General features: G+C 44.6%; 42 protein-coding genes (3 of these 42 only partly in view). 21 read left to right on the top strand and 21 right to left on the bottom strand.

What is annotated here, in order from left to right; all coding sequences use genetic code 11:
* The 3 genes from MSG36_RS07705 to MSG36_RS07695 form a co-directional block, all read left to right on the top strand.
* Nucleotides 1-491, top strand: partial view of a methyltransferase gene (locus tag MSG36_RS07705; RefSeq protein ID WP_050643982.1) — the 3' portion only. The gene continues 109 nt to the left of window position 1, outside the view; only the last 491 of its 600 coding nucleotides appear in the window; its start codon lies beyond the left edge, outside the window; it ends in the stop codon at nt 489-491.
* A 312-nt stretch (nt 492-803) separates the two neighbouring features.
* On the top strand, nt 804-2369 hold the full coding sequence (locus MSG36_RS07700; RefSeq protein ID WP_248367093.1) for a YjjI family glycine radical enzyme: 1566 nt from the start codon (nt 804-806) through the stop codon (nt 2367-2369).
* Nucleotides 2370-2412: 43 nt separating this feature from the next.
* The gene (locus MSG36_RS07695) at nt 2413-3327 is read left to right on the top strand and encodes a YjjW family glycine radical enzyme activase (RefSeq protein WP_050643980.1); all 915 of its coding nucleotides are present in this window, start codon (nt 2413-2415) and stop codon (nt 3325-3327) included.
* Between the two features lie 75 nt (nt 3328-3402).
* On the opposite strand, the gene MSG36_RS07690 is transcribed toward MSG36_RS07695, so the two are convergent.
* The 5 genes from MSG36_RS07690 to yccS all read right to left on the bottom strand — a co-directional run bounded on the left by MSG36_RS07690 (nt 3403) and on the right by yccS (nt 8957).
* A complete protein-coding gene (locus MSG36_RS07690; protein WP_136982149.1) occupies nt 3403-4314 on the bottom strand; it encodes a LysR family transcriptional regulator in 912 nt (303 codons plus the stop codon).
* Nucleotides 4315-4389: 75 nt separating this feature from the next.
* The gene (locus MSG36_RS07685; protein WP_248367090.1) at nt 4390-5652 is read right to left on the bottom strand and encodes a hydroxymethylglutaryl-CoA reductase; all 1263 of its coding nucleotides are present in this window, start codon (nt 5650-5652) and stop codon (nt 4390-4392) included.
* A 161-nt stretch (nt 5653-5813) separates the two neighbouring features.
* Nucleotides 5814-6134: a hypothetical protein gene (locus MSG36_RS07680; RefSeq protein WP_048612972.1), complete on the bottom strand. Its 321-nt coding sequence runs from the start codon at nt 6132-6134 to the stop codon at nt 5814-5816.
* A gap of 121 nt (nt 6135-6255) precedes the next feature.
* Complete coding sequence (locus MSG36_RS07675; protein ID WP_248367087.1) at nt 6256-6441, bottom strand: hypothetical protein; 186 nt, start codon at nt 6439-6441, stop codon at nt 6256-6258.
* 332 nt (nt 6442-6773) lie between these two features.
* Nucleotides 6774-8957, bottom strand: a complete 2184-nt coding sequence (gene yccS / locus MSG36_RS07670) for a YccS family putative transporter (RefSeq protein ID WP_050621661.1) — start codon at nt 8955-8957, stop codon at nt 6774-6776.
* A gap of 177 nt (nt 8958-9134) precedes the next feature.
* On the opposite strand from yccS, the gene helD reads away from it, so the two are divergent.
* On the top strand, nt 9135-11210 hold the full coding sequence (helD, locus tag MSG36_RS07665) for a DNA helicase IV (RefSeq protein ID WP_248367084.1): 2076 nt from the start codon (nt 9135-9137) through the stop codon (nt 11208-11210).
* Nucleotides 11211-11297: 87 nt separating this feature from the next.
* Nucleotides 11298-11648: a VOC family protein gene (locus MSG36_RS07660; RefSeq protein WP_054542824.1), complete on the top strand. Its 351-nt coding sequence runs from the start codon at nt 11298-11300 to the stop codon at nt 11646-11648.
* 119 nt (nt 11649-11767) lie between these two features.
* Here the strand turns inward: MSG36_RS07660 and MSG36_RS07655 are convergent, their stop codons facing one another.
* Nucleotides 11768-12223, bottom strand: coding sequence for a methylglyoxal synthase (locus tag MSG36_RS07655; RefSeq protein ID WP_017064778.1), 456 nt, complete (start codon nt 12221-12223; stop codon nt 11768-11770).
* Between the two features lie 60 nt (nt 12224-12283).
* Nucleotides 12284-13312: a TMAO reductase system periplasmic protein TorT gene (gene torT, locus MSG36_RS07650; RefSeq protein WP_050649320.1), complete on the bottom strand. Its 1029-nt coding sequence runs from the start codon at nt 13310-13312 to the stop codon at nt 12284-12286.
* A gap of 92 nt (nt 13313-13404) precedes the next feature.
* Between torT and torS the strand changes: the two genes are divergently transcribed.
* Complete coding sequence (torS, locus tag MSG36_RS07645) at nt 13405-16416, top strand: TMAO reductase system sensor histidine kinase/response regulator TorS (protein ID WP_248367080.1); 3012 nt, start codon at nt 13405-13407, stop codon at nt 16414-16416.
* 150 nt (nt 16417-16566) lie between these two features.
* Here the strand turns inward: torS and MSG36_RS07640 are convergent, their stop codons facing one another.
* Genes MSG36_RS07640 through MSG36_RS07630 form a run of 3 tightly spaced genes read right to left on the bottom strand, consistent with a single transcriptional unit; the run spans nt 16567 to nt 20607 of the window.
* On the bottom strand, nt 16567-18147 hold the full coding sequence (locus MSG36_RS07640; RefSeq protein WP_248367077.1) for a hydantoinase/oxoprolinase family protein: 1581 nt from the start codon (nt 18145-18147) through the stop codon (nt 16567-16569).
* 4 nt (nt 18148-18151) lie between these two features.
* On the bottom strand, nt 18152-19276 hold the full coding sequence (locus MSG36_RS07635; RefSeq protein WP_248367075.1) for a DUF917 domain-containing protein: 1125 nt from the start codon (nt 19274-19276) through the stop codon (nt 18152-18154).
* Nucleotides 19277-19278: 2 nt separating this feature from the next.
* Complete coding sequence (locus tag MSG36_RS07630) at nt 19279-20607, bottom strand: cytosine permease (protein WP_248367072.1); 1329 nt, start codon at nt 20605-20607, stop codon at nt 19279-19281.
* A 93-nt stretch (nt 20608-20700) separates the two neighbouring features.
* On the opposite strand from MSG36_RS07630, the gene MSG36_RS07625 reads away from it, so the two are divergent.
* Nucleotides 20701-21639, top strand: coding sequence for a LysR family transcriptional regulator (locus tag MSG36_RS07625; RefSeq protein WP_248367069.1), 939 nt, complete (start codon nt 20701-20703; stop codon nt 21637-21639).
* A 123-nt stretch (nt 21640-21762) separates the two neighbouring features.
* On the opposite strand, the gene MSG36_RS07620 is transcribed toward MSG36_RS07625, so the two are convergent.
* The 3 genes from MSG36_RS07620 to MSG36_RS07610 all read right to left on the bottom strand — a co-directional run bounded on the left by MSG36_RS07620 (nt 21763) and on the right by MSG36_RS07610 (nt 27293).
* Nucleotides 21763-24117 carry a fatty acid cis/trans isomerase gene (locus tag MSG36_RS07620; RefSeq protein ID WP_248367066.1) on the bottom strand — a complete coding sequence of 785 codons (2355 nt, stop codon included), beginning with the start codon at nt 24115-24117 and terminating at the stop codon, nt 21763-21765.
* A 215-nt stretch (nt 24118-24332) separates the two neighbouring features.
* Nucleotides 24333-25997: a VRR-NUC domain-containing protein gene (locus MSG36_RS07615; protein ID WP_248367064.1), complete on the bottom strand. Its 1665-nt coding sequence runs from the start codon at nt 25995-25997 to the stop codon at nt 24333-24335.
* Nucleotides 25998-26054: 57 nt separating this feature from the next.
* Nucleotides 26055-27293 (bottom strand): OFA family MFS transporter, encoded by a 1239-nt coding sequence (locus tag MSG36_RS07610; RefSeq protein ID WP_048608721.1) that lies wholly within the window; start codon nt 27291-27293, stop codon nt 26055-26057.
* 594 nt (nt 27294-27887) lie between these two features.
* Between MSG36_RS07610 and MSG36_RS07605 the strand changes: the two genes are divergently transcribed.
* Entirely contained in the window at nt 27888-28268 is a 381-nt protein-coding gene (locus tag MSG36_RS07605) for a hypothetical protein (RefSeq protein WP_048660371.1), read from the top strand.
* A 166-nt stretch (nt 28269-28434) separates the two neighbouring features.
* Here MSG36_RS07605 and MSG36_RS07600 read toward each other — a convergent pair whose 3' ends face one another.
* On the bottom strand, nt 28435-28779 hold the full coding sequence (locus tag MSG36_RS07600) for a YajD family HNH nuclease (protein ID WP_017060876.1): 345 nt from the start codon (nt 28777-28779) through the stop codon (nt 28435-28437).
* Nucleotides 28780-29063: 284 nt separating this feature from the next.
* On the opposite strand from MSG36_RS07600, the gene yghU reads away from it, so the two are divergent.
* From yghU to MSG36_RS07585, 3 genes are all read left to right on the top strand, one after another.
* Entirely contained in the window at nt 29064-29921 is an 858-nt protein-coding gene (gene yghU / locus MSG36_RS07595) for a glutathione-dependent disulfide-bond oxidoreductase (protein ID WP_050633091.1), read from the top strand.
* Between the two features lie 244 nt (nt 29922-30165).
* Nucleotides 30166-34653, top strand: coding sequence for an SslE/AcfD family lipoprotein zinc metalloprotease (locus tag MSG36_RS07590; RefSeq protein WP_248367062.1), 4488 nt, complete (start codon nt 30166-30168; stop codon nt 34651-34653).
* Nucleotides 34654-34857: 204 nt separating this feature from the next.
* On the top strand, nt 34858-35181 hold the full coding sequence (locus tag MSG36_RS07585; protein ID WP_248367060.1) for a DOPA 4,5-dioxygenase family protein: 324 nt from the start codon (nt 34858-34860) through the stop codon (nt 35179-35181).
* A gap of 165 nt (nt 35182-35346) precedes the next feature.
* Here MSG36_RS07585 and fruA read toward each other — a convergent pair whose 3' ends face one another.
* From fruA to fruB, 3 genes are read right to left on the bottom strand one after another with little or no spacing between them, the layout of a single operon-like run.
* Nucleotides 35347-37089, bottom strand: a complete 1743-nt coding sequence (gene fruA / locus MSG36_RS07580) for a PTS fructose transporter subunit IIBC (RefSeq protein ID WP_248367058.1) — start codon at nt 37087-37089, stop codon at nt 35347-35349.
* A gap of 15 nt (nt 37090-37104) precedes the next feature.
* On the bottom strand, nt 37105-38082 hold the full coding sequence (gene pfkB / locus MSG36_RS07575; RefSeq protein ID WP_248367056.1) for a 1-phosphofructokinase: 978 nt from the start codon (nt 38080-38082) through the stop codon (nt 37105-37107).
* A gap of 9 nt (nt 38083-38091) precedes the next feature.
* Nucleotides 38092-39225: a fused PTS fructose transporter subunit IIA/HPr protein gene (gene fruB, locus MSG36_RS07570; RefSeq protein WP_017094927.1), complete on the bottom strand. Its 1134-nt coding sequence runs from the start codon at nt 39223-39225 to the stop codon at nt 38092-38094.
* A gap of 385 nt (nt 39226-39610) precedes the next feature.
* On the opposite strand from fruB, the gene cra reads away from it, so the two are divergent.
* The gene (cra, locus tag MSG36_RS07565; RefSeq protein ID WP_248367054.1) at nt 39611-40615 is read left to right on the top strand and encodes a catabolite repressor/activator; all 1005 of its coding nucleotides are present in this window, start codon (nt 39611-39613) and stop codon (nt 40613-40615) included.
* Nucleotides 40616-40665: 50 nt separating this feature from the next.
* On the opposite strand, the gene MSG36_RS07560 is transcribed toward cra, so the two are convergent.
* The 4 genes from MSG36_RS07560 to nirB form a co-directional block, all read right to left on the bottom strand.
* The gene (locus MSG36_RS07560; RefSeq protein ID WP_248367051.1) at nt 40666-42456 is read right to left on the bottom strand and encodes a bifunctional protein-serine/threonine kinase/phosphatase; all 1791 of its coding nucleotides are present in this window, start codon (nt 42454-42456) and stop codon (nt 40666-40668) included.
* A 163-nt stretch (nt 42457-42619) separates the two neighbouring features.
* The gene (locus MSG36_RS07555) at nt 42620-44089 is read right to left on the bottom strand and encodes a NarK family nitrate/nitrite MFS transporter (RefSeq protein ID WP_050621641.1); all 1470 of its coding nucleotides are present in this window, start codon (nt 44087-44089) and stop codon (nt 42620-42622) included.
* Nucleotides 44090-44231: 142 nt separating this feature from the next.
* Nucleotides 44232-44576, bottom strand: a complete 345-nt coding sequence (gene nirD, locus MSG36_RS07550) for a nitrite reductase small subunit NirD (RefSeq protein WP_012600889.1) — start codon at nt 44574-44576, stop codon at nt 44232-44234.
* Nucleotides 44577-44634: 58 nt separating this feature from the next.
* Entirely contained in the window at nt 44635-47217 is a 2583-nt protein-coding gene (gene nirB / locus MSG36_RS07545) for a nitrite reductase large subunit NirB (protein WP_248367049.1), read from the bottom strand.
* 472 nt (nt 47218-47689) lie between these two features.
* Between nirB and MSG36_RS07540 the strand changes: the two genes are divergently transcribed.
* The gene (locus MSG36_RS07540; RefSeq protein ID WP_248367047.1) at nt 47690-50272 is read left to right on the top strand and encodes a nitrate reductase; all 2583 of its coding nucleotides are present in this window, start codon (nt 47690-47692) and stop codon (nt 50270-50272) included.
* A gap of 399 nt (nt 50273-50671) precedes the next feature.
* Nucleotides 50672-51286 (top strand): hypothetical protein, encoded by a 615-nt coding sequence (locus MSG36_RS07535; RefSeq protein WP_038964760.1) that lies wholly within the window; start codon nt 50672-50674, stop codon nt 51284-51286.
* A gap of 274 nt (nt 51287-51560) precedes the next feature.
* Nucleotides 51561-52769 carry a site-specific integrase gene (locus MSG36_RS07525; protein ID WP_102257650.1) on the top strand — a complete coding sequence of 403 codons (1209 nt, stop codon included), beginning with the start codon at nt 51561-51563 and terminating at the stop codon, nt 52767-52769.
* Nucleotides 52770-53091: 322 nt separating this feature from the next.
* Entirely contained in the window at nt 53092-53334 is a 243-nt protein-coding gene (locus tag MSG36_RS07520) for a helix-turn-helix domain-containing protein (protein WP_065679455.1), read from the top strand.
* Between the two features lie 240 nt (nt 53335-53574).
* Nucleotides 53575-55119: a replication endonuclease gene (locus MSG36_RS07515; RefSeq protein ID WP_248367044.1), complete on the top strand. Its 1545-nt coding sequence runs from the start codon at nt 53575-53577 to the stop codon at nt 55117-55119.
* 490 nt (nt 55120-55609) lie between these two features.
* Complete coding sequence (locus tag MSG36_RS23840) at nt 55610-55741, top strand: hypothetical protein (RefSeq protein ID WP_276605431.1); 132 nt, start codon at nt 55610-55612, stop codon at nt 55739-55741.
* 106 nt (nt 55742-55847) lie between these two features.
* Nucleotides 55848-56702, top strand: a complete 855-nt coding sequence (locus MSG36_RS07510) for a hypothetical protein (protein ID WP_248367042.1) — start codon at nt 55848-55850, stop codon at nt 56700-56702.
* On the top strand, nt 56692-57671 hold the 5' portion of the coding sequence (locus tag MSG36_RS07505; protein ID WP_248367040.1) for a hypothetical protein. The gene runs 10 nt beyond the window's last position; only the first 980 of its 990 coding nucleotides appear in the window; the start codon lies at nt 56692-56694; the stop codon falls past the right edge of the window. Before MSG36_RS07510 ends, MSG36_RS07505 begins: the two co-directional genes overlap by 11 nt.
* Nucleotides 57668-57671: the 5' portion of an MFS transporter gene (locus MSG36_RS07500; RefSeq protein ID WP_248367038.1), read on the top strand. The gene runs 1187 nt beyond the window's last position; 4 of the gene's 1191 nt are visible here — the first part of the coding sequence; the start codon lies at nt 57668-57670; its stop codon lies off the right edge, out of view. The genes MSG36_RS07505 and MSG36_RS07500 overlap by 14 nt, the downstream gene beginning before the upstream one ends.

The raw sequence follows: 57671 nt of genomic DNA, 5'->3' as shown, positions 1-57671 counted from the left end.
GAACCCGTGTCCTTGATTTTGGTTGTGGTACAGGACTACTCAGCCAGAAAATATCTCCTTTAGCAAAAGAGATCATCGCACTTGATATCTCTGAAGGGATGATTGAAGAGCTAGATAAGAAAGAGTTACCTAACGTTGAACCGGTAGTTGATATTTTATCGCGCGGACTTGCAGCGCAGCATCCAGCATTCAGAAACCAGTTTGACCTAGTGGTAGCCTCTTCGGTGTGTGGTTTTATCCCGAACCTACAAGACACAGTCAGTCTGATTTACACGCTGCTTGAAAACGACGGCACGTTTGTACACTGGGATTGGTACTTGGAAGGCGACAGTGAAGACTACGGTGTAAGCCAACAACGCTCAGAAAATGTATTGAGTGCAGCGGGCTTTGCAGTCGTTGAAGTCTCCACACCGTTCTCGATTGACACTCCACAAGGAGAGTTAAAGGTATTAATGGGTGTTGGACGTAAACAAGCGCTTCCAGATCTGTAATCGTGTGTATGCCTTGAGCTAGCATTCAGAATGCTCATTTAAACTACTAAACCCACATTAACGACTTTAAGTCAGTTATGTGGGTTTTCTCTTTTTGGCGTTATCGTTTTAAACAGAAAGACTTAGCGCTTTCTCATTTCTTCACATTAACTCTGGTTTCTCTATTTCCCATCTCGCTCATAGAAAACTCAACACCCCTAATTTACAAATTACTCATTTCCATTTTGGAAATATAGTCTTGCATACATTTCATTAGTGGAAATATAACGGTGAGATATAAAATAAGCCCATAATAATACTAAGGGTTTAATCATGAGCCACCAATCTGCGTCATCTACTTCTTCACCACTTTCAGAGCAACAACAACGTTTTAGCAATATCATTTCAGATGCCAACCTGTCACCAAAACAGAAGTCGAGCTATCTTGCCTTAGAAGCTGAAGCCAGCCTGCCGTATATGCCGGTAAGCAAAGAAGTAGAGCGAGCCTTACAACAAGGTGTGCTGTGTGACATGTTTGAAGGGCACGCCCCATTTAAGCCGCGCTATGTACTTCCAGATTATTCTAAATACTTACATCAAGGCTCAGAGTATTTAGAGCTTAGCGCGGCAACCAACTTCGATGAAGCACTGAACATGCTTACCATCCTTTACCACCATGTTCCTTCTGTCACTTCAATTCCGGTTTACCTAGGTCAGTTGGATGATGTGTTGATGCCTTTCGTGGGTGACTTAACACAAGAGCAGGTATACCAAAAGATTAAGCTGTTCTGGATCATGTTGGATCGCACACTGCCAGACGCATTTATGCATGTGAATATCGGCCCGACAGACAACATTATCTGCCGTACGATTTTACGTGTAGACGCTGAATTGAAGCAGATCGCGCCAAACTTAACCTTTATGTACGACCCAGCTGTGACACCTGATGATCTACTTTGTCACGCGGCGAGCAACATCTGCGAATGCAGTAAACCACATATTGCGAACTATCCCGCGCATGCCGAGGCTTACGGCGATAAGCGTTTTGGTATTGTGAGTTGCTACAACTCTCTGCCGCTAGCGGGCGGTTCAAACACCTTGGTGCGTATGAACCTAAAACAAGTGGCGTTGAAGTCTGAGGACAATGCTGATTTCTTACAACAAGTATTGCCAAAATACAGTGGCATCATGATTGAGTTGATGAACGCTCGAAGCCGATTCTTGCATGAAGAGTCTAACTTCTTCGAAGGCTTCTTAACCAAAGAAGGTTTGATCGAAGAGGATCGCTTTGCGCCAATGTTCGGTATTTATGGCATGGCGGAAGCAGTCAACATCTTGATGGAGAAAGAGGGGCAAGCGGGGCGTTATGGTCACGATGAACAGGCTAATCAGCTTGGCCATCGTATCTCTGAAAAACTGGCTGAGATCGTTGAACGCTCTGAATTGAAGTATGGGTTAGAAGGTAAAGCTCTGCTGCATGCTCAAGGCGGTATTAGCTTAGATGAAGATGTGACGCCGGGCGTTCGTATTCCTTATGGTACCGAACCTGATCCAGTCTCTTACGTTCGTGCAACTGCGGGTCACCATAAGTTCTACACCTCGGGCATCAGTGACATTCTGACCATCGACGAAACAGTGAAATCTAACCCTGAAGCGATGTTCAACTTGTGTAAAGGTGCGATTCAAGCGGGTTACCGTGAGTTTACGGCTAATGTGGCATCAAACGATTTGGTTCGTGTAACGGGTTATATGATCAAGCTGTCTGACATTGCCAAGTATGACGAGCAAGGCTCACGTACTAATACCACCTTCTTAGGTGCTGAAGCTGCGAAGAATACGGGCATATTAGAGCGTAAACCGCGCGTGGCGAGCTTAGAGATGTCACCGACATACGAATAGCTTTAACGTGTGTTATGCGTTTCGAATACGAACAATGTGAATTATGAAAATTTCTGATCTAACAACTCAAATGGCTAGGGTTAAAAATAATAAGACAGAAAAACAAGCGAAGGTCAGCCGTGTGCTGACCTTTTCTTGTGTTGACGGCCCGGGAAATCGTTTGGTGCTATTTCTTCAGGGCTGCAACTTTGACTGTATTACTTGCCACAACCCACACACAATTAATCACTGTAACCATTGTGGTGACTGCGTTAGCGGCTGTCCAAGCCGTGCTTTAAGCATGGTTGATGGCAAAGTGAAGTGGGACCCAGCAGCCTGCACTAATTGCGATCAGTGCATTGATATCTGCGATCATAAGTCGAGCCCGAAAATTACCACAATGACGGTCTCAGAGGTGCTTGAACTCGTCAGGCATAATCAGTTTTTCTTGAGTGGTATTACCGTTTCTGGCGGTGAAGCGACCATGCAGTTGCCGTTTATCATCGAACTGTTTCAAGCGATTAAAAGTGATCCACAGTTAGCGCATCTCACGTGCTTTATTGATAGTAATGGTTCGCTGTCATTGCAAGGGTGGGACAAGGTGTTGCCTTATCTTGATGGCGCGATGATTGACCTAAAATCATGGCAATCGGAAACACATCAATGGCTGGTGGGTAGAGGCAATCATAGGGTGTTTGAAACCATTAACTACTTAGCAGATAAAGGAAAACTGCACGAAGTTAGGTTGCTGCATATCCCAAATAAAAGCGATCTTGAAGACGAAATTGAACAGGTAGGGCGTTACTTGAAGACTCTACCAAGTGATGTTCGAATTCGACTGAATGCGTTTCAACATCATGGTGTCATTGGCGAAGCGTTAGATTGGCCGAAATGTACCGAACAACAGATGCAGAGCTTTCACGATAAGCTCTACACCATAGTCCAAAGACCGATGCAAACTCCTGAAGTTTATACTTAGTCTTTAGGTTTCTCAGGCGGTCAATCAGGCTTCTAAGAACGTTAAGTTTCTAAAGATATTAAGTCTCTAAAAATATTAAGCATCTAAAAACAGGTCACACAACCATTTGATCGCTTGATCATTCATGTTGGGTTTGTTCCACACCAAGCTATACGCCACCTTACCGTAATCAAAAGGCAAGGGCTTGCTCACTAAGCCCTGAGCTTGTTTAGCATGTTCAGCCCACTGTTTAGAGCAAGTGAAAAGGAAAGGGGTGTGATGACACAACACAGCCGCAGCACCGAAGTCCGCGACCGATATTGCCATCTCTCTTGGTTGGTGGCATTGAACCAAGTTTTGTTCAAAGTAGGGCTGAGACAGTTCGTTATCTAAAATCCCAATATGCTTATAATCTAAGTAGCCTTCCACCGTTAGTTCTTGCTGAGCAAGAGGGTGGTGTGCGCCCATTAAACAAACCATCTCGTCAGGAAGAATTGTTTCCCAAACCAGCTCTTTGTTATCGGTCGGCGGCTGAGATATATCATGGGGCAGTAAGATCAAGTTGACCTTGCCACTGAGTAAAGCATCGAAGCCGAGCTGTTGTTTCGAATAGATGTTGAGCTTCGCGTTTGGCGCGAGTTCAGTGGTGATTTTACTTATCTTAGAGGCAAATACTTCGAAGGTACTTTCACGCATCGAAAGTGAAAAACTGCCTTGGTATTCCTGAGGGGTAAAACTCTTCTGATGAAGCAGTCCGTTCATGCTTGAAAGAATTGCGTGAACAGTGGGCGCTATCTTCAGAGCAAAGGGCGTTGGGATAAGCTTGGTACCATCCCGATAGAAAAGCTCATCATTCAGGATGTCACGCAGCTGAGATAAGGTTTTGCTTACACTCGAAGGGCTGACGCAAAGTTGCTCTGAGGTCTGAGTAACGCTGTGGGTGTTCAGCATAATATGCAGCGCAGTGAGATGCTTAAGGCTCACTCTAGATAAGTGTAAGTAATCCATTTATGACTCACGCATTCAGATTGGCTTGTGATTTTGCATGAATGACAAAACCGAACAAGCCAAATTGGATAAAGGTTATTTACGAGCTAGCTTATGGTGCGCTCGTGAAAAATGGCCTGCACAAAATGCGCCCACAATCGATAGCTCACCCGCTAAACAAAGCGCAGCACAAACTTCAGCGAGGGCTTGTGATTTACCGTTGCCATGCAGCCCAAGTAAATCTAAACAAGCTTTTTGACTTGGCAAGCCGGTGCCACCGCCGACAGTCCCCAGCATTAGGTTAGGCAGTGTCACGCTAGCGTATAAACCGCCTTCTTTGTTGAGTTCCATACGCGTCATACCAATCGCTGACTCCGCGACACAGGCCGCGTCTTGGCCACAAGCGATATAAAGTGCCGCCAGTGCATTCGCATAATGGGCATTAATACCGATAGTACCGCTCAAAGCGCCACCGACTGTGGTCATTTGACCAAACTGGACCATCTTCTCAGGCGTCGTGTGTAGGTACTTCGCGACAAGCTCAGCAGGGATATTAACCTCAGCAGTTACCTTTTTGCCACGAACGCTGCGCAAGGTTTGGGTATTGGCTTTTTTATCACCTGATAGGTTGCCATCAAGGAAAGCATGGTCAGGCTTAACTGGCGTATTTTCAATAATGTACTCAAACACGGCGTTGGTTGCGATGGTCACCATATTCTGACCAGAAGCGTCTCCGGTTAGAAATTCAAACACCAAATAAACATGGTTACCCTCGATGTTGATATTGATGTCGGTCAGCTTGCCGTGTGATGTTGTTGATTCTGCCAAGATCTTGAACTGGTCATATTGAGTTACAGCCCAAGCCACAAACTGTCCGGCTTCAACTAATCCTTGGAATGCAAAGCCAGGAGTACGTGTTACGCCTTCATTGAGCAACATAGCACTGGCACCACCACAAGCCGTAATCAGCTTAGAACCACGATTGTAAGACGCGACAAGCGCAGCTTCTGTGGTCGCGAGTGGTACTAAGTAATCGCCCGTAGCAAATAGGCCATTAACTCTTAGTGGGCCTGAGACACCGACAGGGACTTTAACTGTACCAATAAAGTGCTCAATGTTTTTCTCATAAGCTTGGATCTGGCTTTGTGTATGAGGGTCGAGCAGTTCTTGCTGTGAATCTGCATTATCGAGCGCTGTCCAGCGACGAGTGAGATTCTTTTCTGTCAGGTAGGGGCTAGGTGTCAGCTTATTTACTGGCTTTTCAAAATGAGGCTGAAGCTTTTTTTCTAATTCGTCTGCGGAGATGTCGCCTCCTAAAATAGAAACATAGTCACGGCGATGCAGATTTAGTTTTGGCATAAATAGTATGAAGTAAAGTTTGTGCAGCAAATTGGTTTGCGCTGATTCTACCGAGTAATAAACCAGAAACAAGCGCCTGATATAATGAGTTACAGTTTGTGTGGTTGTTGAAGCAAAAAGCAGCGAAGTTTCGCGAAATATAGGCTGTATTTGAGCGAAATTTAGATATGAATGTCGAGAAGGCTACCGATGGCTTCGTTTTGACGATCAACCACACTCGCACCAACGCGGTTATAACTTGCGCTTTGTGTCAGTTTAATCAAGGAATCGGTTGAAGATGAAGCAGGTTCAGGTTCTTTGTCTTTAAAGGAAATGGATTGTTCAGGCTCTATTTGATTAAAGCTGAGATCGCTAGCTTGGAAAGTGTCGTCGGATTCTAGAGCGTGTTTGGAGGCTTGGTTGAGCTCGATTGCGGCTTCTTCAGCCATGTTGGTGGATTGCTGAATAATGGCGTAACCAGATTGAATACCAGATATCGACATATCAGAACCTTTTATTGACGTATGGAATGAGTCTAGGCGGACGATATTTTGAGCGCAATGGTGAACAGATGAAATTTACGGTGAAAATGTGAACTTAAGCTAAAATAGTGATGTCTGTCTATTAACTGAACAGGTCATTTAGCGCGTTTAACTCTTCATCAGTAAGCAAAGAAGGCTTATCTGTTTCAAGGGTGCCGTCGATCTCACCTTGAAGTGCTTTTAATTGTTGTGGGCTAAGAAGCTGTATTTGCTGCTTAAATGCTTCAAATTGCTGTGTATTCATAGTGTGACCTTTGTTCAAATCCATATGCTCTTTAGAGCATAGCCTACTGATTCAGGAAATCAAACAAGATTAAGTGAATATTAAATGATGTTTGAAGTTTCTTGAAACTAAGACAACTATAAATTCCTGTGGTCATTTTTTGTCCGAGGAATGTTAGGTAAAGTTAAGGCTTGGTCAATCAAAGTCAGAAAATTCCTACAATGTAAAAACGCCTGAAGCCCTTGTGGCACAAGGGTAGGTAAGTAATTGCTCTACCCAATTAGGGGTATAGGTAAAGCAATGTATAAATATTTGTGGCGATCAAAAGATAAGCAATTGGCGTTATCTTTTTGTTTTTACGGTATTTTGTTTGTTGCTCAAGAAGCTTCCGTTTCAAACGGCTTGTCGATCTTAACCTTAACGGCAAACTTGGTTGCTAAGGTATGCAGTTCTGGAAGCATTCGATAGATCAAATGGAGCTGTTGTAGAACCATTTTGACAGAATTCTCATCTTCTTCTCGCCATTCACTCAAACGTTTATCCAACTCAGGGTCATAAGCGTTTTTCACTTCACAATGCTCTTTATGAGAATAGAGTTGATCATTTAGAGCGTCGAGATGCTCGTGGATTACTCTGTGCGCATCTAACACCAGTTTGTGTGTCGCTTCATCATCAATACGCGTTCTGTGAGCACCCAGAGCCGAGATGTAGCTAAGTAGAGCATGATTGAGTGTTAGGAATCGGAAGCTTTCATCTTCAGAGGTACGGTACTTACCCGGTTCAACCAACATGCTACTGATCGCGGCAGTCAGGTTTGCATCATTATTATGCGCACTACGTCGAGCGATACGATAGTTAAGGCTATCTTTCTTACCAACACGGTATTGGCCGATGATCTGAGCGAGATAGTTCTTATTGGAATCGAGCGCATCCGCCATCACTTTGTGCAGACGCTTCGATTGCCAATCAGGCAACACATAAATGACAGCAAGCACGGCGAGGGCACAACCAATAAAGGTATCCGCTAACCTTGGCAATACTACCGCGTAACCTTCACCTAATTGGTTAAAGCAGAAGAGCACAAGCAGTGTGATAAAGCCGGTCGCAAACCCGTAGTTATTGATTCGAAACGCAAAGAACATCACGCCACTGATCACAATGAACACCAATTGGCTCTCTTGCGACGGGAAGAAAGTCAGTAACGGTACTCCGATCAATAAGCCTGCGACCGTGCCAATGACACGCGCCGTCAGTTTTTGACGGGTTGCACTGTAGTTTGGCTGACACACAAACAGTGTCGTCAGTAGAATCCAATAACCTCGCTCGATATCAAAACCCTGGATAATCCCGTAGCCCAGCGTCAGAGTGATCGCCATACGAATCGCGTGGCGGAATAGCATAGAATCGGTGTGCAAGTTGGCTTTGATCTTGTGCCACATTGCCGTCAAAGTATGAGGATTGGTATCGTCCAATACACCTTCTTCAATCTTCTCTGCATCTGGGTTGCTGATATTCGAGAGCTGTTTTTCAACGGTTGCTAGGTTATTGAATAAGTAATCCAACTGGTTCAGCAGTGATTTCCATTCAGGATTATTCTGTTGGTGTAGATGATTAAGCGAAGACATCAGCTCATCAAGTGCTAGTACAGACTTGTCACCATGCTGGTATTCAGCGCCAACTTTCAATGAGCTCGCCACTTCTTTACAAGCTGTTGCCTGCGCTTCCAGTAGATACTTAAATCGAAACAACACGTCAGAGCGTTCAAAGTGTTTTGCTAGCTCTTGATAACGATAGTGGCTAGAGCTTACGCGTTCATGAATATCTTGTGCGATGAAGTAGGTGTTGAGAAATCGGTCACTAGGGCCGTCAATGTGTCCGCGCTTAGAGCGATTAAGCAGCGTCGCTTTACACATGTTAAGTGCATTAACGGTACTCGCATTGAGCTTGGCTTCAATGATTCGGTGTGGCTGGGGAATCAAGTCTGAAACGGGGTAGAACAGTTCCGCTTTTGAATCGATGTAATTACCGATTTGATCGAATACTGTTGCTAGGTTTTGCTGCACAGGTTGCATTGGCCATACTATCTGCCAAATCATCGACATGAAGTAGTACCAAGCTGCGCCAGTTAACAGTAGAAGCGGTTGAAACCAAAGGTTGGTACTCTCGTGTGCACCAAGCATGGTATAGATGGCAACTAAGAGAGAGCCAAACGCGATACTCGCGTATTTAGGGCCAATTGCCCCGAGAATGATAAAAGAGAAGGTTGAAACAAAAAGCCCTATCGCGAACAGCCAAGGCGTATCGAAGAGAAGCTCAATAGAGAAAGCCGCAACCGCGAAACAGATAAAGGTCAGCGTGAGTGCTTTCAAGCGCCCAGTAAAGCTGTCATCACTTTCCGCAAGAGCCGCAGCAATAACGCCTAAGATCAAAGGCGTGATCAGTGTGTTTTGTCCATAATACCAAGCAGGCACCACCACGCCGAGCAGAGTGATGAGAATTAATATGCTGTAATTTATGGTTTTATTCGCCCAATAGAGGCGTAATTTGGCTGAGAAGTCCACAGTCGCTCACTTGACACACTAAAAACCATAATCCTAACAGAAATCAAGCACAAGAATTTGATACTTATCCATAATTGGCCGTAGGTGGTCATGAAAGCGTCGATAAGATATGAGATATTATTAATTCTCATTGCATCATGATATAAATTCAATATTCCCAATTAAGAGCACACTCCAATGCAGCTAAGCGCTAACAAGACTGCACAGTTTTTTATTCAAAATGAATATCATCAGGTTGAACTTGATGGTCCACGCTTGCTGTTATCTTCAGTAGGCAGTGAAGAGCGTATCCCATTTACTATTTGGAGTGGCAAGATCGCGATAAAGCGCGGATTGTTTTGGGGATCGCTACAATTTTTTGCTAATCAACAAGATGGAACACAGCGCAGTTGGTTAGTACAAGGCCTACCTTGGGATCAATGCCGTCAATTTGCACGCGCCTCAGTTACCGCTTATCAGAAGTGGCACGACACTCAATGTGAACAATTGGCTGAACACGTACCGCAGTGGGAAGCTGAATTAACACGTCTTGAGCAACTCCCTGCTTTCCTACCGCATTCTAAGGTCAACACTTGGGTTGATATGGTCAACGCAGGTCTAGAGAGTATGACGATGACGCTAGAAGAGGCCGCGCAGCGCATGCCAAATCGCATCGCAAGAATGCAGCCATGGTTATCTGAAACGGAGATCAAGCAAGCTGAAAGAAACCAGCAATGGCTAGAGACCGAGCGAAAAAACTGGGAAGTGTTGTTTGCGCAATGTGAGTCGTCACCACTGAACTTATCGCAGCAATATGCGGTGTTGATGAATGATGATCACAACCTTATTTTAGCGGGTGCAGGCTCGGGTAAAACCAGTGTTCTAACGGCTCGCGTCGCGTATTTACTGCAAAGCCATCAAGCTCAAGCTGAAGAGTTGTTATTGCTCGCCTTTGGTCGAGAAGCGGCAGAAGAGATGAAACAGCGACTCGACAGCAAAATTGGCTTATCAGCCGAGAATGTACAAGTCAGCACTTTCCACCAGTTGGGTTTAAAGATACTGAATCAAGTTGAACCCGAACGTGTGGTTATTTCTCCTTTAGCGCTCGATGATAATCAACGCCAAGCATGGTGCATTGATTGGTTGAAGAAGCACTGGATGACGCCGACCAACTTCAAACGTTGGCAAAAGCACTTGTCTAAATGGCCAATCGCTTATTTAACCGGAGATGATGAGCTTGGTAGCCATGTTTCAAACCTCAAATTGATCGGTTGGCTCGAAAAGCAGCTTGAACAGTTGAATGCGTCGGGTTTAACGAAAAAAGAAGTACAGCAACAGCTAATTGATCATCGAGACTATACGCGCCTCAACAGCGAGCTTTCACTGTGTTGGCCATGTGTAACCGCGTGGCAAAAGGAACTGAAAGAACAAAATCATATCGACTTCTCAATCATGATCAGTCGAGCGACCCAGTATGTCGAGAAGGGCAAGTTTATCTCGCCTTGGAAGTTCATCATGATCGATGAGTATCAAGACATCTCGCCAGATCGTCTTGCTTTGGTTGAAGCACTTTGTAATCAGTCTAAAGCCGAGCATCAAGCCTCTATTTTTGCAGTAGGCGATGACTGGCAGTCGATTTACCAGTTTGCGGGTGCAGATGTGGATTTGACCACGGGCTTTAAGGATCGTTTTGAGAGCTCGACCATTCATCACCTAGATACGACTTACCGTTTTAACAATCAGTTAGGTGCGGTGGCTAATCGCTTTGTACAAGAAAACCCAATTCAGATTCCGAAAGAACTGAACAGCTTCAAACAACAGAAGCAGAAGGCGGTGTATAGTGCGCCAAGCAAAGAAGTTGAGAAGATTCTTGATCAACTGAACCGCCAATCTAAAGGTAAAACCAATAAATCGGTGCTGCTACTTGGACGTAATCATTACCACAAGCCAGAGTTGTTGGAAGATTGGAAGAAGATCTTCACCTCCATTGATATCAAGTTCATGACTTGCCACGGCAGTAAAGGTAAAGAGGCGGACTTTGTCATTATTCTTTGTGTCGACGAAGGACAGTTCCCGACCAAGAAAAAACAGCTGCATATTGATGGCGCATTGACTGAATCATCATACGCTTTCCCTTATGCAGAAGAGCGTCGTCTATTCTATGTAGCAATGACGCGGGCAAAAGAGAAAGTATGGATTACGCACAGCGGTGACGGTTCTGGCTTTGTGCAAGAGCTGCATGGTTCTGATTACCCCGTCGTTCGTAAAAAGTGATGTTACTTGACTTGATTATCTAAGATTAGATCTTCAATCCCTGCCTTAACATCACAAGGCAGACGCATAAAGCATAAGGAATTTGCTATGGAACACGGCTCTATTAACTACATTGAATTTGCTGCGAAAGACATCGCCGCAACTAAGGCGTTTTTCAGCCAAGTGTTTGGCTGGAGCTTTGAAGACTATGGCCCTGAGTATTCTGCTTTTGAAGGCAAAGGTTTAATGGGCGGCTTCTATTTGGCGGATCTGGCGTCGAATACGGATAATGGCGCGGCGCTGATGGTTTTTTATAGCCAAGATCTTGAGCAAACCGAGCGCGATGTAATTGATGCTGGTGGTCAGATAAACCGTGAGATCTTTAGCTTTCCCGGCGGCAGACGTTTCCATTTTAAAGAGCCAAGTGGCAACGAGATGGCAGTGTGGAGTGATAAATAGAGACTCACTGCACTGTTTTAGGATTGAACTGTTTAACGCCTGAAAACGAGACATAAAAAAGCCTGCGATAAAATGCAGGCTTTTTAGTCTGTTCAGTAGAGAGCACATTTAACGTGCGATTACGTGCGCTCAGCTAGATACGCTTCGTAGTCTGGGATCTCGATGATTACTTCTTCTTCAAGCAGTGAAGAGTTAAACAGGAAGTTAGCGGTAGCTCGGTTAGTTGCCACAGGAATGTTCCAAACACTTGCGATACGAAGCAGGGCTTTTACGTCTGGGTCGTGTGGTACAGCATTAAGTGGATCCCAGAAGAAAATCAGCATATCGATTTTGCCTTCAGAGATAAGCGCGCCAAGTTGTTGGTCACCGCCCATAGGGCCGCTGATCATGCTCTTGATTGCTAGGCCTGTCTCTTTACTGAGTAGAGAACCTGTTGTGCCCGTTGCGTAAAGGAAGTGCTTCTGTAGTTTTTCTTTGTTCTCTTTGACCCATCTTAGTAGCTCAGGTTTGAAGTGGTCATGAGCGACCAAAGCGATATGCTTGTGTGTTGGCATAGTGCGCGTCGTTTTTTGCATGAATGTTCCCTAAATTGTTGTTTCGTTTTTATTGTTTTGAGTTCTTCAGCCAATATAGCACTAAGGATTCACACTGAATACCGGACGAAACTCAGAAGGTGACAATGAGTCGGCGATAATTTGATCTTTGAGTGTTGCTGGTGTCAGCGCCTCGATAATCGGTGCGCTGTGTTGCTCGTAAGGTTGACCGCGTAAGTAACTCGTGGCTTGTTTTACCGACAAGCGACCTTGCTCAACCATTTTATCGGTTGGCGCAAAAAGTACCTTGTTACGAAGTAAACCACGGTAGGTTCCGTGACTTAGGTAACTTGAAATTAACCCAATCTCTTCGGTTTTATCGGCTGCTCGTAGCTCACTGATCGCTGCTTCAATCGCGACGGCACTTCCGACTATATATTGGATATCAGGTTCTTCTATCACCTGTTGTACTAGATTTCTTTGAAGTTCTTTATCGTTATCTGCCCAATAGCTGATCGCAATTTTGATATCACTCGACTTGATCGCATCATAAAACCCCAGTGCTACAGGCTTAGTGCCGCCACTCGCTTGCGGGCCAAGTAATAGGGCGATAGGTGTTTCGCCTGATCCTTTCGGGTGTCGTTTCGACAAAAACTCTCCGACTTGGTAGCCCATTTGATACCAGTCGACACCGACTGTGCCTTTCAGTACCTTCTGTTGTTCTTCATTGACGGTTAACTCATTCACCGTAGCAAACACAGGTGTCGAGCCAACCCAATCGCTGAGATTGTCATGATACGCATCGGGTGAAACCGTACCTAAAATAATGGCATCGGCTCCCCATTGCGTGCAAAGCACCAGTTGCGAGGCTTGTTTGGCAACGTTGGGGTAACCGCCAGCTTCCAATACTCTTAGCTCAACTTGCTGCTTTTCTGCTTCAGAGACCATTCCGTAGTTCACAGACAACCAGTATGAGTCTTTTAGGTGCGGATAAATGGCACAGATTTTCTCTTTTTTCGATGTGGCATCGGCGGGTTTTATTGGGCTCAAAGGCTCGCTAGCACCTGCGACAGTGGTCACTGAGGCCAGTAGTGAGAGAAGAATTATTGAAGCGAAAGGTCTAGATAGCATGAATTGCCGTTTTATTGGTTTTAGATAAGAAACACTGCAAAATATAGCGTATTCTGCATGGGTAAAGAAGAACGTTTTAAGGTTTAGAGTTTATGTTGTTAGCTTCAGCGAGTATTGGACGCAAGCTGCTGGCCTCATTCTTAGTGATGGCACTGTTGGTTCTATTGTCTGCATTGATTGGTGTTTCTGGTTTTAGCTTTGTAGCAAAAACGGAAAGAAACGTCGTTGATTCGGCGCTTCCTGCCATGATCGAAGCTCGTCAGGTTTCTGAGTTGAGTAACCGTATTATTTCGTCAGTACAAACACTTTCTAATGCGAGAAACGAGGCCGAACGAAAAGAGGCTGGCACTGTACTGTTTGACCAACTTGAGTCGCTTCTTCAACATATCAAAGATCTTGGCGTCGACAGTTTCGATTCTCAGCTCCTCAATAAACTCGAAAACAATGTTCAAAGCGTTATTAACACACTGGCTGAGCTGGGTGTGTCGGTTGAGCGTAAGCTTTGGTTAAGCAAAGAGTTGTCGTCTCGTGTCGAAGAAATGCGCCTATTGGCCGAAGAGCTAGAACAGCTGACGCGAACCCAAGTTTTGAACACGGCTACCATTGCGGTTGCTAACGTCACGCATATCTATGACCTGCTAGAAACCAAAGAAACGGATAAAGCCTACCAAGCCCTAGATGCGCTTGTTGAGGTTGACCTTGATTTGTCTGAGCGCCTTCACGAATTACATTTGCTGGCGTTCAAGATGCTTAACCAAATTGAAGAAACGCAAACCGTTACCAACGTAGAACGTATTCATCAAATCCAATCTGAATTTGAATCCAACCTAAGAATCATGGCGCGCCGCGTTAAAGCGGTCGAAGATCCTACTCGTTCAGCGCAGATGTCTCAGCTTCTAGAAGAGCTCAGAAAACGCCAAGTCGTGTTCGATATTTCATTAGAACAATATGAGAACACCAAAAAGTCAGAGTTTCTGATGCAAAATACGCTGGAGTTGTTCTCTCAGTTGAATACAACGGTTAACCAACTGGTTGATGATTCAAACCGAAGCACTAAAAAAGCGGTTGATGAGCTGACCAGCACGTTGAATTTGGCTCAATGGTCACTGTCTGTGATTTCGGTTATTGGTTTGGTTATCGTCGCATTTATCGTGTGGCGAGTGGTGTATATCTCGGTTGTTAAACGTCTTACTGAATACTCATCGGCCTTGATGTCTATTGCACAAGGTCGCCTGAATATTGATATATCGGTAAAGGGTAATGATGAGCTGGCTCATATGGGCGAGGCGATCATTACCGCCAGGAACACCGCGCAGGCGCTACAAGTGGTCGCGGTGGGTGAAGCAAAGGCAAAACGTGAGCTCGAAGAGCACAAAGAACACTTAGAAGAGTTGGTCACAGACCGAACCTATCAACTACAGAAGACCAATGAGAAGCTGAATATCGAGGTGGGGAACCACGCTAAGGCTCGCAACGCCGCAGAACAAGCAAGCCGAGCAAAATCTGCTTTCCTTGCGACAATGAGTCATGAAATACGAACGCCAATGAACGGTGTGTTAGGTACCGCCAGATTGCTCAAAGATACTGGGTTAGACCCGCTGCAATCCGGCTATGCAGACATCATTAACCGCAGTGGTAAGAATCTACTCGCGATTTTGAATGACGTGTTGGATTATTCAAAGATTGAAGCGGGGCATTTAGAAATCCGCACGGCGTCGTTTGACCTTCATCAGATGGTTCAAGACACCTATCAATTGATGGAAGGGCGCGCCGCTGAGAAGAAGCTGAATTTTGATTTCCATATTGAAAGTGACGTGCAACGCTATTGGCGTGGTGACGTAACTCGAATCAGCCAAATCTTGAATAACTTGGTCGGCAACGCGATTAAGTTTACGGAAAGTGGCTCGGTCGATATCTTTATCAGCTTAGATATCGAAGATGAAAATAGAGTGATGTTTGAAGTGTCAGATACAGGTGTCGGTATTGATGCTAGCGAACAAGCTTGTCTGTTTGATGCCTTTACTCAAACCGACAGCGGTCGCAACAAAACCGGTGGCACAGGGCTTGGATTAGCGATCAGTAAAAGCATCATGTTGGCAATGAACGGGGATATTGGCGTTCATTCTGAAGAAGGCGAGGGTAGCCAGTTCTGGTTCTCACTGCCACTTGAAGCCGGTGAGAAGATAGAAACGAAAGTACCAGTCATTGAAGCGTGTATTCGAGCGAAGGTACTTCTGATTGAAGACAACCCCGTAAACTGCATCGTTGCTGAAGGCTTTTTGCATAATCTAGGCCACGAGGTTGTGATTGCGACAACCGGACAAGAAGCGAGAGCCATATTCAGTGAGCAAGAGTTCGACATTGCGCTGGTGGACATTAACTTACCGGACTGCGATGGCGTCGAGTTAATTCAACAACTCAAAGACGATGCGCTTCAACATGAAAATGAAGAAGACGTAATTCGAAAAGTACCTCCAATGATCGCAGTATCGGCTCACGTGTTTAACGAAGAAGTGGAAAGCTATTTGTCGTCTGGCTTTGATGGCTTCTTGCCTAAGCCGTTAGAGAAAGAGGCACTTGCTCAACTCATTGTGACACAGCTTGATGGCAAGACTTTGCTACTGCCACAACCTGATCCTAACGATTCTATATGCAGTCAAAACAGCAATCCTCAACGTAATAAAGGCAACGAGTTGTACTCATCTCAGATGGCGAGCGTCGTCTCTGATCTAGCCATCAAGGCTTCGCAAACTAAAGACGAAGGAGAGACTCCTGTGAAATTGATTGATTCCAATGTCATCAAAGGTGACTTGTCCATTCTTGGCTTAGAAAAGATGAAGCAGATTGTGGGACTATTTGAAGAGAGTAGCCGCGTCACTTTAAGTGAAATGGTCGAAGCGAGTGATTCGAACAATGGACGTGAGGTAAAATCTCTCGCTCATAAACTGAAAGGTTCCGCGGGCAGTTTAGGCTTGTTGCAACTTTTCAATGCTTGCCAAGTGATAGAGGCGAGCAGCGATCCATTAGGTGAATACCGAGGCATAGATAGCGAGTTGTCGAAGTTGGTTCAAGAGTCACTTGAGGCGTTGCAAGAGCAGTTATAAAAACAAACCTTAGGTTGCGACAGAAACGTATCGTGAGCTAGAAACCAAAAGTAACAACATAAAAAGCAGCCAATTTCTTCATTTTGTATGAAAGAATTGGCTGCTTTTTAGTTATAGGACTTGGTTAAATACAATTTTCGTTGATTCACTTTAAATCATCTTGATATGCCCAGCAGCTTTGATCTTAACGTGAACCATATTGCCTTGTAGGTAGCTTAGTGGAATCTCGCTGCGTTCAATGATCGCGACATTTTCGCTACATGCGCCAGCTTCAATCGCCAGTTGCTTTGATTGCGCTTCCAAGCCCTTCAAGATCTCTTCACGTGATGCTGGGTCAATCGGTACGATCTTATCGAACTGGCCTGATATTTCACCCAGCGCAACACCAATGGCATTCGCTACTTCAAAGTGCTCAGGGCGAACCACTTGGCTCACACCTTCAAAATGATCTGGGAATAGGGCACTGCCGCCACCAACCATGATTACGGGTACGCTCGCAGCTGACGTCTTCATTTTATCGATGCCTTCTTCAACATCCGTGACCATTTGTTGATAAACCTTGCTTGCTTGTTCAGCTGAAATACCAATCTCATCACTCAGTTGATGTTCTGCTTGCCACTGCATTTGACCAGTTTTGAGTGCAATATCGGTGAGCGTAAGTTCATCACCGCCAAAGCTACGTGCCGTTTGCGTTAAGGCATGACCAACACTTTCTGGGCCTAGCTCTATACGCTGTTGTTCAAAGCGAACTTTGGTACCACCACCAATGGCTAACGCCAAAATATCAGGCATACGGAAGTTGGTTCTTACTTCGCCGATTTCTACGGCGAGGCTCGATTCTCTCGGATAACCGTGGGTCAGCACGCCAATATCAGACGTAGTGCCGCCCACATCGACCACAATCGCGTCTTTTAACTTAGTTAAGTGACTCGCTCCACGAATCGAGTTTGTTGGTCCACAAGCAACGGTGAGAATCGGGTACATCAATGCGAATTGCTGCGACATCAGTGTTCCGTCGTTCTGACCGAAATAAGGCGTCGTGTGGATTTCATGATTGATGAGTGCATTACAAAAGCCGTCTACGAATCGTTTTGCTGTACCTTGCAGAGCCGCATTGAGGATAGTGGCGTTCTCGCGTTCTAAAAGCCCTAAGCTGCCCACTTTATGGGATAACGATAGGTTCACGCCTGGAAGTTCTTGCTGAATCCACTTTGCTGCTTGAAGCTCTTGGTCGCCGTTGACGGGAGAGAACACACCGCAAATAGCAATGGAATCCACTTGGCCTTTCATTTTCTGGCAAAGCTCGCGGATCTCAGACTCTTGAATGTCGGCGATCAACTGGCCGTCGTATTCATAGCCGCCGTGCGCTTGGTAGAAGTGTTCACCAAGCAAGTTTTGCCACGCTTTGCTCCAACCACAAAGGGGCGGGACGCTATCACCACTTGGAAGCGCTAAGCGAATCATGCCGACTCTGTCTAAGCCTTTTCGTTCAACAATTGCGTTGGTGCATTGAGTGGTACCAAGCATCGCATGTTTCACCTGTTTGCCATCAATGTTTGCTTGGTTTAATAGCGCAGAAATCGCGTTATCAATGCCGGTTGAAATGTCATGTGTGGTTGCGGTTTTTACTTTGGCAATCACATTCAAGTCTGCGTCGAGCAGTACACCGTCGGTATTGGTGCCACCTACGTCAATGCCAAGGCGGCAGTAATCAAGCGTAATGTTTGTCATGCGACTACCTCTTCAATGCAGACTTTAGTTGTTCAATGGTTTGATACTCGACTGTGTAGCCAAAGTAACCCGGGCCCGCGACTTCGATACCTTTGTCAGTCCGCCATTTAGGGTCGCAGGGGTAGGCAATTAGGTCGATGCGCTGCCCGTAACGAAGTTGTTCGGTTGTGATTGGCTTACCCGTTTCATGATCCAAGATCGAAATAAGATCCGGTGTTGATGCCAGTAGGTTATCTTGGTTCATGTCGGCGCGACTTGTGCCTTTGTGGGCGAGAAGCAATTCGTTTTGGAACTGCACAAACACGTTATCGACGCCGGTATCTTCAAACTGAGCCAGCTTTTCAATTACGACACCACCTGTTGCAAAGCCACCATCGGTTTCACGTTGAATATCAACAATCTTGCCACTGATGATGGTATGGCCGCCGACAATGTCTAACACGGCCTGTGTGCCACTCTGACTGTTGTCGTTCGCCAGTCTAATCGCTTCACCAATCTTCATTGCTTGAGTCAGTGTTGCAGGCAGTGCGCTGCGTTTTAGGTTCTTACCGTTCATTGGGTAATCGCACATCGCTGCAGATCCGCCCATCTGTTCGGTAATTGGTCTCGCAAACTTTTCAGACCAAATACCGTCAATTGGGTAAAGCGTGACGACATTGCCACGTTCATCGGCCAATGTGTTCGGAGCAGAAGGGAGACCATCAAGAAAGAAGGTCACCATCTGAGCTTCTGGAAACGCACGTCCCATCGCATCACAATCGATCACGGGAATGTTCTTTTGCGCTGCAACGAGAATTGGAATCAGCGAATTAAAACCGCCTACTTCGATAGGAAACGTTGCCGCCACTTCAGTGCCGAGCGCTTTTTCCATTGCTTCGAAAGCAATCAACATTTGATCTTTCGAATTGAGTTTCTCTACTGCGACGGTTGGTGCGCCAATCATTGAAGAGGGCACAGTCATCCAATCGTCTTGCACGTCTTCTAGAGGAATCATGCGTACAGGGTGCTTTGCCGTTGCAATGGCTACTTTCGCCATCAAGGCACCGCTGTATGGGTCACCGCCGCCGCCAGTACCTAATACCGTCGCACCAAGTGCGATATCATCAATCATTTGTTCAGTAATAATCACAACTACAATTCCTTATCACTTGAAGGAGAAAGCTTCATTAGGGCGAGGTAAATCACACTAGCAGCAAGAATGCCGTCTAACGCCGAGATACTGGTGAACGAAAATAGGTTGAAAAACTCTGGCGCGGTACAAGCGCTGAAGACAGTACCAAATGCCCAAGAAGCCAAGCCTTTAAACATCCAAGCTGGAACTTGTTGGATGTTCTCAAAGCTCATTTTTGTCGAATCTAAAACATAATATTGAACGATGTAGACGCCGGCAGCAGGTGCAATGGTTACGCTGAGGAGCATTAAGAAATCAGTAAATTTGTTCACCATGCCTAGCTGAGCAATGCCAATACCGACGATGGTCATGATTACAACTAATACAGGACGAGGAATCTTCGGTAGAACCATCGACATGCATAAGCCGCCAGAAGTCAGGTTGCTACTGTTGGTGGTCCACTGTGCGAACACTAGTACGATGATAGCAGCCATACCTAAACCTAAGGTGAAGAAGACCTCAACTAGGTCGTCGGTGCCGGTCATTTTGGTCAGGATCAACGCGATAAGAATGATGGCACTGTTGCCGACGAGGAAACCGATCCCCGCTCCTAAAATCGCATCACGACGTGTTTTGGCGTAGCGAGCAATATCAGGCGCAGCAACCGCAGCAAGAATCCAGATAGACATAACAAAAGAGATGGCTTGGCCTAGTGTCAAAGGGTCTTCAATCGATGGCGCTGCGCCACCTTGATAATCAGCGGCCATAAACAAACCGATGGTAATGAGTGTCACCATCAAAGGCACTGAATAGGTACTGAGTTTGCCTAAAGCCCGAACGCCATAGATAGCCGTCATCATCATTAACACACTGCCGCCAATAAGAGCGGTGAGGTGTGAAATTATGATGTCGTATTTCGCCAGTGCATCGACCATGATGAAAGCGAAGAAATCAGCCTGGAATGCGAACCAGCCAACTAATGAGATGCCGTTGATGAAGCCGAGAATTTTACCGCCGTTACGGCCAAATACTGCGCTGCTCACTAGCGGGGTAGACACGCCAGCTTGAAAGCCAATGTTGGCACACAGCATCGCGATGATCGCCAATAAGCCTGAACCAATAAACGTGGCAAGCAGTGCGTCTTCAAAACCAATACCGCTGCTTAGAATCGAGCCGAGAAACAATCCCGAAATATCGATGCCGATAGCTAACCAAATAAGGCTGATAACCCACCAAGATCGTTTGGCCTTTTCGGGAACGGGTTCCAATTCGAAGTCATCTATCTTTTTGTGGCTGTGTGTTGCTTCGGGTTTATTCACGTAAGCTTCTGCCGCCATAGTGCCATCCATGCATTGTTATTCCATAAGTGTGAATAAAGCATACTGATGTATTTATTGTTAATAAATGAATATAATCAGATGTAAACATAACAAAAAACAAATGTGAATGGCAAAATGAATCCAAACAATAAGTTAGATAAAAGAGACTTGCGAAGATTAGAGCTTTTTTGTGAAATTGTTGAGCAAGGAGGCATCAATCAGGCGGTCGCAAGCACCGGGATAAGCCAGCCTGTGCTCAGTAATCAGCTTATTGCCTTGGAAAAAAGCTTAGAATTAACATTATGCCAACGTGGAAGAAGGGGTTTTAAGCTGACTCATGAAGGTGAGCAAGTGTATAAATATGCGAACCAATTGAAATCGACCTTAACCGACTTCGCTTACAAGTTACGAGGTGTACAGACTGAACTCTCTGGGCACGTGCGAATTGGATGCTTGGATAACACCGTCACTTTGCCCTATAACCCACTTCCTAAAGCGATCGAGACGTTTTACCAACGCAGTAACAGTGTTGAGGTGAGTGTTGATGTCGGCGATTTCACCCAGTTGAATGAGAAGTTAGCAAAGAACCAGATTGATATGATGATAGTGGTTCTAGGGTCACATCAAAAATCAGCGTTTCAACATAAATACCCACTGTTTGAAGAGCACAGTTATCTGTATGCGCGTAAGGATCTGGCTGAGAAGATCATGGACAAAGATTTCTCCTTGGATGGTTGTCGTATCAACATGGGCGGCTATGCCAAAGACGAAATGTTCCGATTACTGAATATTGAGCAGTACGATTCCGTAAAGCCTTTTGATGGCTGGCATGTCGAGTCGGGTGTGATTTTAACCTTGGCGGGCACACACCTGAGTTTTTTACCGTCTCACTTAATTGACCGTGGCCATTATGACCAAGCTTTGATTCCGCTCCAGCCCGAGAAGTGGAGCCTTAAGAGTCAGTTTTATGTGGTGTTGAAGCAACCTGTGGATTCCCTTTCTCCTGCCGCGCGTGCGTTTTTTGATGAGCTAAACCAACCGGAAACATCGGATTCAATATAGAGAGCTTTTCGCTTCTCAAGAGCACTTCTCGCTTCTCAATAGCACCTAAGATACTTTTCCCCATATACAAAAAATCCTCTGCCAAGACAGAGGATTTTTGCTTTTATGCTTTATGAGTGAAAACTAACGGTTCTCGAAGCGGTTGTAATCCAATAAGCCAAACTCAATTGGTTGGTCTTGTTGATACCAACGATGAACGCGATCACTGAATGGCCAGAATTCGCTAGAACTGCGTCGTACTGCAAACTTGTCTAGCAGCGCCACGTAGTCCTCTTCTGTGTTTAAGTTTTGCAGCGTTTTCACTAGCGCAGGAATCTCGCTCTCGGTTAATGATAGGTAAGCCGCAGGGTAGCTACCGACAACACCTCTTACGAGGGTTAGGTCATCATTGGCGTAATCACGGTTACCTTCTTCATTAAACAAGCTAGAAATATTGCTGTGCGCGTTATTGTGAATCATGGTGAACAGTTGCTCTTCGCCGTTTTCGCCTTCAATCATGATCATCACTAATTGAGGTACATGACGCAGGCCTTCGCCCTTGATCAAATTCACTTGGTTAAGCAGTGCTTCATTCTTTCTACCAAAACCTGTTTCAACAATCTCAAAGCGATTATCGAGAACAGGTGCGAGCTTATCTTTGATCATATTAAGCAGTTCACGCTTCGGATTGGCCGTTTTGTAAACCACGCTGGTCGGCTGATCAAAAGGTGCTATGTTTCGCTGCAAGTAGTCACTCAGTTGTGCGCTTTGGTTCTGGTACCAGCTAGAGTGTTCAATGTGGCGGACGTCTTTAGGAAGAAGGGTTAAGAAGTTACTCTCACCTTCAAGACGCAAGAAGTCCATGAACATGCGTGTAATCAGCTGGTGGCCAAAGTTACCGTAAACATCGAAGCCTGCAACGAGAAGATAATGAATACGCTCTAGAAGAGCATAATCAAGAATCCACGCAGTCTTAGGTTGAGTGCCAACTAACCCTTGTACAACAGAGGCGCTATCGAAGTGCCTAAAGACGGTGAGAGCAGCATTCGGGTTAATGCCATCTCCATCCCAAATGATGCCAGTGTCTAGGTTTACGCCACTCTCGAACCATTGGTTGGTGAAGTCTGATTTCGCGTTTAGGTATCGCGCTTGTTGCTTCGCGTATCTTACCCAGTTGGTCACAGGTACGGTGTTACTTTTCAGCTCGCTAGGTAGCTTTAAGTTTTTCTTTTGGCTCGCATAGAACGCGTTAATTTCCGGAACATCGGCTTTCTCTGGGTCGATGAAGAAAACCCAAAAACGATCGTTAATTACGTTCAAGGCAAGTTGACCACGACACACAGGTCCTTTGATATAGGCCATGATGGTGTTTTGCGCGTTATCTAACATGAAGTTGAAGCGCGAGTTTACTGGCAGTGCTTCAAACGAAGTCATTGGGTTAGCTGAAACATCGATGTCGTAACTAGGAAGCTGTTTGACTGCGTAATTGACGTCGACAAACCAGGTATTCCACTTTTGTAGACGCTCTTTATTAAGTGCGAAAGGCATGTGCGTTTTGTCGACGATGGTGCCTTGTTCTGGAATCAGACGGTAGTAAACACGGTCTACTTTTGGATCGTCATAAGGGCGACGAGTCGTGATGCGTTGTACCGCCTCACCTGGTGGTGTTGCAGAGCGAACAACAGTAAAGAAACGTGTTGGTTGAGCTAAATCAGAAAAATAGACGTGAGATAAAAACAGGTGCTCGTAGATGTAACGTGCTGAAAGTTGGCTCTTATTGTCGCTCTTGTTTAAAAAGCTTTCGTAGACATTAACGAGCTCTTGCTCTGCATCATTCAGCGGAATATGGTCGTTCATTAACGCGCCATTTTCTAACCAACTCATTAAAGTCGCGTATTCTGTTTTGTCTAAGTTCGGCATCCCATAAGGCATCCCCCAAGTTGGGTAATCTCTCTCGTATTGAGCGTACTCTTCAATCGTTGGGCACTGTTGGTCGCGATCGATTGAAAAGTCGAAACCCTCAAGCTGGGTTTGATCGGGGAGAGGGTGATTCTCTTTCTGGATCAACATGCGAGAAACAAGACCAGCATCGAGGTTGGCCGTTGAGTTCTGCATGCGCTCATTGAGAACAGGATGAAAATCCGCATCGCGCCACTCTTGCGTGGTTAACGCATCTTCAAACAAGCGAGTAGGGGCTGATGCCGTTAAGCGGGTGCCTTGATAAACGAGTGCCTTGCTCGCGCCTCGGTCTATACCTTCCACAGAAGACATTTTGAGTTGGCAAGGGGCATCATAACAAGCGTGACAAACCACACATCGGTTATCAATGATGGGCTTTACTTCGTCAATGAAGTGCTGCGCTTGAGCTGAAAGAATAGGTGCTTGGCGATCGCGTACTTGTTGTTCACCAAACAGTTCGTCGAAGTTTAAACCCGCGTAGACGGCACAACCTGAGAAGACGCTAACAAAAGCTAAAATGAAGAGTTTTTTCAAATTCATACGTATTTAAATATTAGGCATTTTCTATAATTATATCGAAAATGATTGAAAATGCTCATGTTCTAACAATTTAGTAGACAAGATCTTGATGGGACGAGTAACTTGTCGATGCGCGTCACTCGCTTGTGATTAGAAATTGGAGTTTCAAGATAGCTAGATTTAAGCCCTAAGAGTTAAAAGCTAAAAGCTAAAAGCCAACAGTTAAGAGCTAAGACTCACTGATTGACGTAACAAACAGAGAAGGGGACAGACAATCGCTCAAACTCTTTGATCCAGCGCCATTGGTTGTCTTGCAGTTTATCGCCAGGGCCTTTGACTTCAATCCAATGAAATTCATCGCCCTTGAATGCAATCAAATCCGGCATCCCAGTTCTAAATAGCTTTAAATCACTCAATATCACTTTGAAGAGATCGATAACTAAAGCATTTGGAATCGAGGCCAAGCTGTGTTCGATGAGTGCCTTAGGAAAATAATTCCAATGAACAAAGGGGTTCGCGATACCTTGCTTTTCATCGTAAGTATCAAGAAAATGGTTCAGCCCATGTTTGGATATCGTCTGAAACACGGCTTCAACCTGTTCGGCTCGCTTGTCTACGAAATCTGAATGGTACAGATCCAATGGTCGATGTTGGTATCGATTGATAAAGGCGCCTTCAACGTCTGCGAAAATGACATCCCAGAAAGCCAAACCAAACATGCCACACAGAAAACTGTTTTCAGAAAAGTAGACGTCCCAACCTTGGTTCTCAAAATGCTGCTTTACCGCAAGCTCGACTCGCGTTTGGCTGAGGTCTAATTCCAGTTTTATCTCTTTGCAACTCGGTTTTAAGGTTCGTGAAACTTTGTGCCCCTGTTTCCGTAGCAGCCTATCTTCAAGCTTAATCGCGACTTCCAACTCTGACACATCCGATGGAGCAGCTTTCATTTGCGTGACAATGTCACACATTAAGTCTAGCTCACCTTGTTTGTCGTAGATGCGCGCAAGTCGTTCTCTGCTCGGAGGAAGTGTAGATTGCTTGAACCAAAAGATAGCTTGGTCGTTTAGGTTAAGCCTTTCTAGATCGCGAGCAATATCATTGATCAAACGCGATCGTTTTCTGGCAATGCTTCTGTGTTCTGATTCTTCAGGAATCGAGTTTAAAAGCAGTTCCAGAAACTCGTCATCTTTGCGGTCACCTTCTGAATACAAGCGTTGAATATCGCGCATCTGGAGCAATTGATTGAGTTGATCTCTAGAAGTGAAGAAACGGCGTTGTTTGCTTAGTGGGTAGTTCTCAAAGGTGTTGAGCCCAAGGTCGCTTAACACGAACTGGCTTAAGTCTTGATAGGTGTTGGCAAAGAACAGCAACAGTAATACATCAATCACTTGAGATTCGATGACGTAAATACAGTCGAAGGTTAGGCTTTGAAATTGATCAAAAGGTTGTTGTTCAAGCCGTAACAACAGATCATCTTTCTTGGCAGTTCTATGGCTCTTAAGGGCGGGGAATACATTCAACAGCTCTGGTTTGGTGAGTAAGTGCAACCCGAGATCGACCTCATTAATGGCCAGGTCATGCTGTTCTTCGGGGTGACTCAACGCAATGAAGCCTGCGGTGCTTAGCTCTTGTAGTGAGCTATTTAAATCAGGAATCTCAACATAGTTGAGTTTATCGCTGCGAAACCAACGCCCTTTACGAGAAAGCAAACGAACCATTAAGCATTGGCTTGAAACTGAAAGACGTTTGTATGCGGACAACCAACGACATTCATCGTCACTCAGAAGATCGGGGTAGAGCGTTTGAGCGTGTTCAACCAGTCGATTGAAGTTGTCGAGATAATAAGTAGGGGAGAGCTGAAGAGTGGTTTCGGTCGTCAATGGAGAAGTCGCTTGATACAAAAAGAGCCTAACCCTAAGGTTAAGCTCTTCAGTAACAAATTCAATCTTTTCTGTTGATTAAGCTTGTGATGCTTTTAGTTCAGCAACTTTAGCTTCAGAGATTGGCTTAGTGATGATTGCTAGAACAATACACACTGCCATCATAACTGCAGAGATTGTGTAAGCTAGGCCGTAACCTTCGCCGTTTGACATTGAGAAGCCAACAACTGCTGCACCGATAGCGCCGCCGATACCCCATGCCGTGTAAAGTACGCCGTAGTTAGTACCGTAGTTTTTCAGACCGTAGAACTCAGCAGTTAGTGTTGGGAATACTGCTAGAAGCGTACCGTAACCAACAGCTGCGATAGCTGTACCAATGATTAGCGTGAATTCAGAGTTGAACGTAGCGAATAGAGCCATGTTCGCGCCTTGAAGGATGAACGCTAGAAGTAGAGTACGTACGCCACCGATTTTATCTGCAAGCATACCCGCAGCAACACGGCCACCTGAGTTGAATACTGCAAGGATAGACGCTAGGTAAACTGCGTTTGGCAGGTTAGCTTGAACGCTAGCAATCGTAGTGATGTTACCGATGATCATTAGGCCAACAGATGCAGCGAACGCGTACATGATCCATAGAGAGTAGAACTGAGGAGTTTTCAGCATTACTTTCCAAGTTAGGTCTTCAGTCTTCTTAACCGCTTTAGGAGCTTGGCCTGCTTTTACTTTAGGTTCAGCTGGCGTGTAATCCGCTGGTGGGTTGTTGATTGTTGCTGCTAGAGGTACTGCGATTGCAAGTACACCAACACCAAGAATCATAAAGCTAGTTTGGATACCCATGCTGTCGATTAGCGCAGAAGTTACTGGTGCTAGGTAGATAGCTGCAAGACCGAAGCCTGCTGCGATAAGACCGTTAACCATACCTTTCTTAGAAGAATGGAACCATTTCATTGCTGATGGAGAAAGACATGCGTAACCGAAGCCGATACCTGCACCAGTCATAACTCCGAACGTGATGTTCAGCATCATAGGTGTTGTAGCGAAACCAGAAGCAATCATGCCTAGGCCTGTAAGCGCTGTACCTAGGATAAGGATCTTACGTGGACCCATACGGTCTTGTAGGATGCCCGCAACAAGAAGACAAACAGAGAATGTGATAGTTGCAATAGCGTAAGGAGAAGATGCTTCAGCAGCACTCCAACCAGCTTCAGTTACTAGCGCTTTGTTAAATACACTCCAAGCATACAGGATGCCAAGACAAAGGTTGATACAGAAGCCTGCTAGCAGGATACGTGTTGCTTTATCAATCTTGCTCATTTTTATTCTCAGTTTTGTCATCGGTTAGTGGAGAGCCACTTAACTAAAGACGGGTTATTGTGATTGTTTCTTCAAAATTAGTTTGCGTTTATCAACAGATAGCGCAAAAGAGCGCGGATTATAACCAATAAAAATGTGATTGGAATCTCTTTTTCCATTTTTGGTAAATTAAATTCAGTTTGTTAATGGGTTGTTTTTCATTGGTTTTCAAAATGTTTTTAACACCTTTCTATTTTGTTCTTTTTCGCTCTGTCCCCCAATTATTCCTGGGATTTCGAGGTGATAACTTTTTAGTAGACTCGTATTCCGTGCGGATATCACAGAGTTGCAAATAATTTTAATTAATTTCCAAGGTTAAATTTGTGTAACAAAATAAATCGAAGTAGTGCTTTTTTCATATGAGACAAGGAGTAACGGCGTTCTATTAGAAACGGGATGTTAACCAGTTGTTAATGGTGGTTTTTGCGGGTGCTTTTGCTTACATTTTGTTCGATCTGAGGGGTTGTGTTGTTGGGAAAAAGTGGGAAAATAGTACGTAAACTGAGATTCCAAAAATGAAAGGATGCGTTTCTAGTCTATTACGAGGCGAGTATTATGAAACTATTTTTAATTCTATTGATGTCGATTACTGGTGGCGTAGCAGCTGCTGATCATATTCATTCTTTCTTGTTCGGCTTCTACATCGCGGCATTGGCTGTAGGCAGTTGTTACTGGCTTGCATTCCGCAGCACGCGTTTCCCACAGTTGGCATTAGTGCTATTGATGTGTGGCTTCTTTGCGAAGATTGCAGTGACGGTTATCGGTGTTTCTTGGGGTATCTCGAACGATATCATTCAATCGCCGTTCATTTTCTCATTGTCATACCTGTTCTTCTTAGTGGTTGTGTCTTATGTTTGGTTTGCATACCGCGATAAACTGACGATGAAAAAGCGCGCTAAACAGGTAGAAGAGTCTCGCAAACAAGCGGCAGCATAATTCGATTTGATTCTTAAAAAGCCTTCTTCGGAAGGCTTTTTTGATCCAGAGATAGTCTATATGGCTGCAGATAAAAGAAACCCCAGTATGGTGACATACTGGGGTTTCTTGTTATTCATCTATTATCTAGCAGTTACCACCTACCAAAGACAGTTCTGAAGGCGTGTTACTTCTTCATCATCTTAGCGAGATCGGCGAACGGGTTGTGTGTCGCTGACTGATGATCATCTAAACTCGCTTTTGCATCCACACCATAACGCTCATGGTCAGTGTATTTTGAATGCTCATGATCGTGACAGTATAGGCACAGTAGCTCCCAGTTACTGCCATCTTCAGGGTTGTTTGTATGGTCGTGGTCCACGTGGTGAACGGTAAGCTCTCGGAGGTTTGAGTAAACAAATTCACGCGCACATTTACCACAAACCCAAGGGTACAGTTTTAGTGCTTTTTCGCGGTAGCCTTTCTCTTGGCGAGCATACGCTGCACTCGAACCTGTGAAATCAGAAGACATTGCCAAATCCTTATCAATTGTAATATCCCGATTTTATCACAGCTTTCTTGAAGCTGTTGGTATGTCGTTCGTAAAATCATTGCTAAATGATGCGGTGGATTTATCGATATTAGATTGAAGTTTGAATACAGACTTACCTTTTACACACTAACGTTTAAGCGGGTTATGTCTTTCTGGAATAAGCCATGCTTAACAGTTTGAAAATAAATCGTATTCAGGGGTTTTAACCACAGGCATGTGACCTAATATCAGTTTGTGAGACCCTATATTAATAAGGAAATATCATGTCAGAACAATACACTCCGCCAAAAGTTTGGGTTAACGATACTGCTGGTGGTAACAAGTGGGCAAACATCAATAGTCCTGAATCTGGAGCTCGCTTTGATAAAGAGCTTCCTGTTGGTGACCATGCTTTTCAATTGTATTCTCTTGGCACACCTAACGGTCAAAAAGTCACTATCTTGCTGGAAGAGTTGTTAGCGGCGGGTGTTAAAGAAGCTGAATATGATGCGTACTTGATCAACATCGGTGAGGCTGATCAGTTCTCTTCTGGCTTTGTTGGCGTGAATCCAAATTCTAAAATACCAGCACTTGTCGACAAGTCTGGTGATGAAGACGTTAATGTTTTCGAATCGGCATCTATCTTGATGCATCTAGCAGAAAAATTTGGTCACTTCTTACCAAAAGAAGGGGCAGCAAGAACACAAACCATTAACTGGTTGTTCTGGGCACAAGGTTCTGCGCCATTCCTAGGTGGTGGTTTTGGTCACTTCTACGCTTACGCGGATGAAAAGCAAGAGTACCCAATTAACCGCTTTGCGATGGAAGCTAAGCGTCAGCTAGACGTGTTAGACAAACAGTTAGCAAATAACGAATTTGTGGCGGGTGACGAGCTAAGCATCGCTGATATCGCGATTTGGCCTTGGTATGGCAACCTTGTGCTAGGCAAAATTTACGATGCAGCCGAGTTCCTACAAGTTGAGTCTTACACCAACGTTGTGCGCTGGGCGAAGCAGCTAGAAGCGCGTGAAGGTTTCCAACGCGGCCGAGTGGTTAACCGTTCATTTGGCGAAGAGTGGGAGCAAGTACCAGAGCGCCACTCTGCAGAAGACATTGACCGAGTTTTAAAGCTTAAGCCTTAGCCTTGATTTGAACAACATTGATGATTTTTTCGAAACGCCATATCTCGATAGAGGTATGGCGTTTTTCTTTAGCTAGTATAAGAAAATAACGAAAATTGTGTCTTTAGCTCTACTTTAATTTAAGCAATTTATTCAATCGCTTATGAGTAATTGCCTTTGTGGTTAAGACAAAAAACAATAGTCATCGAGACGGAGTAAATCTATAAGATAACGGTCCATTTAAAATTACGACTAACTTCGCTCAATGAAAAAAAACTTAATTGCGTTGGCTATCATATCCGCGGCTCTTTCCGGGTGTAATCACGACTCACTAAGCTATAGTGATGGCCCTGATACGGTTCCTCCAACAGACATTATTCCACCAACGGATATTCTTCCGCCGACAGATATTGTTCCACCAACGGATATCCTTCCGCCGACTGACATTATTCCACCAACAGATATTATTCCCCCAACAACTTACATCGGTTCACTGTTGTCGAGCGGGGCGTTTGTTTCTGGAGATGTGTACTGTGACGGCATTCATCTTGAAAACGGAACGTTCAGTGTAAAGCAAGGCGTGAGTTTTAGTTGTACCTTGGGTCACCTTACTTTAGGTGATTTCACGGCTCCTTTCCCCGAAGTCACAGAAAGCACGATTTCAAATGATGCGCTTCATGCGGCATTTGAGTTGACAGAATTACATGGAGACAACGTTACCAAGGTACTCGAATCAATTGATGTTTGTGAGACTGAAAGTGCTATCTGTTTAAAAGAGCTGGATGCTTTTGATATTGAGGATGTATTCTCGCAACTTGATGATCAAGATGCTGTCGATGCGTACTTTTCATCGAAAGAAGAGGAGTCTACAGATGAAGTAGGTAAGGCTCCTAGTTCACACGTAGACACAACTGTTGTTCCTGCGGTTGACCCTAATGCGGACAATAACCTTAACGCTGGTTTTGTTTCTGCAGACGCAGAGTCTACCTATGCTTATAAGCCAAGTGTTGAAGGCAAGGTGTTAACTCGCAGTAAGCTTACAGATGCTAATGGCACGCCGATTTCTGGGATCAGTTTCTTTTCGGCTAACGCGACGGGCGTGACGGATGAAGAGGGAACCTTTGAGTACCTGTGGGGCGACAGAATCGTTTTTGGTATTGATACGTTTGAGTTTGGCTCCATTACGGGTAATCAGATTGCTTATAAATTGTCTGATGTGACCAATAATGTGGTTGAGAAAGCGAATATCCAGTCATTACTAGAGCGCTACGCGGTTGATCATGTAAGTTATTATGAGATATCTGAAGAAGTCCAAGATACCTTTTCAAAGTACCCTAACGTTATAAATGAACTGATCAACCTAAACCTACCAAATGGGGGGCTGATAGAGGGTACAGACTTCGAACTTCCTAATGAGTTTGTGGGTCAGTTTAGCCAAGGGTTAACGGCAGTCATTGATGAGCAGCTGCGCCAAACGCCTCAGTTTATGGATTATGTTCGTCAACCTGCCGTTTTATCTATGGATTCTGGTCAGTATGTTACAGAGTCTCTGCAGCAAATCTTCCACAACGTCACCACATTCCATGTCTTCAATGACAATGGTAGCTTTTACGGTGCGACTGGGTATACCCGTGGTATGCGAGCTCTAAACATATCGAATAGAGCATTCCCTGTGATGATGCCAAGAACTGATAAAAACCGTGAGCTTTATTTTGGTGAGCAACAGGCTTGGACTCGTGAAGGCAAGACTTACATCGCACAACACCCAAGCATTTCGATGCCTCCGATTCCTTTAGTCTCTGAAGACAACGCGACTTATGGTTTTCCATTCATTACTGCAGGCGAGATAGGCAAAGGTAAGGTCGTGTTCATGGGCAATGGCTTATATCCAAGTATTCTGTCATGCCCAGAGAATTATTGGGCTAATCGCACATTACATATCGACAACAACAAACAACAGTGCACTGTTTCGACGTTCGAAAACCTACTGCATGATGACCAAGGCAGCATGAGGTTGTTTTTCTCGAACTTGTTTGAGTGGTTCAATAATGGTCTGCCTATTGCTGGGATGAGTGCAGTCACCAATATTGACCAAGCTTATTCGGCTTATCACCACTCCACAATGGGTAAGCAGTACACGTTTTTTGTTAGTCCTCAGTATGGTTTTGCATCAGTAGAAAAGCGTGGTTCAGGTGACTTTGATGGTTTGAATGCGAGCACTACGCCGATTTTGATCCTTCAGGCATACCCACCTAAGTTGGTTCAAGATGGCATGACTAACCAGTTTGTCGCTGACTTGGATAACCCGAATTTAAGCCAAGACGATATTACGGCTCTTATTAACTATGTTAATGACGGTGGCAATATCTTGTTTATGGATGCGATTCAAACGACTAACCCTGAACCTATAGGGCGCTTGGCGGATGCCGCAGGTGTATCTCTTGGCGGTGAAAACGTTACGCCGACAAACCAAGCTTTCTGCAGTAGCTCTTATTACTGCCAAGCACCGTATCCAAATCTTCACGTGAAGAGCCAAAAGGAAATGGTAGTTCTTGAGCGTTTTCAAGATAACCAAGGGGAGCCTCCATTCACGGTAAATCAAGATGGTACGGTTGAGTGGATCAAAGATGAGTCCAAGATTAAGTTTGAGATCCCGACTTATGAGGTTACTAAATTAGACGCTGAAGGGAAGCCAGTGCTTGATGCGTCTGGTGTAACCGTAATGGAGACAAAATCCGCACGTATCTTTGTTGAATCGGCAGAAGAGCGTGAAGCGGCGATCAAAGAACTGCAATCTGCATTTGATGGAACTGATCTTTGTACAAACGATTATGAATACGAATTTAACTGTATTGAGACTCGTTCTGGAGACGGAATTACTGTTCGTGGTGCTTATCATAGAGCCGATTTCGACCGCTATGAAGTAAGCAAAACCGTTGTCGACAGTATGGTGAAAGCAGCGAACTTGGGCACTAACTTTACGGCGCTTTATGAGCATGAAATTTACTATCGCACGAAAGGTAATCAAGGTAAGCGTCTGTCTAACAGCGAATTGAATCAAGCGTTTGATAACCTGTCTGTTTGGATGTGGAACGACAACGCATATCGTTTTGAAACAGACATGCAAGATGAGTTGGGGTTCAAGCAAGCTGTTCAGTTCCTTAACTGTTATACCGAAGACTTACATCAAACAGACACAATGGATGCACAGTGTCCTGTTGACCTAAAAGCGTCGTTAGTCGCTAATGGAATGATTCATGGTGAAGGTGAGTTATCGGGACAGTTGAATCCTAGTTACCCGTTGAACTATATGGAAAAGCCACTGACTCGTATCATGTTGGGGCGCTCATTCTGGGATCATGAAATCGTTGTCGATACCACAATGTATCCGGGTCGAACTTCGGGGGCATCTTCGTCAAGTACGGTAATGGTTCAGACCAACGGTAAAGCGGTGACGTATTCGGCAGGAAACAATCAATCGACAGGTCTGTGGGCTCCTCAATTACAAGAAGTAACCATTGAAGACGGAGTGGCAGCTACGATTACCGTGATGATGGCGGATGATCTTACAGGTAAGCCGAATCACGAAACGAGCTTGAAACGTCCTCCACGTATGCAAACTAGCTACGATTACAATGGTTCGAGCTTAAATTTCAAAGCCCCTTATGGCGGCCTGATTTATATTCAACCGAAAGAAAAAGAGGCTGGTGAAGTCTCATTCACTATTGATGGCGCCTTAAAAGCGGCTTGGTGGAAAGAGGGAGAGTGGATTAACCCAGTTCAATCGGCAGAGGCGCCTATTGCGGAAATCGATACAGGTTCATTTATTTATACGACCCCAATCAGGAATCTAGAATCCACTGATTTGAAACAATTCGCAACAGATATGAATCGATTCGCTGAAGCTGCAAGTGACTTCTACGGACGTGATGAGAGACAAAATGATGGTTTACACCGTAGGTTCACTTATCCAGAACTGAAGGCGTTCCGCCATCGTTTTGTAAATGATGTACAGATATCGATCGGTGTTGCTCACTCTGGCTACCCAGTTATGAATTCGAGTTTCAATGCAAACCGCACCTACATTCCAACTAACCCTGTGAATGATTGGCTCTTGTGGCATGAAGTTGGTCATAACTTAGCATCAGCACCTTTCTCAGCAGCGGGTAGTACTGAGGTAACGAACAACCTGCTTGCACTTTATATGCAGGAGCTAGAGGGGCGTAACGAAAATCCAGAAATGGATCGTATTAAATCGGATATTAAGAAAGCACCTAAATGGTTGGGGCTTAATAATGAACATGCGTGGTCACATGGTGATGCAGGTTTGCGTCTAGTTATGTTTGGGCAACTGAAAATCTGGGCAAAATCGAACTTTGCAATTGATGATTGGTATACACGCGGCGCAAGCCAATCTGATGTGTATGGTGAAGATGAAGGCTGGAATATGTTCAAACTTATGCACCGTAAAGCTCGAGGTGATACAGAGGGTGATGCGGTTGAAAACTATTGTAGTGCCAAAGATACTGGGCTAACCGGTGGCGACTTAATGATGGTTTGTAGCTCCTACGTTTCAAACTATGACTTGAGTGATTTCTTTGTTGCTTGGAACGTGGGCGAAACTTCAATGACTAATGCTGATGGCACGAAGTCTTATAGTGGCGGAATTAGCTCTAAAGGTCTTAGTGCGGTTGAACAATTAAAACTAGAGAAACCAAAGAACAGTCCTTTGAATGTTGATTCAATTTACTAACGCTAATTATTGCTAAAGCATTTTATAGCTTAAAAACAAACGCCACACTTAAACTACGTGTGGCGTTTTTGTTGCAATGCTCTAGAAATTTCAGCTAGATCAGTCTTCTACATGATGTTTAATACTTCGGCTGCCATTGGTTGGCTGTCCTTGCTAGAGAAAGCAGGTTAAACTGTTCGCATCATAATTCTAAAGGATGGTGCCATGTACCACGGTCATATCTATTTCCCTCTGCGATTTGCAGAGCAAGCAGAAACACTGCGTCAGAAAATTCTATCGGAACGTAAAGATGTATTAGAGGTTTTCCCACTAATACAGCGTTTGGTTGGCCCACATAAGATGCCAATGTTTGAGATCCATTTTGCGAACAAAGAGTCGGGCATTGTTGAATGGCTTGAGGAAGAACGCGGTGATATGTCGGTGCTTATTCACCCTGTAACTGGCGGTGAAGAAACTTTGGATCACACAGTACGCGCGATTTGGCTTGGTCGTGAATTGGGTGTCTTTGAAGAAACGCTGACTAGCTAATCAAATATACCAATATTGCACTTAACTCATTCCGACCGGAAAATACATGAACAATAAAAAGGCTCCTCAAATGAGGAGCCTTTGTTTTAGGGAGCCGTTTTACCAAGAAACCGGTTATCAAGAGCCTCTGGTTATCGGGCTGAACCGTTAACCAGAGTAGGGGGATTAAGCCTCTGCAGTTGCCTTAGAGTCGCTCATCTTTTTAAGAGCTGCGTAACCAAAGCCTGTTACTGCTGTACCTGCTGCAATCGCCACTAGGTACATTAGAACTGGAGAGATAGCACCAGGAATTAGTAGTACGAATAGGCCGCCGTGTGGAGCCATTAGCTGTGCACCAAACATCATTGATAGAGCGCCAGTTAGTGCACCACCTGCCATACATGCCGGGATAACACGCATTGGATCTTTCGCTGCGAATGGAATTGCACCTTCAGAGATGAAACATAGGCCTAGAACGAATGATGCTTTACCCGCTTCGCGCTCGCCTGCTTCAAACTTGTCTTTCACTAGGAAAGTCGCAAGGCCCATACCTAGAGCTGGAACCATACCTGCTGCCATGATAGCTGCCATTGGCGCGTAAGTTTGCGAAGCCAGTAGACCAACACCGAACGTGTAAGCCGCTTTGTTTACAGGACCACCAAGGTCGAAACACATCATTGCGCCTAGAATAACACCCAGAAGAATCGCGTTAGACGTACCCATGTTGTTTAGGAAGTCTGTCATTGCGCTCATTACGCCAGAAACAGGGCCACCTACGATGTAAACCATCACAAGGCCAGTGAACAAACTCGCGATAAACGGGATGATCAGGATTGGCTTAAGCGCTTCCATCGATTGTGGAAGTTGAACCTTGTCAGCAATGAACTTCGCTGAGTAACCCGCTATGAAACCCGCTGCGATACCACCTAGGAAACCTGCGCCTGTTGAACTAGCCAACATACCGCCGATTAGACCCGGAGCTAGACCCGGACGGTCAGCAATCGAGAATGCAATGAAACCAGCAAGAACAGGAATCATCAGGGCGAATGCAGAGCCACCACCGATAGTCATCAGTGCCGCTGCTAGTGTGCCTTCTTCTTTAAACGCTTCGATACCGAATACGAAAGAAAGAGCGATGATCAAACCACCCGCAACCACTACAGGAAGCATGTGAGAAACACCTGTCATTAGATGCTTGTACACGCCTTTCTTCTCGTCAGCAGGCGCTGAGTTTGAAGAAGCTGTGTGTTGGTATGGTTTAGCTTCTGCGAACGCTTTTTCCATCTCTTGCTTTGTTTTCTTCAAAGCAGGACTTGTCGTTGTTTTGTATAGCGCTTTGCCGTTAAAACGATCAAGAGGAACGTCGATATCTGCTGCGATGATAACTAGATCAGCGTCTGCGATTTCTTGGTCTGTCAGTTGGTTTTTTGCACCTACAGAGCCGCGAGTTTCTACTTTGATTTGGTGACCTAGGCGTTTGCCTTCGGCTTCAAGCGCTTCAGCGGCCATAAAGGTGTGTGCAACACCAGTTGGACAAGCGGTGATCGCTACGATCTTTTTGCTACCTGTAGCAGGTGACGTACCAGTCACTTCAACAGTGCTTTGAACTTGAGAAGCGTCTAATACCGTTGCTTCTGCTACCGCTTTCTCTAGAAACGCTTTTGCATCAGCTGTGCATTCAGAGATAGCTGCTTGGTATACTTTCTTGCCCACAAAGCGCGCTTTATCAACGTTTGTGTTGGCTGCGATAACCACAACGTCGCTGCTGTCGATAGTGTCTTGCGATACAGTTGAATCAGGTAACACGCTTGATTGACATTCAATAGCGGCGTTCCAACCCAGTGCTTTTGTCGCTTGCTCTAACAAGCCTGCTGCGATGATGCTGTTTGCTACGCCACTAGGGCAAGCTGTGATAATGGTAATATTCATAATAAACCTTTTGTCCTATTTGCTTGTGTCTAACTGGCTAGTTGGAGCACTAAGCGACTGTAATTGGATATTTTGTAGTACTGAATCCAGCTCTTGTTGGCTGGTGATGCCCACGCCTACCTGTGAAACTGCTAGAGCAGATAGGGCGGTTGCGAATTTAATAAGTTCTGGTTTTGGCATCTGTTGCATGTGACCCCAACATAGACCAGCAACCAATGTGTCACCTGCGCCTACCGTGCTTACTACTTGCATACGCGGCGGTTTAGCATGTAACCATTCACCTTGGTTTAGCCACATCACGCCTTCAGCGCCAAGTGATACCACGATGTTATCGATGCCTTTTTCACTTAGGGCTTGGCCTGCGTGTTGGCATTGGTCACGAGTTGTCAGTTCTGCATTGAACAGCTGAGACAGCTCTTCATCGTTTGGCTTAATCAACCAAGGTTGCGCATTGATACCGGCTTTAAGTGCGTCACGGCTGCTATCAAATAGCACCTTCTTACCTAAATCGTGTAAGCGTTGAACCCAAGAAGCGCAAAGCTCAGGAGAGATGCCTTGTGGCAAGCTGCCTGCAATCACGAAGTATTCGTGGTCTTCAGCCAGTTCTAACAAGGTTTCTTCAAACGCTTTGATAGCGTCAGCATCAACAGGAACACCTGGGAAGTTGATGTCGCTTACTTGGCCTGAGTTCTCTACCAATTTCACGTTAATGCGAGTTGCGCCATCAACACGGATGAAGCGGTCAGTTGCGCCCATCTCTTCAAACAGTTGGCAGAACGCTTCTTCGTTATTGCGACCAAGGAAGCCAGTCACTGTCACTTTTGCGCCAAGCTCTGAAAGAACTTTTGCGACGTTTACGCCTTTGCCCGCTGCATGCAGAGAGCCTTTGTTTACTAGGCTAACTGAACCCACGTTAAGTGCGTCGATAGCGCCTGTCAGGTCTAGAGCAGGGTTAAGCGTTACAGTAACGGCTTTGATTTGTTTATCAGACATATCGACTCCTTAACCTTCGCCAAGGCCTGAAGCGATAGCTTTACCAATCGATTCAAGTGCTTGTGCTGCGTCTTCACCTTCAGCAACAAACTGAAGCTGGTGGCCGTGTTTAACGCCAAGAGCGATCACTTTCATCAAGCTCTTCGCGTTCACTTCTTTTCCGTCGCCATCTAGGTTTGACACGCGGATTGTTGATTCAAACTTCTTCGCTTCAGCGACTAGCATTGCACCCGGACGAGCGTGCAGGCCGTGTGCGTTTTTGATTTTGAATACTGCGCAGTTGTCATCGTCTTGAGAAGCTGTAGAAACCGCTTCACCTTTCAGAAGGCCAATCACTTGCGCTGCGTCAGCGGTTAACAGTTGTTGCTGTTTACCTTCGAAAACCATCTTGCTTAGGTTTGCCAGAATAGATTGGTGCGCGCTGTTACAAGCGGCGAATGCTACCAATGCTTTAACTGGTGTGCCTTCGTATTCACAATGGTTCGCTGTTGAAACGAAAGATACGCCAGTGCGAGTTACACCTTTATCGCTGCCCAATAACCACAGGCCTTGGCCTAGGTGAGTCGGTGTTTTCGTTACTAGGTCAGCAACGAATGCGTTGTCTGTGCAACCTGTGTTCTTAAGTAGGCCGCCTGCCACTGCCGACATTTGAACCATGTCGCTTGCAGGGAACAGTAGCTGAACTAAAGAAGCGTCTAGGTCTGCTTCTAGCTGAACTTCGCCGTTAAGTAGGGCGATGATTTCGTCTTCTGATTTCGCTTGCTTTAATTTCTCTTCAACGCCGTCAGCCGCTAGCACTTTCGTTAGTTGCTTAAGAATGCCTAAGTGCTCGTCAGATTTAGCTGCAATACCAATTGCTACGTAAACACGGTTGCCGTCTGCCCAATCAATACCTTCAGGGAAGTGGTGTACCGCAACGCCTGTCTCTTTTACTAGGCCACGAGTGTCAGTGGTTCCGTGAGGAATCGCGATGCCGTTACCTAGGAACGTAGAGTTCTGGTTTTCACGGTTCAGCATTCCTTCAACGTAGCCAGAGTCAACTAAGCCTTTCGCGGTCAGGTCGCCAGCAATGTTTTGGATAGCTTTGAATTTGTCTTCGGCAGTTTGGCCTAGAGTGATGTCAGATTTTGATAATTTAAGCATGGTGCCTCTTTAGCGTATCGCTTGAGAATTTGTGTATCGCTACGATTCAGTCTAGAGCAAGAATTAGTGAACTTTACTCGTTGCTTTGCTCTTTGTTTTACTTTAGCTGAATCGGTTCAGCATTCAGTGTAAAAAAATTCAGCAAAGCCGATTTTGGTTTTCAAAATAGTTTTGCTGCGCGTCGTAATTTCAGTTTCGTTAATAACGAGAAGTTGAATCACAACAAATGACGCTCAATCCATACAAAAGGATGATTGAAGTCACTTTTCAGATTTTGCTGAATCCTTTCAGCTTTTATACTGAATCGATTCAGCATATAATTCAACTAATCCGAGGATCAGATCATTGGTTATATGATCCTACGCACAAAATACAGGTCACCCATATGACACTTGATGAAATTGCTAAATTGGCTGGAGTATCGAAAACCACGGCCAGTTATGTCATCAACGGCAAGGCGCAGAAATACAGAATCAGTGAAAAGACTCAGCAGAAAGTCATGGCGGTTGTGGAAGAGTATAACTACCGACCAGACCATGCTGCTTCGTCGCTGCGTGCTGGTAATAGCCGGTCATTTGGTTTGATTATTCCTGATTTGGAAAACAGCAGTTACGCGCGTTTAGCTAAATTGATAGAGCAGAACTCACGTAAAGTGGGCTACCAGATTTTGATTGGTTGCTCTGATGATGATGCAGAAACCGAACGCAAAGTAGCCGAAGCTTTAGTGAGTCGTCGTATCGATGCTTTGCTGGTGGCGAGCTCAATGCCAGACGCCAATGAGTTTTACTTGAAGCTGCAAAACTCAGGTACACCCGTAATCGCGATTGACCGTCCGTTAGATGATGAGCACTTTGCGTGTGTGATCAGTGAAGATTTTGAAGCCGCATTTGAGCTGACTCACTCGATTCTTGATGACAGCATCCATAGTGTTGGTTTAATCGGCGCGTTACCTGATCTGAACATTTCACGTGAGCGTCAGTTGGGTTTTGAAGCAGCGAACAAAGCACATACTCAACAAACAGGGCTAACAGAAAACAAGCCGATGGTTGTGGGTTATGGTGAACACTTTGACAGAGAATCTGGACGTGAGGTTTTTGAGGGTTGGATTGCTAAAGGTACAGTCCCTGATGCCATTGTCACTATGTCTTACACCTTGTTAGAAGGTGTACTGGATGTAATGGTCGAAAAGCCTGAACTGATCAAGCAAGTAAAGCTGGCAACCTTTGGTGATAACCGTTTATTGGACTTCTTACCTTTTAAGGTTCACTCACTGCCGCAGCAATTTGAAGTCATTGCCGATAGTGCTTTTGCCTTGGCGTTAAATGCATCGGCCAAGCGTTACCAAGCTGGCATTGAACTCGTACCAAGAAGCTTAGTGAAGCGAGGCTAACTCGAATTTTACAGTTAGCTAGAAGCCTCGCGTTTAGCTCGAACCTGTAATTAACTCCTACTCAGCAATAAGCCCATTTCTACAATGGCAACAATGCCGAGCAACAAGGCCAACACTTTCCAAAACTGGATTGGGTTTCGGTTTATCAAAGGTTGCTTGGCTTTGCTTTTCACCAAGCTTTGGTTTGGTGTGTAAAGGTCTGCCACAAAATCCCCCAACACTTGATGACGTTCGCTTGGTGATTCCGCACAGGCTTTTTGTAACACCAAATCCACCCAACTTGGTAAGTCAGACCGCTTTTGTGTGATGGGTTGATACTCCCATTGGTGGTGACGAGATTGATTAAGCGATTGTGCCGTCATCTCAGAGTAGGGCAATGTACCCGTTAGCATCTCATAGCCGATCACTGCGATAGAGAACAGGTCTGAACTTGTGGTCGCCGTATTGTGCTTGATGGTTTCTGGTGCAATATAATTGACCGCGCCTAGTGGTGTATCGTCTTTGTCGGTGAGCTCTCCCTCTTCAAGGCCTCTCACTAACACTGCACCAAGGTCGATGATTTTTATCTCACCATCACGTTGAAGCATGATGTTCTCGGGCTTTAGGTCTCGATGCACCATGTCTGCGCGTTGTAATACTCGAATACCTTGCGTGATCTTTTCTAAGATTTCGCGCACTTCATTGAGTGACGGCTTTGGATTATCGTACATCCATTGTCTTAGCGTAATGCCTTCGACCCATTCGCAGATTTGATATAAGAATTGCGAGTGCTCTGGCGTTGGGTAAACCTTCATGATTTTCTTGTTGTGCAGTAATAGCCCCGCCCATTGTTCATTAAAGAACGCTCGGAGTTGCGAAGGATTATCGTGATATTGAACTGACGGGACTTTTAACACGAACTCGGTTTGTGTCTCTTTCTGCATCACACGATACACATGGCTTCTAGTGCCTGCATACAACACCTCAAGTACCATAAATTTGTCGATACTTTGCCCGAGTTTTAAAGCGGGTGGGATGGCACGCTTAGCCAGTTTTTCATGGAATTCAATGAGCGAAGGCTTAGGTAGGTGGTTAACTTGCACAATCAAGCAGCTTACGTTGTCTGAACTATTGTGACTTAAAGCGGTATTACAGATCGTTTGTGCAGCGTGTTCGAAATCAACGCCGGGTTTGTCGATATGTTCCTTGAACGTGTTGGGAGAAACAAACTCATGCACGCCATCAGATGTCAGGATAAAGCAGTCGTTTTTCTTGATGGGAAGTGTTTGATAGTCAACGTTGAGTTGGTTGTCCATGCCTAAGGCGCGTGTTAGGTAATGCTTCTGCCCCATATTCTTGCGCGTATGGTCGCGTGTCAGTTGGCGCAATTCACCATTTCTTAACAAGTAGATACGGCTGTCACCGACATGGAATAAATGCGCGGTGTTTGATTTTAATATCACGCTGCTGAAAGTCGAAACTAGAGCGTTGTGGTTAACTTGTTGCGCGGAATGGATATTGGAAACAGAGGTATTGAAGAGCCAAGAGTTGAGTGACTTTAAGACTTTCTGAGCTGAGCGCTGAATGCTCCAACTTTTTGGCGTTGCGTAATAGTCGTCGATAAACTGCATCACGCTGGTGTGGCTGGCTTGCTGGCCGTGTTCACTGCAACTCGCGCCGTCTGCTATGCAGGCGACGCTGCCTTTCAACTCTTGCTCCATGCGAGTTTTAGGGTGTTTTACAATGATGGCGTCTTGGTTTTCATCACGAATGCCTTTATTCGAATAACCACCAAACTTCAGCGTTAACTGGTTATTAGATTCTGGCGTGATGACTTGCCCTTGGCTGAATGAAATTGTCATAACTGTTCTTCTTCTTAACTGTTCTTCTTGCGTCCTTGAGAGAACATCTAGGAAGAACAAAAGCCCTAGTGAACCTAGAGCCTTTGAACGCAGTACCAAAGTGGTGAAACACACCTTGGTACCACTCCCGATTCAATAATATCAATGCTTCATAGTACTGAGGCTAGTTCGATACGTTAATCAAGGTCACACTACCGTCGTCGTTTACTTCAGCGATTTGACCGTTAGGCTCTTCCATGAACAGTAGAGTCACGAAACCAAGTACCGCTGTTGCAGCAATCACTAAGAAGAACGTTTGGTAGCTCACGAATGACAACACAGTTAGGTAAACCACCGCACCCACATTACCGTAAGCACCCGTCATACCTGCAATCTGACCTGTCATACGACGCTTGATTAGAGGAACCGTTGCGAATACCGCACCTTCACCCGCTTGCACGAAGAAAGAACACGCCATCGCCGCGACAACCGCTAGCCATACAGGCCATGTGCTGTCTACTTGACCCATTGCGAAGTAACCCACAGCAAGACCAATCGTTAGAATAAGCAGTGTTGGTTTACGACCGAATTTATCTGAAATCCAACCACCACCTGGGCGAGACATTAGGTTCATAAAGGCATAAGCCGATGCAACCATACCTGCAAGAACCGGTGTTAATTCAAAGGTTTCAGAGAAGAACAGTGGTAACATAGAAACCACAGCCAGTTCAGAACCAAATGTCGCGAAGTACAATACGTTAAGTACCGCAACTTGCTTAAATTTGTACTGGTGAATCTCTGGCACTTCTTCTTTAAATACGTTCTTGTTTACTTTCCAAACCTGCGACACTTCGTACACGTAAAGTGCTGCTAAACCTGCATACACAGAGTAAACCGCCATGTCAGACAACATGTTGATGTTGCTCGGTGATAGCTTCCAAGTCAGTAGCGCTAAAGCGGCATACATAGGGATCTTCATAATAAGTAGGAAGAAAAAGTCACCCTTTGATGTCACTTCCATCGCCGTTACTTGAGCAGGCTTGAAGTAAGTTGAACCTTTTGGTGTATCTGACACGTTTTTGTAGAAGATAAACGAGAACGCTAAGCTCATTACGCCAGTAATACCAACCGCATAACGCCAGCCGTCTTCACCACCAAACGCTAGAGCGAGAGTTGGAAGTGTGAACGCCGCTGCTGCTGAACCGAAGTTACCCCAACCGCCGTAAATACCTTCTGCAGTACCCAGTTCGTTGTGTGGAAACCATTCAGACACAAGACGAATACCGACAACGAAACCTGCACCAATGAAGCCCAGTAGGAAACGAGCGATTGCTGCTTGAATGAAAGAGTCTGCCAGAGCAAACATGAAACAAGGGATAGAACAGACCGCGAGTAGCGAAGAGTAGACCAACCTAGGGCCGTATCTATCGGTTAGCATGCCTATTGCGACACGTGCCGGAATGGTCAATGCAACGTTGAGGATCAGGAGGGTTTTGATCTCTTCAGTAGAAAGACCAAGCGTGGTTTTTACCATTTGCAGTAGTGGGGCAAAGTTGAACCACACAACAAAGGTAATGAAAAAGGCCATCCAGCTTAGGTGTAAGACCTTCATCTTACCCGTAAATGAAAGCAGCGAAAATTTAGTGTTATCCATGGTTTAAATCCTTTAAATCTGGAAAATTACCCGGTTTGTGCATCTGCGTTACTTCCGAACTTCGAACGCTTTAATGTGCATAAACCCTGTGCCGAAATTGCGCACGCCAATAAGCGTTTGCATCATGGTGTCGGCGTTTTAGTTAACTGGCGATAGCAAGTGGTGCGAGAACTTGAACTTGTTCTCCTTGCTTGCGAACTTCAAATTTCACGAGCTTGAGCTCAGGCTGTTCAAGACATTCGCCAGTTTCTAAGTGGTAATGCTGCTTGTATAAGGGTGAGGCCACATAAGGTTCTCCGCTTAATGAACCAATTATACCACGTGACATCACATTCGCCTTGCCGATAGGGTCGTAATTAGAGAGCCCATAAAGCGTGTCGCTGCGCTTGCAGTAAAAAATAGCCACTTGGTTATCGTCTACTTTGGCGCAAATTCCCCCGTTTGGGGTTAGATCGCTGGTGCTGCATACGGTTGTCCAATTTTCCATGACTTTCTCCTAGTCTAAAATTGAGTTTTTATTTTTTTATTGATGAACCTGATGAAATTTATGAAACCTCAGTCACTTCGATTTGGTCTGCTTGAGCGAGCTTTTCATCGCGTTTTGAATTCGAAGCATCACTCAAGCTTGGTTTAGGAAAACGTTGCTCTCGCTCTTTGATGAAAGAGAGGCTAGTGTCCATTTCTTCACTGTTGATGTAGTGCTGGAAGCGCTTCATCTTCTCAGGGTTTTCAATGGTGGTTTTCCATTCACACTGGTACTTCTCGATGTTGAGTGCGATGTCCGCTTCGAGTTCTTCAGCTACGTTGAGCTTGTCTTCAATCACGACTTGTTTGAGGTATTCAATGCCGCCTTCGAGGTTCTCCATCCATACCGATGTACGCTGTAGGCGGTCTGCGGTACGTGTGTAGAACATCAAAACGCGGTCGATGTATTTAAGGAGTGTGGTTTCGTCCAAATCAGTGGCGAATAGGTCTGCATGGCGAGGGCGCATACCGCCGTTACCACAGATGTAAAGGTTCCAACCTTTGTCGGTGGCGATAACACCAATGTCTTTCGATTGGGCTTCTGCACATTCACGAGTACAGCCTGAAACCGCAAACTTGATCTTGTGGGGTGAACGCAGGCCTTTGTAGCGGTTCTCAAGTCGAATCGCTAAGCCAACACTGTCGTCGACACCGTATCGACACCAAGTGCTGCCGACACACGATTTCACGGTACGAACCGACTTACCGTAGGCGTGGCCCGTTTCAAAACCTGCATCAATCAGCTTTTTCCAGATGATAGGCAGTTCGTTAAGCTGTGCGCCAAACAAGTCGACACGCTGACCACCCGTGATTTTGGTGTACAGGTCGAACTCTTTAGCGACTTCGCCAAGTACGATCAATTTATCTGGAGTGATTTCACCGCCAGCAATACGCGGAACTACCGAGTAAGTGCCGTCTTTTTGCATGTTGCCAAGGTAGATGTCATTGGTGTCTTGCAGTTCGATGTGTTGATCTTCGAGGATGTAATCGTTCCAGTACGAAGCCAGAATCGAACCGACAGCCGGTTTACACACGGTACAGCCCAATCCGTTGCCGTGAGAATCTAACAGCTCATCGAAGGTCTTGATTTTGTTGACGCGGATGATGTCAGTCAGCTCTTGGCGAGAATAAGCAAAGTGCTCACAGATATCGTTAGAGACTTCCACACCTAAGTTACTCAGCTCACTATCGAGAACCTGTTTCGCAAGGGCAGAACAACCGCCACAACCTGTCGAAGCATTGGTGGTTTCTTTCAGTGCGGCCATCGTGGTGCAGCCAGCAGAAACCGCCTCTTTGATGTCGCCTTTGGTTACATCAAAACATGAACAGATCACAGCGCTATCAGGCAGAGCTTCAACACCCATTGCCGAACCTGAATCATCGGCCACGTTAGGTAGAATCAGTACTGATGGGTTTTCAGGAAGGGGCATATCGTTTTGCTTGATTTGCAGTAGCGAACCATACGCTTCTGCATCCCCCACTAACACAGCACCAACAATCTTTGTGCCGTCAGCCGAAATGATCAGGCGCTTATAAACTTGTTCGATTTCATCGTTGTAGGTATACGATTGAGCGCCTTCCGTCTTGCCGTGTACTTCACCAATACTGGCAACATCGACGCCAAGCAGTTTGAGCTTAGTGCTCATGTCGGCGCCAGTGAATGCAGCGTCGTCAGTACCGTCAGAGACAATATGCGAAGCCGCGATTTTTGCCATCGAATAACCGGGAGCGACTAAGCCGAAGATCTTGTTATCCCAAAGGGCACATTCACCAATCGCGTAGACGTTGTCGATATTGGTTTGACAGTGATTGTTGATCACAATACCGCCACGTTCGCCAATCTCGACATCAGAGCTTCTTGCTAGTGCGTCTTGAGGGCGAATACCGGCAGAGAATACGATCATATCGGTTTCTAAATGGGTGCCATCGGCGAAGTTCATGCGGTAGCGAGCGTTTTCACCGTCGACTATTTCAGAGGTCGCTTTCTCGGTATGAACTTGCACACCAAGGTCTTCAATCTTTCTGCGCAGTAGGGCACCGCCACCGTCATCTAATTGAACGGCCATTAGGCGAGGCGCGAATTCAACCACATGGGTTTCCAAACCAAGGTTTTTGACGGCGTTTGCGGCTTCTAAGCCAAGCAGACCACCACCAATCACCACGCCAGATTTGCTGCCTTTGCTTGAAAGCTCGATGGCGTCTAAGTCTTCGATGGTACGATAAACGTGACAGTGTTCTTGGTCGTTACCGGGAATAGGGGGAACAAAAGGGAAAGAGCCCGTCGCCAAGATTAGCTTGTCGTAACTTTCAACGTGACCACTTTCAGTGATGACTTGTTGATTGGCGGTGTCTAGCTTGGCAACCTTCTGGTTCAACAAGTAGTTCACGCCGTTGCTTTGGTAATATTCTTCACTGGTCAATGACAGGTCATCAGCGCTTTTACCATTAAAGTAAGCCGTCAGCTGAACACGGTCGTAGGCTAGCCTTGGCTCTTCACTAAAAGTAGTCACATCAAATTCATCACTCTCTGATTGCAGGATGTTGTCGATAAATTTGTGTCCAACCATGCCGTTACCAACAACGACGATTTTCTTCTTGCTCATAATCCATTCCTTATTCTCGGCGTCACCATCACTAGCATCTAATTTCTAGTCGTTAGCAGATGAATACCGGGTTGAGATTCCACTCAATTCATAATCATCAAGAAAAACAAAAATGTTTTTTCTAAGTCTTGGTTTTTAGTGGAGCAAGGAGGATGCCAGATTACGGTTCGTTCATTTAAATAAAAATTAATTTATAATTTTCAGTGGTTTAAAAAATAGAGGTAGCACGCAATTACCCCTAAAGTGGTATGTAAATTTTTTGTTAGATTTATATAAATGAGCGTTTGTGGTGCAACTTTCTGCAAGATGGTGCAAAAATTAAGTTTAGACCTTGGTTAAGTTCTGTTTGGTTCGTTGTTGATATTTGTATTTTTATTAACTTATTGTTTTTAAATGAAAATATTTGCAATTTATCGGCTGCTATTAAGTGGCGTGTTATTTGCTTGTTTTCACTTATTACAATTATGGATAATTGAGCGAGAAACGGATGACCGATTCAAACAGCGGCTGGATAAAATCGACCTGTGCTTATTGTGGTGTAGGGTGTGGAATAGAAGCGAGACCGACATCGCTAGGGAAACTAGAAGTACGTGGTGATAAAGATCATCCATCAAACTATGGAAAGCTATGTACTAAAGGGATCGCGCTTGGCGACACCGTCACGCCTTTAGGTCGTCTTACACAGCCTGCTCATATTCAGAATGAGCAAAAACAAGAGCTAGATTGGAACAGTGCCACTCAGTTGGTCGCAGACAAATTTAATCAAACCATCGAAGAATATGGGGCCGATTCGGTTGCGTTCTATGTGTCTGGTCAGCTGCTCACCGAAGACTATTACGTTGCCAATAAACTGATGAAAGGCTTTATCGGCAGTGGCAACATCGACAGTAATTCTAGGCTATGTATGGCTTCAACCGTGGTCGGGCACAAGCGTGCATTTGGCGCAGACACAGTACCGGTGTGCTACGAAGATCTCGAGCAAGCCGAACTAGTCGTGATTACAGGTTCCAACTTAGCATGGTGTCACCCGGTACTTTTCCAAAGATTAAGAGCCGCGAAACAAGCCAACCCTGAATTGAAAGTGATCGTCATCGACCCTCGTTATACCGACACCTGTGAAATCGCGGACATTCACTTGGCATTGGAATCCGGCTCAGATGTAGCACTATTCAATGGTCTATTGGGCTACCTCGACGATAACGACAAGCTAGATGCAGACTACATAGAAAACCACACCCAAGGCTTTACTGAATCGATTCGATCTGCAACTCAATATCGCTATACCGAATCAGGCTGGGGCGACAAAAGTGTTCCTGAGCTCACAGGGTTAACAGAGCAGCAGCTAAAACAGTTCTACAGCTTGTTTGCATCGAACGAGAAGGTGCTGACCATTTACTCCCAAGGCGTGAACCAATCCACACAAGGGTGTGACAAGGTGAATGCCATTATTAATTGCCATTTAGCCACCGGGAAAATCGGTAAACCGGGCATGGGGCCATTCTCTGTGACGGGTCAGCCGAACGCGATGGGTGGGCGAGAGGTGGGCGGTTTAGCCAATACCTTAGCGGCACACTTTGAATTTGGTGATCCACAATCGCACCAAACGGTGAGCGAGTTTTGGCAAACCGACAGCTTAGCCACACATGCGGGTTTAAAAGCGATTGACCTGTTTGATGCCATGAATGAAGGCAAAATCAAAGCCGTGTGGATCATGGCAACCAACCCAGTCGTGAGCCTGCCTGATAGCGAAAAGATCAAAGCCGCATTAGAGAAGTGCCCATTTGTGGTGGTGTCTGACTGTATTGCCGATACGGAAACCACTCGCTTGGCCGATGTAGTGCTGCCCGCGCAAGGGTGGAGCGAGAAGTCGGGTACTGTGACTAACTCTGAACGCCGAATCTCACGTCAACGCCGCGTGTTACCAAGCCCAGGGGAAGCCAAACCCGATTGGTGGATTCTAAAAGAAGTGGCACAAAAAATGGGATTCAACGAGCAATTCGAGTTCCGCCACGAAGGTGAGATCTTCAAAGAGTATTGCGAGATGACAGCGCTCGGCAATGAAACAGGTAAAGCGCGAGACTTGTGCTTAATTGGACTCACGCAACTGGATGAGAAAGGTTATGGCGAACTCACTCCACAGCAATGGCCAGTGCTTGAGTATCAACCAGAGATCATTGAGCAGCGCATGTTCACCAATGGCGAGTTCTTTACTGAATCAGGCAAAGCTCAGTTTATTTCAGTCGAACACGACAAACCGATTGCCGACACCAGTCTTGAATTCCCACTTATCATGAACACAGGGCGAATCCGAGACCAATGGCACACCATGAGCCGCACAGGTTTGGCGGCAGGCTTAGGTGAACACACCCCAGAACCGTTTGTCGCCATGCACCCAGATACGGTTTCAGAACTGAACTTGGATGAATTTGGGCTAGATGTTTTCAACCATGCGACGATTAACCCTGTGGTGAAAGTACGCAGCGCACAAGGGGAGTGCCAAGCGCGCTTAGTGGTGACCAAAGAGATGCGCCGTGAACAAGTCTTCATGCCTATCCACTGGAACGCACCGACCGCCAAAGACAGCAAGCCGTGTGACTTGATCTTACCTCATACTGATGCTGCATCAGGACAGCCAGAGTTCAAACACACCCCAGTGGTAGTTGAACCGTGTGGCTATCGCAGTGAAGCCGCACTGGTCAGTGACAAGGTGATGGATTGCAGTAGTTTTGATTACTGGGTGCGCCAAAGAGTGGAGGGCGGTTTTCTGTATCGCATCTCATCATCTAAGAACCCAATGGAGCTGGTGATTCAACTTGCCAACACCCTCGATGCCTTACCAGAACCTAACGCGGAGGCAATCAAATCACTCCATTACCACGGCAATAAATCATTCAAGAACTACGGCTCTGCCAAGCTGGGTCAGTCTGGCGTAAAGCAAGCTTTTGTGGTGAACAGTAAGCTTGACCATCAAAGCATCGATTGGCTGGTGGAATGTCTAACCCGAGAAGCCGATGAAGAGTTCGAAGCCGAGTTTTTGAGTACTATGGCGAAGTAGCCGACTACCTCTAACCTATTAATACATAAAGCTAAGCGCCGACAATTACGCCGGCGTTTTTGTTTTTGAGAATAAGACTCTTGAGTTATGGCAACTCATAGTCTGAATTGGCTGTTTACTCACATATTGGGGCGTTTTCTGCATTTTGCAGAAACTATATGGAAAATTTCTGTTTTTTGTCATGTTTGATACAAAGAAAAGTAGGTAAGATGATGTTATTAAATGAGTTATTAGACCAAGTGTAGTGTGTCTTGGAAACTAGACAGAATTGTTTCAGGGACAAAATGCAGAATTTTTCTGTCTAATATAGCTGTTAGGTGCCGGTATGATTCTGAGCTTTATGATGAAATGAAAATTTGTATAATAAACAAGTTATTACTTATGGATATGATCTAAAAGATGAATAGAAAACTCATTACGTTGAAAGCGAAGACAACAGAGCTAATCGAAGAATCTGGCTTGTTTATAACTTTGAAGCAATGCTACTCCACTTCTTGCAATATTTCACTAGGATACTCTGGTTTACCTAATGAGCATAGTGAGTTAGATATTGGAGATGCAGTTCTATTTCAGACACCTAGCGAAGGGATGTTTGAAATCAGACTAATGGACTTATCATCGGTTAGCGCCAACTTTCTCTTAAGCCAAATCAGTTCGCAACCAGGCTTAATCGCGGGGACAGATAGTCAATCTCAAGAGAATAGCAGCTTTACTGCTAGCGAAGTTGAGCGAATTGAACATAGCATTAGCTTATTGAAAGATAGTATCGCAGAAAAACACGAGTTTACATCTGAGCAAATCAAATTAGTTCACAAGACGTTAGATGAAGTTAAAGATGCATCTAATAGGTTAGGTAGAAAAGACTGGATTAACTATACAGCAGGCCTTTTAACCAGCGTGGCCGTTTCTGCTGCTTTTTCGAACGATGCTAGGCACGTACTTTTTTCAACTGCAAATAGTGTTTTTTCATGGCTGTTTACCAGTGCTTTTACCTTATTGGCATCTGGCACCTAACAATCTGTTTAAGAGCGATTCGCAACGCATGGCATTTTTACTATGCGTTGCGTTTAGTGTTTAAGGTGGTATGCGGCGGCTTCGGTATTGCGTTGCTCACACCTTAACAGTGGAATTGACTAATATTCCTCTGTAGACAGCGGTATACAACAATGAATGGTAATGCCATATATAACAATAATTTAGATTAATTATGTTTGTTCATACTCGTTCGCTTTAGTTTATCGATATACAATTATTCTGCTACATATCCGCTACACAAAGGAAGAGTGTTATGGCGATTAAGCAGAAAATCACAGCTAATTCAATTAAGAACCTCAAGGTTGAACAGAAGCGATTGAATGATACTGAAATCAGTGGCTTTCATGCTCGGATCTCTCCTTTAGGTACGATTAAGTATTATCTGTACTTCCGTCTCAACGGGAAGCAGCGAAATTATCTCCTTGGTTCTGCTAATGCTTTAACTCCTGCGCAAGCAAGAGACTTAGCTAAAGAGAAAGCGGGTTTAGTTGCAAGTGGTGAAGATGTGCAAGAGGCCCGATATGAAGCTAAAAGGCAAGAGCAAAGAAGTAGCCTAACACTAAAAAAATTTCTCGATGAACATTATGAGTCCTACCTAATAGCTATGAACCCTAAGACGGCTAAGCAGTCGTTCATGTGTATAACAAACAATTTTAAACATCTGGCGAATAAACCCTTAGCAGAGATCACTGCATGGGATATTCAACAATGGGTTACTGAACGCAGGAACTTAGGTCGTGCTCCAGCAACGGTTTCGTATGCCTATAATCGCCTGAGAGCGGTTTTCAACCGTGCCGTTGAATGGAATTTTATTGATTCACATAATCTGAATAATGTAAAAATTACTAGGGAAGATAATAAGAGAGTTCGTTACCTTTCCTATCAAGAAGAAAAGTCACTATTGGACACTCTACATCATCGTAGTGAGCGTCTGAAAAATGATATCAAAAAGCGCTTCGGAGAAAGGGCGTCGACACAGTTTTCTGTACGTTATATCGATTACCTAGAGCCACTGGTTTTAATGGCGATGAATACTGGTATGAGGAAAGGTGAATTACTTTCTTTATGTTGGGAGCACGTCAATATGGAGGATCGTTATCTAACGGTACGTTCTGAAAATGCGAAGTCCAAAAACAAACGAACGATCCCTCTGAATAATACAGTTTTTGACATGCTCAACGTTTGGCGAGAGCAGAATCCAACTACGGAATTTGTTTTTGTTGTCAATAATAGGCCTTTGGAAACCTATCAATATCAGTGGGAGCAATTATTAAAAGAAGCAGGTATACAACATTTTCGCTTTCATGATTTGCGCCACCATTTTGCCAGTAAACTTGTTATGGCGGCAGTGGATTTAAACATCGTTCGTGAGCTACTTGGCCATGCTGATTTAAAGATGACCCTTAGGTATGCGCATTTAGCTCCTGAGCACCAAGCCAATGCGGTCAATTTGATTGGCTAACAGCCGTATATTCGTCTTGTTTCTATCTGGATATTTTCACATGTTGTTATTTTCGGTTAGGTAACCGAATGAAACCAATAAACACGGGGCTTTGACGGTTTTTGTACCGCGTTATTTGGTAACGGTTACTTTCGGTTAAGATTGTATTAACCCATTGATTTTATTTATATCGTACTTAACCGAGAAATTACTCCCCTTGAGAGGGCGTTTTTTCATCGTTTAACCTAATAGGTATAACTCTAAACCTAATAGGTACAACCCTCTAACACTGCGAATTTATTTCTGCTTAGATGAACTCGAATCGACTAAGAGGAATAAAGAGATGAATTCAGAATTAACCCAAAAACGTGCCTACACCGAACAAGAGACTGCGACTTACATTGGTATGAGTCGTTCGTTTTTACGCCAATCAAGAATGGAAGGACATCGAAAGAATCGAACAGACGCCCCACCTTTTATTAAAATAGGGCGGGCGGTACGCTATCTAAAAGAAGATTTAGACCAGTGGCTAGAGAGCCACAGTAAATGCGAACAACTCTCTCACAGAGGGGGCTATCATGATTAATTTGAGTAAAGAACAATTGACCCTTTTGGCTTGGATGAAAAGAGGGCATACGTTTGAAGTGTGCTCAGACTATTGCCCGAGGAATGGAGAGGTGCTCCCAAAAGAGCGACTACCTATTCGCCTCTTTAAAGAGACTATAGATAAGCTTTTTCAAGCCGGTTTAATAACGTATGTGAGTAACAAATCTTACGGCCTTCGTTGGGATGTTTTCTCCTTGACTCAGATAGGGAGTGAACGAGTATGAATGTGTTAGATTTATCGAGTGTTGACCCTGATGACAGAGGTTTTGTGACCAAGAGGCTAGCTTTGTTTTCATTTGAAATTCAGCGGATCTTACTTAATGAGTATTGTCGTCAGCCAACCAAGTTTGAACGAAATACTTATTTGCGAGTAACGTCGGACACACTCTCGAATCATTTATCTGTCCCGTTGGATAAAGTGGGACTCAACCTTACTGAAGAGGACTTAAGGGACAAAGCGAAACGCTTAGCGGCTTCGACGCTTGCATTACGACGCCAACATTTGAGTGAATCCGTTTCCCTTGTTTATATTCGTCAGCTAGTCAAACAACAAGGACTTCCTGTTAACGCAGGTTTGTACTCACATTCCGGTGAGCTAGCCCGTTATAGTGACCCTAAATGGTGGCTTAGAAAGCTCAGAAAGGCGTTAAGACGTAATATAGAAACTGTTCTGCACCATCTTAACCAAATCAATAAGAAAACAAGCCTGTATTGCTCCTATCCGACATTAATCGCTAGAAGGAACCAAAGAGCCTATCAGAATGCTTATTTAGAAAATACCTTTGCTGTTAATGAGCTAGGGCAACGCTTTTCATTGCTTGAATTAGCACAAAAGGGTGTCTCTGATCCGAAGATACGCAAAGCTGAATTAATGGTTAGAGCAAGGGGATTTGAAGACCTTGCTCAAGAACTTAACCATGTAGCAACTTTTCTCACTCTTACTTGCCCTTCGAAGTATCACAGAAGCTACTCAGCTTCGGGTCATGCCAATCCAAAATGGGGAGGCTTTACCCCGCTAGACGGTCACTCTTACTTAAATAAGGTCTGGCAATTAATACGTTCAAAACTGAATCGTTTAGGGGTCCGTTTTTACGGTTTCCGTGTAGCAGAGCCACAACATGACGGCACACCACATTGGCATTTATTGTTGTTTGTGGAGCCGGAATCTTATCGTCAAATGATAGAGGTTATACAGGACTATGCGTTACGAGAAGATAGTAAAGAAAAAGGCGCGACTGAGCACCGATTTACTGAAATCAAGATAGATCCATCAAAGGGCTCTGCTACGGGTTATATCGCTAAGTACATTTCAAAGAACATTGATGGAACTGATCTTGATAAAGGTGTTTACGAAGAAGACCCTCAAGATGCGGCTGCCAGAGTTGATGCGTGGGCGGCCTGTTGGGGCATACGTCAATTTCAACAACTGGGAGGCTGTTCTGTGACAGTGTGGCGTGAGTTGAGACGCCTAAAAGAAAGACAAGGTTTACCATTACTTGCTCAAGGGATTTTAAAAGCCGCGGACAAAGGTGATTGGAAACGGTTTACTGAGATGATGGGTGGTGTGTTCAGTCTACGTAAGGAGCAGGTCTGTAAGCCTTACTACGCTCTTTCTTTTGATTTAACTACTGGAGTTATCAAAAGTAGTTTATATGACGAAAATGAAATGGTGAGAGTGTTGAAAGGAGTCATGATTGCGGGGCGTGAAATCATCACGCGAACATTTCAGTGGCGATTGGAATCAACTCCCCGTTACGCTTTTTAACTTGGAGTTCTGTGAATAAGTGTACGTTATGAAACCAAAGTTAAAATACCAAGGATAGCGAGTAAACAAGAGACTATCTTCCTTGCAAGGTTTGTGTGCTCTTTTAAAAAGTAACCAAAAATAATATCGAGGATGAAGGCACCTTGGAATAAGGCCATGACTAAATTGTTAGTTTTACTGATGGGTAGTGAAGCGACAAGTATGAGCATAACGCTCATTATTTGTAGGGAAGTAAGTTTCTCACTTAAAAAACTTCGGAAAGAGAACTCCCCATATTTTACTCAGGAAAACTAGTTGGTAAGGAGAGGTTAGATCGATAGCGTAACATTTCAACGTGAAATTATATTTATAGATTAGATTTTATATAAATTACAAATAATTAATTTTGGTTTTACAGTGATATGCATCAAGGTTGGTTGCGTGCGATCGTGAGTTCATTGTAGGCATTCATTACGCACTAGTTAACGACAACTTACCAAGGAGCTAACTTATGGAAGATAAGAACAAGTTACATCAGGATATTGAACAAAATAACGATGAATTCTCAAAAGAATTTGAGGTTGAGGCTAGTGAAAGCATTTGCTGCGATAATGATAGTCCACGTCAAGATGTTGGGCACTAGTTTATAAGACGTTATGGGGAAGCCCTCTAGAATGAGGGCTTTTTAAATATAAATGATATCTATTTCAGTAATAAATAGCTCTCTTAATAGTGCTTTTAACTCAACAATGATTGAACCTACTTACAGGGTTTTTAAAGGACAAAACTTAGATTATAGAGCGTGTGCGTCAATACCAAAATTATGGGGTGATTGTGCTCAACCTCCTCACGAACATTTAAGAGGAATTGTCGGCGAGGGTTACTGCTTGGCAATCAATGAGCTTTCTAAATGGAGCTTATTGCTGACTAGAGAAATTAATGCACTACTATTGGAAAGTAAAATATTAGCGAGATACAAAAATCCAGACTTAAAAGACGTGTATGTTTTTATATCTACTTCAGAAAATTGGACGCCGTTTGGAGTTCATCGAGATTTCGAAGATTCGATCATTTTAGATATTGATGGTTTAGGACGGTGTATTTATGAATGGCCCAATGAAAATGATGTAGAGTTCGACTTTCCTATAATAGACGCAAGAAGCTTCATGGGTATTACTTTTGATTATGTAGATAAATTGCCTTTCGCTCAATGTGTTCGCCTAAAAAATGGAGAGTATCATAACGTTAAGTCTAAAGTTTTACACATTTTCAAAAGTAATGGCCCAGGTCTGTTTATAGGATTGAGTTGTGTGGAGTCGCGCGACGGCAATGTGTTTATTCCTCCGATTTACGATCCTAACCTTAAAGCTAATATCAAAATTCTATGTCGCGCGAAAGTTGCGCTTAGTAGTTTTAAGCTTGAAGGTGATTACATCGAGACTCGGTATGGGAGAATAAAATTAACAGATGAAGAAAAAAATAGATTATTGAGTAAGAAATTTAAATTCTCCAAACCTGAAGTGTTAAGAGAACTAATTTCGTCAAAAATCGATTCCAATTTAGTCGAGAAAATGATCAAGATAGGCGCTGTGTATGTGTTTTAAATTTTATCAAGAAATATTTAACTCCATAGATGAGTTAAATATAGGAATTAAACCTTCAGATTCATTTTCGACATCGCATGTAACACCTGAAAAATTTAGGAGTTTGGCTGCCTCAATATACGACTCAATACTAAATGTTGGAAGTTCTAGGTTCAACTTGAGATTGATATTGGAAGGGAAGGATATCCACCCAGCTATGTTCATTGAATCGAGAATAGGTGATGGTCTTATCGAACATTCAGTAGTTGATGGCGATAATGTGGTGCAATTTTTGAAAAAAGGAGGGACGTTTGTCTTCGATCATATGAATGACTATATACCCCAAGCAAGGCTAGTACAGGAGTATATTGAATCAAAGTATGGTGTTAAGTGCTGGGTACAGTGTTATGTAACATGTTCAAAAGGAACAGCGTTTTTTATGCATGCTGATGACCACCCCTTTATTATTTTCCAAATTATGGGAAAGAAACAATGGAATCACGATAACAATACGCCAAATATCACTTATAGCGTAGGTGATATGGCGTTTTACCCTAGAGGTAAGAAACATAATGTTCACGGTTTAGGTGAACTCACAATGCATCTAACAGTGGCATTTGAGGGGTATAATGATACGACATATGATCAGTTGAGCTTGGAAGAAAAGTTGAAGGTTTTGAAACCTAGAGTAGGTAGTAGTTTGCCGTATTCTATTGCACCTGAATTATTGAAAAAAACAACCAATCTAAGGGCTTATTATAATCACTTTCCTCCGTTAAAATCGATGGGCTCTTATGATGTGTTAATTACACCGAAAAAGCGAATAAAATTGAAGCCTATTTATTCTTCGATACTTAAATTAATTCAAACTGAGTTTTTCCTTAACGCAAGGGATATATCTAATGAATTAGGGCTTCCTGAGAGTCAAGTTATGGATTTCCTATTATTCGGGTTGAAAGAAGGCTTAATAATCAAAGGATGTAGAGATGA

Source organism: Vibrio sp. 1CM8B (assembly GCF_023161685.1).
Taxonomy (GTDB): Bacteria; Pseudomonadota; Gammaproteobacteria; order Enterobacterales; family Vibrionaceae; genus Vibrio; species Vibrio coralliirubri.
The sequence above is the reverse complement of the archived record's forward strand: the minus strand, read 5'-3'. Positions and strand labels throughout refer to the sequence as shown.

Bases quoted from the DNA above. Each gene is read 5' to 3' on its own strand.
- MSG36_RS07700 (WP_248367093.1), top strand. From the start codon at position 804: ATGAGCCACCAATCTGCGTCATCTACTTCTTCACCACTTTCAGAGCAA.
- MSG36_RS07695 (WP_050643980.1), top strand. From the start codon at position 2,413: ATGAAAATTTCTGATCTAACAACTCAAATGGCTAGGGTTAAAAATAAT.
- MSG36_RS07690 (WP_136982149.1), bottom strand. From the start codon at position 4,314: ATGGATTACTTACACTTATCTAGAGTGAGCCTTAAGCATCTCACTGCG.
- MSG36_RS07685 (WP_248367090.1), bottom strand. From the start codon at position 5,652: ATGCCAAAACTAAATCTGCATCGCCGTGACTATGTTTCTATTTTAGGA.
- MSG36_RS07680 (WP_048612972.1), bottom strand. From the start codon at position 6,134: ATGTCGATATCTGGTATTCAATCTGGTTACGCCATTATTCAGCAATCC.
- MSG36_RS07675 (WP_248367087.1), bottom strand. From the start codon at position 6,441: ATGGATTTGAACAAAGGTCACACTATGAATACACAGCAATTTGAAGCA.
- helD (WP_248367084.1), top strand. From the start codon at position 9,135: ATGCAGCTAAGCGCTAACAAGACTGCACAGTTTTTTATTCAAAATGAA.
- MSG36_RS07660 (WP_054542824.1), top strand. From the start codon at position 11,298: ATGGAACACGGCTCTATTAACTACATTGAATTTGCTGCGAAAGACATC.
- MSG36_RS07655 (WP_017064778.1), bottom strand. From the start codon at position 12,223: ATGCAAAAAACGACGCGCACTATGCCAACACACAAGCATATCGCTTTG.
- torT (WP_050649320.1), bottom strand. From the start codon at position 13,312: ATGCTATCTAGACCTTTCGCTTCAATAATTCTTCTCTCACTACTGGCC.
- torS (WP_248367080.1), top strand. From the start codon at position 13,405: ATGTTGTTAGCTTCAGCGAGTATTGGACGCAAGCTGCTGGCCTCATTC.
- MSG36_RS07640 (WP_248367077.1), bottom strand. From the start codon at position 18,147: ATGACAAACATTACGCTTGATTACTGCCGCCTTGGCATTGACGTAGGT.
- MSG36_RS07630 (WP_248367072.1), bottom strand. From the start codon at position 20,607: ATGGATGGCACTATGGCGGCAGAAGCTTACGTGAATAAACCCGAAGCA.
- MSG36_RS07620 (WP_248367066.1), bottom strand. From the start codon at position 24,117: ATGAATTTGAAAAAACTCTTCATTTTAGCTTTTGTTAGCGTCTTCTCA.
- MSG36_RS07610 (WP_048608721.1), bottom strand. From the start codon at position 27,293: ATGAGCAAGATTGATAAAGCAACACGTATCCTGCTAGCAGGCTTCTGT.
- MSG36_RS07605 (WP_048660371.1), top strand. From the start codon at position 27,888: ATGAAACTATTTTTAATTCTATTGATGTCGATTACTGGTGGCGTAGCA.
- MSG36_RS07600 (WP_017060876.1), bottom strand. From the start codon at position 28,779: ATGTCTTCTGATTTCACAGGTTCGAGTGCAGCGTATGCTCGCCAAGAG.
- yghU (WP_050633091.1), top strand. From the start codon at position 29,064: ATGTCAGAACAATACACTCCGCCAAAAGTTTGGGTTAACGATACTGCT.
- MSG36_RS07590 (WP_248367062.1), top strand. From the start codon at position 30,166: ATGAAAAAAAACTTAATTGCGTTGGCTATCATATCCGCGGCTCTTTCC.
- MSG36_RS07585 (WP_248367060.1), top strand. From the start codon at position 34,858: ATGTACCACGGTCATATCTATTTCCCTCTGCGATTTGCAGAGCAAGCA.
- fruA (WP_248367058.1), bottom strand. From the start codon at position 37,089: ATGAATATTACCATTATCACAGCTTGCCCTAGTGGCGTAGCAAACAGC.
- pfkB (WP_248367056.1), bottom strand. From the start codon at position 38,082: ATGTCTGATAAACAAATCAAAGCCGTTACTGTAACGCTTAACCCTGCT.
- fruB (WP_017094927.1), bottom strand. From the start codon at position 39,225: ATGCTTAAATTATCAAAATCTGACATCACTCTAGGCCAAACTGCCGAA.
- cra (WP_248367054.1), top strand. From the start codon at position 39,611: ATGACACTTGATGAAATTGCTAAATTGGCTGGAGTATCGAAAACCACG.
- MSG36_RS07560 (WP_248367051.1), bottom strand. From the start codon at position 42,456: ATGACAATTTCATTCAGCCAAGGGCAAGTCATCACGCCAGAATCTAAT.
- MSG36_RS07555 (WP_050621641.1), bottom strand. From the start codon at position 44,089: ATGGATAACACTAAATTTTCGCTGCTTTCATTTACGGGTAAGATGAAG.
- nirD (WP_012600889.1), bottom strand. From the start codon at position 44,576: ATGGAAAATTGGACAACCGTATGCAGCACCAGCGATCTAACCCCAAAC.
- nirB (WP_248367049.1), bottom strand. From the start codon at position 47,217: ATGAGCAAGAAGAAAATCGTCGTTGTTGGTAACGGCATGGTTGGACAC.
- MSG36_RS07535 (WP_038964760.1), top strand. From the start codon at position 50,672: ATGAATAGAAAACTCATTACGTTGAAAGCGAAGACAACAGAGCTAATC.
- MSG36_RS07525 (WP_102257650.1), top strand. From the start codon at position 51,561: ATGGCGATTAAGCAGAAAATCACAGCTAATTCAATTAAGAACCTCAAG.
- MSG36_RS07520 (WP_065679455.1), top strand. From the start codon at position 53,092: ATGAATTCAGAATTAACCCAAAAACGTGCCTACACCGAACAAGAGACT.
- MSG36_RS07515 (WP_248367044.1), top strand. From the start codon at position 53,575: ATGAATGTGTTAGATTTATCGAGTGTTGACCCTGATGACAGAGGTTTT.
- MSG36_RS23840 (WP_276605431.1), top strand. From the start codon at position 55,610: ATGGAAGATAAGAACAAGTTACATCAGGATATTGAACAAAATAACGAT.
- MSG36_RS07510 (WP_248367042.1), top strand. From the start codon at position 55,848: ATGATTGAACCTACTTACAGGGTTTTTAAAGGACAAAACTTAGATTAT.